The sequence below is a fragment of the Streptomyces sp. NPDC004838 genome (assembly GCF_053600955.1).
In genome coordinates, this window is the sequence record NZ_JBSGAW010000018.1 from 115,014 (window position 1) to 170,702 (window position 55,689).

Sequence of the window (55,689 nt, forward strand, 5' to 3'; positions counted from 1 at the left end):
CAGGCGGCCATGCTCTGGATCGTACCGGAGATGGACTTCGCCGCCTGTCTCCTGGTGAACGGCGGAGACAGCGCGGGGATGCAGCAGGAGACGGCCACCGAACTCTTCGGCGAACTGCTCGGCGTCGAGGTCCCCGCCGCGCCCCGGCCGCCGGCCGCACCGGTCGCCGTCGACGCCGGGCGGTACACCGGGGTGTACGAGGGTGTGGGCGTACGGGTCGCGGTGACGGTGGGCGAAAGCGGTGGGCTGCGTATCCGGACGGGGTTCAAGGGCGATCTCGCCGACCTGTCCCCGGACCAGGAGTCCGATCTGGTCGCCGTGGGCGAGGGAACCTTCGTCGCCCAACTGCGCGGCGAGGGGTCCTGGATGCCCATGGCCTTCTATGAACTGGCCGACGGCTCGCCCTATCTTCACTTCGGCGCCCGAGCCCTGCCGAAGACGGCCTGAAGACCGAGGTCGGCCTCGTGGAGTACCCCGACGAACGTCGCTACGCGGCGGTCTTCCCGCGGCCCCGGTCCATGGGGCCCCGGTCCATGGGGCCCCGGTCCATGGGGCCCCGGTTGCCGAAGGCCGACGCGGCGAACGGACCGGCGGCGCGGACGGCCGTCGATCTGCTCCGCGCCTGAGAAGCGCCGTACCGGGCGCACCGGCGAGGAGTGCCACCGAGAGGCGCCCCCAAGGGGTGTCCTCATCTCCCCTGAGCAGGCGTGATGTCGGGATACGCGCACTACCGTGACCTCATGATGAACAGGCCGCACCCCTCACTGCGACGGATCGTCGACGACTTGGGCAGCACCGTGCTCGATGTGGTCGCCGCGCCTCCCGGTGATCTCGAAGCGGAGATCACCGGGGTGCACATCTACGATCCGCTGGACGAACTGCTGGTGACTCCCGGCACGCTCCTTCTCGCCGTCGGGGTCGAGGGCGGTGAGCGGATTCGCGCACTGCTGAGGGCGGCGGCGCCGGCCGCCGCCCTCGTCGTCAAACAGCCCGTGGAGTCCGACGAATCGATTCAGCAGGCGGTGACCGAGTCCGGAGTCGCCGTGCTGGGACTGGCCCGCGCCGCCTCCTGGGCCCAGATCGCCGCCATGCTGCGCGCACTGCTCGCCGAAGGAGATCTCGGCGAGCCGGACGACGGCCTTCCGCCCGATCTCTTCGTACTGGCGAACGCGATCTGCGCACTGCTCGACGCGCCGGTCACGATCGAGGACAGGGCGTCCCGGATCCTCGCCTACTCCGGCCGTCAGGAGGAGGCCGACCCCAGCAGGGTCGCCACGGTGCTCGACCGTCAGGTGCCGGAACGCATTCGCCGGATCGTCCGCGAACGCGGCGTCCTGCGGCAGCTCGACCAGAGCCGGGAACCCTTCTTCGTCCACCTGGAGGAGGAGAACATCCGCCGGACCGCGATCGCGGTCCGTTCGGGCGACGAGATCCTGGGGTCCATCTGGGTCGCCGCCCCCGAACCCCTGGACTCCCAGCGTGCGAGCGCGCTGAGCGACGCGGCGAAGATCGTGGCCCTGCAGCTCCTGCGCGAACGGGCCGGTGCCGACATACGGCGGCGGCTGCGGGCCGACCTGCTCTCCACCGTCCTCGAAGGCGGTCCCGGCGCGCCGGGCGCCGCGGCCCGGCTCGGTATCGCCGAGGGCGAACCGGGCGGTGTGTGCGTTCTCGCCGCCCAGCTCGCCGACGACGGCACCGCGCACACGGACGCCGACCGGCAGCGTTTCTGCGACGCCCTCGCGCTCCACGTCGGCGCCATCCATCCGCGCTCGGCCGCCGCCGTGATCGGTACGGTGACGTACGCCGTGCTCCCGCTGGCTCAGGGCCGGTCGGACGACGACGGCGCCGAGCGCCGGGCCGTGCGGGTGGCCATGAACTTCCTGGCCCGGATCGGCGTCCGGTACACGGCCCGCATCGGTGTCGGCCGCCCGGCCGCCGATCTCACGCAGGTGGCCCGCTCCCGCGCGGACGCCGACCGGGCGCTGCGCGTGCTGACATCACAGCGGGTCCCCAACTCCGCCGCCGGATACTCCGAGTTGCACATCGAGTCGCTGCTGCTCCAACTCGGAGATCTCGCGGCGGTCCAGGAACATCAACCCGTCGGCCCCTACCGCGCCCTGCTCGACTACGACGCCGAGCACGGCAGCGATCTGGTCGCCACGCTCAGCTCCTACCTCGACGCCCTGGGGGACGTGCCCACCGCAGCGGCGCGCATGCACGTCCACACGAACACGTTCCGGTACCGGCTCAAAAGGGTCGTGGAGATCAGCGGTCTCGATCTGGACGACCCGCGGGAACGGCTCGGCGTCCTGCTCCAGATCCGCATCTTCGGCCCCTGGCCCCCCGGCCGGGAAGAGAGCCGGTGAACCTCCGCCTCGCCGAACGCGGTCCGACTCTTCGGTCGCCAGGACGGACTGCCCTCCCTCTTTTGTGCTCCGGCACGAATACCGGGGGCACCGGGAACGGACAGGGTGGTGCATCACTCCCATGCGTCCTGAAGTTCCGCTTCTGGAGTCCTCAATGAAACACATCCGAACCACCGTGGCGGCGGCCCTGGCCCTGCTGCTCGCGACGACCGGCTGCGCCGCCACCGGCGGTTCCGCCTCGGACGGCGACACCTTCACCATCGCGTCGGCCCTCGCGCCCGGGGCACTCGACCCCTCGCAGGCCGTATCGGCGGGCACCAACCTCGCCCTCTCCCTCGGCTACGACACCTTGGTGTCCATCGACGAGAAAGGCGCAACCGTATCGAGGCTCGCCGAGAAATGGCAGGTGACGCCCTCTTCCGTGACCTACACCCTCCGCAAGGGCATCACCTGCTCCGACGGGTCGCCGGTGACGCCGAGCACGATCGCCGCGAATGTCGCCCACGAGACCGACCCCGCCAACAAGTCGCTGATCTACGGCGTCAACGTGCCCGTGGGACTCACCGCCAAGGCCGATGACGCCGCCGGTACCGTCACCCTGGCCACGCCCCAGCCGTTCAGCTTCATCCTGCAGAGTTCCGCGACGATGTACATCGTCTGCGGCAAGGGCCTGACCGACCGCAGACTGCTCGCCCAGGGCATGTCCGGCTCCGGCCCGTACCAGCTCACACAGGTACGGGCCGGTGACCGGTACGCCTACCGGCTGCGCGAGGACTACGCCTGGGGCCCCGACGGCGCCACCTCGGCCGGCATGCCTCGGAAGCTGGTCGTGCGGGTGGTGGCCAACGAGCAGACCTCCGCCAATCTCCTGATCAGCGGTGCCATCAACGCGACCTTCGCCTCGGGGCCCGACCGGGCCCGTCTCAAGTCCATGCCGGGCGTCCGGACCCAGAACATCGCCGTCGGCACCGAGCAGTTCAACTTCCATCAGGCCAAGGGCAAGCCGACCGCGGACCCGGCCGTCCGCAAGGCCCTGGCCATGGCGCTCGACATGAAGGACCTGGGCCGGATGGCGTCCAGCGGCAGCGGCACCCCGCCCTACGGCATGGTCGTGGAGCCGACTCCCTGTGCCGCCGTCGACCTCTCCCGCTATCTCCCGCGGTACGACCTCGCCGAGGCCGAAGCCACCTTGGACGCGGCCGGCTGGCGGGAGGGTCCGGGCGGAGTACGGACCAAGGACGGACGCAAGCTGTCGCTGACCCTTCTGTTCATCCCCTCCCGCGGCGAGGCCGTCGCGGCCACCGCCGAGTACGCCGCCGCCGAATGGAAACGGATCGGGGCCGAGGTCAAGCTGCTCGGCATCACCGGCGCCCGGATCAGCGACGCCACCAACGGCACCCTCGACTGGGACATCGCCTCCCTGCCCATCGGCGTCCAACTGCCCTCGATGCTCATGGGCGTCCTGTCCGGCCCCACCCCGCCGGACGGCGGCAATTTCATGCACCTGAAGAACGAGCGGTACGAGGCCCTCACCGGCCAGGCGCTCGGCATTCCGGGCGAGCCGGGCTGTGCCCTGTGGAACAAGGCCGAGGCGGCGCTCGTCGAGAACCACGACATCATCCCGATCGTCGGCTCCACCACCACGCTGGCGACCAAGAACGGCTCCGTTCGCATGCTCCCCGGACTGGTGCAACCGACCACCATCCGGCTGCACACGGAAGACAAGTGATCACATGCCTCAGAACAGCTCCGGGAGCACCGTGCCCGACAGACCGGCCCGGCTGACGCCGGCACAGCGGACCCGGCGTGGACCCGCCCCGAAGGACACGCCCGACCACCCGCGCCCGCACAGCGCTCGCCGCCGGCTCCCGATCGTCTTCCTGCTCCGAGCCGTGCTGCGGTTGACGATCTCCCTGGCCGCACTGCTGGTGGCCTCGTTCGCGATGATCCATCTGCTGCCCGGCGATCCCGTGCGCAGTTCCCTCGGCCCGGCGGCCCTGCCCGAGGCGGTGGCGAGGAGGCGGGAGGCACTCGGCCTGGACGATCCGATCCTCCAGCAGTTCCTGGACTATGTCCGCCAGGTGTTCAGCGGTGACCTCGGGACCTCGTTCCTCACCTCGGAACCGGTGGGGGACGTCATCGCCGACCGGCTTCCCAACTCCGTCTCCATCGCCCTGCTGGGCACCGCGCTCGCGTTGAGCATCGCGATCCCGCTCGGGATGTGGGCTGCCGTGCGCACCGAGAACGGCCGCCGTCCGCTCACCCGGAGCGTGTTCTCCGGGGTCACGGGAACCGCCAACTCGATCCCCGAGTTCCTGTACGCGATCGGCCTGGTGACGGTCTTCGCGGTCGGCCTGCGCTGGCTGCCGCCCGCCGGAATGGACGGCCCCTCTTCGTACGTCCTGCCCGCGGTCGCCCTCGCGATCGGCCCCGCGGCGCTGCTCGCCCGTGTCTGCCGCGTCGAGACCCAGCGCGAACTGGGCAGCGAGTACATGCGGCTGGCCCGCGCCAAGCGTCTTCCCGCCTCCCGGCTCTATCTGCGCCATCTGCTGCCGAACACCCTCACCGCGACCCTCACCATGGGAGGACTGCTCCTCACCGCGCTGATCACCTCGGGTGTGCTGGTGGAGAGCGTCTTCGCCTGGCCGGGGCTCGGCCAGCGCACGGTCGAAGCCATCACCCAGCAGGACTACCCGGTCGCCCAGGGCGTGATCCTCGTCTACGGGGCGATCGTGCTGATCGTGAACTTCCTCGTCGACCTGCTGGTCGGCTTCCTCGACCCCAAGTCCGCCCTCAACTCCGCCCTCGCACCCGAGGAGGCATGATGCGCCGACTGCTGCGCACTCCGTCCGGCTGCGCCGGACTCGCGATCGTCACCCTGATGGCGCTGCTGGCCGTCTTCGCCCCGATGATCTGGGGGGACGACGCCACCCGCTTCAATCCGTCGGCGATCAGCGAAGGCGCCTCGGCCGCCCATCCCCTCGGCACGGACGCGCTCGGCCGTGATCTGCTGGCCCGTACGCTCGTGGCCACCCGCTTCACGTTGCTGCTGGCGCTGCTCGCCACCGCCATCGGCACCGGCATCGGGCTCGTCCTCGGCACGCTGCCGTCCGTACTCCCCCGGCGCGCCGGACAGCTGGTCACCTCGACCGTCAACGCCCTGGTCGCCTTCCCCGGACTGCTGCTCGCGATGTTCACCGCGGTGATCGCCGGACTCGGGGCGCGGGGCGCGGTGCTGGGCATCGGTATCGCGCTCGCGCCCGTGTTCGCCCGGCTGACCAACAATCTGGCGGCGTCGATCTCCACCTCCGACTATGTGCTCGCGGCCCGGATGATGGGCGTGCCCCGCCATCGGGTACTGCTCCGGCACGTGGTGCCGAACATCGGCGAACCCCTGGTGATGGCGCTCGCCCAGGCGATCAGCGGAGCGCTGCTGGGACTGGCCGGACTGTCGTTCCTCGGGCTCGGGGTGCAGTCTCCGTCGTACGACTGGGGAAAGCTCCTCTTCGACGCGTTCGGGCACATCTACGTCACCCCGGTGGTGGCGGTGGGTCCGGCCGCGGCGATCATCCTGGCAGGGCTCGGCTTCGCCCTGCTCGGCGACGCGTTCTCGGACGCCGCGGCGCGGCGGTCCGCATCGGCCGACGGCAAGGACAAGGCCGTGGCGAAGGCCGTGGCTCCCTCCTCCTCGGCCCGGGAAGAGGGCGCCGGGACGGAGGACGGCGAGCCGGACGCGGTACTGGACGTCCGGGACCTGAACGTCGCCTTCCCCGGCGGCGCGCGACCCGTACGGAATCTGTCGCTGACCATCCGGCCGGGCGAGATCGTGGGCCTGCTCGGGGAGTCCGGCAGCGGCAAGAGCCTGACGGCGTCCGCGATCGGCGGACTGGTCCCGTATCCCGGCCGCGTGGACGCGCGCCGACTGCGGCTGCACGGGCAGGATGTGGACTCGCTGCCGGAGAACGAGCGCCGGAAGCTGCTGGGCACCTCACTGGCGATGATCTTCCAGGACCCGATGGCGTCGCTCAATCCGGCGCTCCGGATCGGCGGCCAGCTCGCCGAGGTCTCGGTCGTCCACCAGGGCGCCACCCGCGCCGACGCGTGGCAGCGGGCCGTCGACCGGCTCGGGCACGTCAAGCTGCCGGATCCGGAACGGACGGCCCGGATGCATCCGCACCAGTTGTCCGGCGGTATGCGGCAGCGAGCGGTCATCGCGATGGGTCTGATGGGCGCGCCCCGGCTGATCATCGCCGACGAGCCGACGACGGCCCTGGATGTGACCGTGCAGCGGCAGATCCTGAAGCTGCTGCGCGAGGTGACCGGGGAGACCGGCGCGGGCGTGCTGTTCATCACTCATGACATCGCGCTGGCGAGCGAACTCTGCGACCGGGTCGCGGTGATGTACGCGGGCACCATCGTGGAGGAGCTGGAGACCTCCCGGCTCGCGGACGGCGCTGTGCACCCGTACACCCGGGCGCTGCTGGGTTCGGTGCCGACGATGGACACCGACCGAACGGTTCCGCTGACCGGCATCCCCGGCACCCAGCCGTCCCCGGCCGATACGGGGCAGGGATGCACCTTCGCGGACCGCTGCGCGTCCGCGACCGATCGATGCCGCACGGAACGCCCGGTGCTCGTGGAGCACGGCGCGGCCCATCGCGCGGCCTGCTGGGAGGCGACATGAGAATCAACGATCTGACCGTGCGGTACGGCTCCCGTGACGTCGTGGAAGGGCTGAGTCTGGAGATCCCGCCGGGCAGTTCCGTCGGTCTGGTGGGCGAGTCCGGGTCGGGCAAGTCGACGGTGGCCCGCGCGATCACCGGGCTGGTCCCCTATCAGGGCACGATCGAGGGTCCGGACCGGAACAAGGTGCAGATGGTGTTCCAGGATCCGTACGGCTCGCTCAACCCCCGGATGACGGTGGGTTCCTCGATCACCGAGGGGCTGATGTCCCGCGTGCCGCGGCCGGAACGGCCGGCGGAGGTGGAGCGGCTGCTGTCGCTGGTGTCGCTTCCGGCGGAGTACGCGCGGCGGTATCCGCGGGAGCTGTCCGGCGGTCAGCGGCAGCGGGTGGCCATCGCGCGGGCTCTGGGGACGCGGCCGGAGCTGCTGATCGCGGACGAGATCACCTCGGCGCTGGATGTGTCGGTGCAGGGCTCGGTGCTCAATCTGATCCGGTCGCTCCAGGCGGAGCTGGGGCTTTCCATGCTGTTCATCTCGCACAATCTCGCGGTCGTCCGCTACGTCTGCGACCGGATCGCGGTGATGCACCGGGGACGGCTCGTCGAGGAGGGCCCGGTGGAAGAGGTGATCGCGGCCCCGGGCCAGGCGTACACGCGTGCGCTGCTGGACGCGGTGCCGAGGCTGGCGACCGCCTGACGCGGTGACGACGTGAGCCGCCTGCCCGGTCCGGGCAGGCGGCTCACGTCGTTCTACTCGCTCAGAGCGCGATCCACTCGGTGGACGTCGTGAACTCGTCCAGGATCTCGGGCACCGGCTCCACTCCGATTCCCGGGCCGGTGGGTACGTCGAGGTGGCCGTCGGAGAGTTCGAACGGCGGGGTGATGTCGCAGGAGTAGTAGCGGCTGGAGGCGGAGGTGTCGCCGGGCAGGGTGAATCCGGGCAGCGCCGCCAGGGCGACGTTGGCCGCCCGGCCGATGCCGGTCTCCAGCATGCCTCCGCACCACACGGCGACGCCGTGGGCCCGGCAGAGGTCGTGGATGCGGCGGGATTCGAGGTAGCCGCCGACGCGGCCGGGCTTGATGTTGATGACGGAGCAGGAGCCGAGGGAGATGGCCGCGGCTGCGTGGGCGGCGGATTCGACCGACTCGTCCAGGCAGACGGGTGTGGCGAGCCGGCGGGAGAGTTGGGCGTGCTGGACGAGATCGTCGTCCGCCAGGGGCTGTTCGACGAGCAGCAGGCCGAACTCGTCGAGCCGTTCCAGGTGGCGCGCGTCGGCGAGGGTGTAGGCGGCGTTGGCGTCGGCCTGGAGCAGCAGATCGTCGCCGAAGCGTTCGCGTACGGCCCGCACCGGCTCTATGTCCCAGCCGGGGGCGATCTTCAGCTTGATCCGCAGGTAGCCCTCGGCGATGAACCCCTCCACGGCGTCCAGGAGTTCGGGAACGGAGTCCATGATGCCGACCGAGACGCCGCTCGGCACCCGGTCCTTGGTGGCGCCGAGCCAGGAGGCGAGCGACTGTCCGCTCGCCCGCAGTTCGGCGTCGAGGATCGCGCTCTCCAGAGCGGCCTTGGCCATCCGGTGGCCCTTAAACGGTTCCAGCGCGGCGGCCACGGTGTTCGCTTCGACGTCCCTCGGCAGCGCCGGGGCGAGGAAGCTGCGGATGACGGCGGCGGCGCCGTCCACGTACTCGGAGTTGTAGCGGGGCTCCAGCATGGCGACGCATTCGCTCCAGCCTTCGCTGTCCGGTGTCTCGACGCGGAGCAGCAGGATGTCGCGGGCGTGCTCTTCGCCGAAGGAGGTCCGGAAGGGAGCCTTCAGCGGCATCGCGACGCGGCGGAGTTCGATTCCTTTGATCTTCATCGGTTCTGTGACTCCATGGTGGGCGTGTGTTCCGGCGGGGAGAAGGTCGCCGGCTGGGGGTGGCTGGGGAGGCGGTCGACCACGAAGCCGGTTCTGCCGTGGAAGCCGGTGACCCTCGCCCCGTCGGCCAGCAGGCCGCCGAGCACCTCGCGGACCGCCAGCCGCCATGAGGTGGCGGCGGCCGGATCAGTGCGGCGGAGGGTCTCGATGTCGGTCGGCAGCTGGACCAGCACGGTCGGGGCGTCGGCCGGAAGCAGCAGCGGACGGCCGTCGGGGCCTTCGGCGAGTACGGGATCGGGGGCCTCGGCGGCGATGGCGTGACCGGTCGGCGCGTCTGTGGTGTCGCCGGGTGGGGTGGTGCGGGGCGGGGCGGTCGCCGCGGCTATGACGCGCGGCGCGTTGAGGTCCCAGCGGGCGAGTACCCGGTCGGAGTCGTCGCCTCCGTTGATCGCGTCCCGCATCGTGCCGTAGAAGCCTGGGTGGTACTCCTCCAGCGTGGCGCCGAGCTTGGTGAGGTTGAAGTAGGCGTTGCGGCGGACCAGGGGGTCGAAGGTCCAGGTGATCCGGTCCAGTCCGCGGGCGAGCGCCCAGTCGCGCTGGTGCTGTTTGAGGGCGAAGCCGATGCCCTGTCCCTTGCCCGCGCCGGTGACGTGGGAGTGCAGTGCCCGACCGGGCGGGGCGGCGAGGAAGGCGACGGAGGCGCCGACCAGTTCAGGGCCGCGGTACGCGCCCGCCACATAGTTGCCCGCGTGGGAGAGCGCGCGCATCAACTCGACGGCGATGGGGCCCTCGCCCGGCGCGTACTGCCAGACGCGTTCGAAGAGCCGCTCCATATCGCGGAACTCCTCCAGCCGGTGGACTTCGCGGACGGCCGGTTCGGTCCCGGCGGCGTTCGGCACCGGCCCGGTCCCGGCGGCGTTCATCGGAGTACCGCCGTGATCAGTTCGGCGAGGAGATCGGCCCTGCGGGGCATCTCCGCGACGATGACATGCTCGTCGTCGGCGTGCGCGCCGCCGCCGACCGCGCCCAGACCGTCGAGGGTGGGACAGCCCGCCCCGGCGGTGATGTTGCCGTCGGAGGCGCCGCCGACGGACGCCTGCCGCAGGGGTTCCATGCCGAGCCGGGCCGCCGCTTCCTGCGCGAGGGCGAAGAGCCCGGCCGACGAGGCCGTCTCCAGAGGCGCCCGGTTGGGTCCGCCGCCGATTTCGAGACGGGCGCCGGGGGTGTGGACGGGGAGGCCGCGGATCAGTTCGTCCACCCGGCGCTGGGCCGCCGTGCTCGGCACCCGTACGTCGACGCCGAGGGTGGCCAGCGCCGGCACGGTGTTGCCCGTGGTTCCCGACGACACGAGGGTCGGTGTGACGCTGGTGGCCTCCGGGCCGTGGGCGACGGGCAGGCCCTTGTTGACCAGTTCGCCGAGCCCGCTGATGGCGAGGATCTGATGCGCGGCCTCGACGGCCGCGTTGACGCCCTTCTCCGGTTCGAGTCCGGAGTGCGCGGCCTTGCCCCGTACCTCGATCTCGTACCAGGAGACTCCCTTGCGCGCGGTCTTCAGGGCCCCGCCGTCGGCGGAGGCTTCGAGGACGAACGCGGCGGCGCATCCCTTGGCCGACTCCTCGATCAGCGCGCGGGAGGTGGGCGAGCCGAGTTCCTCGTCGCCTGTGACCAGGACTCGGACGCCGTCGAGCGCGGGCAGCGATCCGAGCGCGTGGAACATCTGCACGAGCCCGGCCTTCATGTCGAAGACGCCCGGTCCGCGTGCGATCCCGTCCACGACCGACCAGGGGTGGGTGGCCAGCGAGCCCATCGGCCATACGGTGTCCTGGTGTCCGACGAGCAGCACCCGGGGTTCGCCGAACGTCCAGCGCAGATGGGTGACTCCGTCGATGACGAACGTCTCGGGCGCGGTGCCGAGGTGGCGGGCTCCCTGGGCGGCGACGGTCGCGGCGCCGGCGGCCACGGCCTGGTGATCCGACGAGAACGACTCGCAGAGTACGAGTTCTTCGAGGTCGGCCAGCATGGCGGCGATGCGCACGCCGTCCTCGGACTCGGGGCCGGCGGCGGACGTCGGGGCGGTTCCGGACGTCGGGGTGGTGCCGGACGTCGGGCGGGCGGGCGTCATCGGGCACGCCCCAGTTCCGCGCGGAAGAGGCGGTGGACATTCCCGCCCAGGATCTTGCCGATGTCGGTCTCGGTGTGGCCGCGCCGGACGAGTTCCGCCGTCACCAGGGGCAGGCCGGCCGGGCCGTCGAGCCCCGGCAGGGTGACGAGCGGATCGACGTCGTCGAGTTCGAGGTCCTCGCAGCAGGGCGGGGTCACGTCGAGGAGGACCTCGCGGACGAAGTCGGGACCGATGCCGACATGGTCGACGCCCACGACGGACGCCACATGCTCGATGTGGTCCGCCAGCCGCTCCAGGGTGCGGTCCTCCTTCGCCTCGGCGAGGAAGCCGGGGAAGAAGTTGACGCAGACGACTCCGCCCGTCGCGGCGACTCCCCGGAGCTGATCATCGGTCAGATTGCGGTGGTGGTCGCAGAGCGCTCGGGCCGACGAGTGGGTGGCGATGAGCGGGCGGGTGGCCAGTTCGAGGACATGGGCCACCCCGGCGGCGCCGAGGTGGGAGACGTCGAAGAGCATGCCGAGGCGTTCCATCTCCTCCACCGCCCGGACTCCGGCGGCCGTCAGCCGGGATCCGGTGGCGTCCTCTCCGCTGCCGTCGGCGAGCGGTGTACGTCGCCAGTGCGCGATGGAGGCAACCCGTACGCCGAGTCGGTGGAGGGTGTGGAACAGTTCGACGTCGGCGTCGATGCCCGGAGCGCTCTCCAGGGCGAGCACGAGTGCGATCTTCGACTCGGCGAGCGCGGCGTCGATCTCTTCGCCGTCCCGGCACAGGGCCACCGTGTCCGGGTTCCCCTCGGCGAGGACATGCGCGCTCTCGATCATCCGCAGGGTGCGGCGCAGCGCGCCCTCGGGGCGGTAGGGGTCGTCGATGAAGACGGGCAGAACCTGGATGTCCACGCCTCCGGCCTGGAGCTGGGGCAGCCAGCGTTCACGGAAGAACTCCGCCCAGCGGGACGGAGGCCGCGCGGACACCGCCATCAGAAGATCGTTGTGGGTATCCGCGACGACGGCGCGATGGTGGAGGTCAAGGGTCACATCGGAGCCTTCCAGAGTGGGTTGGCACCGACGCTATGGCCGCCGAAGTGTCGGCAGTTCATCCAGGACGACGAAAAACCCGGCTGTCTTCGTCGTCCGGACCGAGAGAGCCGGGAGCCGGTGCGGCCACGAGACGCCGGTCCGGGCGACCGCCCGGCGTACGGGCCGCGGGCCCGACCCGCCGGCGGGTCGGGAACAGCGCGGCCGGCCCGCCTGATCCTGCTGCCCGAGCACGGGCCGCGGACCGCCGCCGGGCGGTGGACGCGGCTGTGGGGCCGGGCCTTCGGCCACAGGCGCAAGGGGGCGGACCGGCCGACCTGCGGCGGGATCCGCCGGTGCCGGGCAGGAGTGCCACAGCACGCGTCGCCGAGAGAGCGGGCGGCCCTCCGAGCGAGCCGGATGCTACGGTGGCTCACGTACCGCATCTCATGGCGGCCTCCCCCGACCGTTACTCCACGGAGGCATCGTCATGTCCGCAACCCCTCATGTGCGCTCTTTCCATCGCGAGGATCGCGACCAGCTCACCTCTCTCGTGAACGCCCACGCCGCGGCGGTGGTCCCCGGCGCGAGCGTCTCGGTGAACACCGTCGTCACCAGCCTTGAGCGCTGCCCGGAGGAGTACATCACCGACCCGTGGGTGGCGGAACGGGTGACTCTGGTGGCCGAGCATCAGCGGCGGATCGTCGCCGCGGCCCATCTGCTGCGCTACCGCAACGACCCGGACGTCGGCGACGACTACCGGGACACCGGCCACATCGCCTGGTTCATCCACCTCCCGCCCACGGAGGACGGGAACGGTACGGACAGCGCGGGCGGTGCGGACGAGGTGGACAGCGCGGACGGGGAGGACGGCCCGGACGCGTACAGGCAGGCGGCCGATCTGCTGATGTCGGCCTGCCTCGCCCAGCTCACCCGCTGGCATGTGCGGGCCCGCTTCACCGACGGGCAGTTGCCCGTTCCGGGCGTCTACGGCGTCCCCGACCAGTGGCCCCATGTGCGCGCCACCCTGGAACGCGCCGGATTCGCGCACACCGGCGGCGTCGAGATCCTGCTGATCGCCTGGGTGCGGGATCTGCCCGAGCCGGGCCCGGCGCCGCTGCCGGGCCTCACCCTCCACCGCGGCCTCGGCGAACTCGGCACCCGGCTCACCGCCCGCCTCCACGGCGAGGACATCGCCCACCTCGAACTGGACACCGCCCTCGACCGCCCGGAACGTCACGCACGCCCCGGCGGCACGGCCGACCTCGCCGACCTCGAACTGCCCTCCGATCCGCACCCGGACCTGCTGCCGTGGCTGCTCGGTGAGGCCCGCGCGTGGCTGACCCTCTGCGGGGTGGACCGGCTCCTCGCGTACGCGGACCCGGCCGACGACGAGGATGAGGATGGAGACGAGGACCGGGACGGCGCCGGCGAGCCCGCTGTCGAGGCCGAAACGGAGGAGCTGACCGCTCACGGCTTCCGGGAACTCACCCGCACGGCACGCGGCTGGACACACCAGCCTTTCTAGGGCTCGGTACGGGCCCGGTCACGAGCCGCCGCTGGGCTGGGAACGGGTGAGCCGCCGTACGCGCGCCCTCGCAGGACAGGGAGCAGAAGCGCGCGTACGGCGGCGTCTCGGGGACGCCGGCCCCAACCGGGACCGGCCTCGGTGACCACGGCCAGGGACCAGCCGTGGTCACCGCGGCCAAGGATCGGCCACGGTCACCACGGCACCGAACCGGCCATGGCCACGGTCACCACGGCACGGGACCGGCATCGGTCACCGCGGCCGTCACACAGGTCGGACGGATCGGACGGGTCAGTTGGACTCGTCCCCGCTCCGCATGCCCGCGGCCCGCGCCTCCACCTCGAACAGCGCCGCGTAGTCCTCCTCCGCGAAGCCGTGGCCGATCGCGGTCTGGATGAGCTGGTGGACCATCGCGCTGACGGGCATCGGCACCTCCAGATCACGTGCGGCGCCGAGGCCCAGGTCGAAGTCCTTGCGGAGCATCTTGTTGTTGAAGGTGGGGGTGTAGTCGCGCTCGACCAGCGCCCGGCCCTTGTGCTGGATGAAGGTGGAGCCGAGCACCGAACCGTTGATGAAGTCGACGAACGCGGCGCGCGGCACTCCGCCCTTCTCGGCGAGCGTGGTGACCTCGACCAGCGCCTGGGTGATCATGCCGAGCATGAGGTTGTGGCAGATCTTCACCAGTCGGCTCTGCTCGGCCGGGCCCGCGTGGACCACGGTGGGAGCGATCAGGTCCAGGTAGGGGACCACCCGGTCGTACGTCTCCCGCGGCCCGGAGGCCACCATGGCGCCCTTCCGCTCGGCGACCATGTGCGGGTTGCCGCTGATCGGGGCCGCCAGGAAGGCCACTCCGGCCTCCTCGGCCGCCGCCCGCACCTCGGCGGACGCCTCGGCCGACACCGTCGAGCAGTCCACGATCACCTGGGGCAGCCGGTCGGCCCGGAGCAGGCCGCCCTCGCCCTTGGTCACGGCGATCAGGTCCGCGCTCGCGGACACCATGACGAAGACGATGTCCGCGCCGGCCAGCTCCGTGATGGTGTCGACGGCCTTGGCGCCCTGCTCCACCAGGGGCGCGGTCTTGGAGGCCGTGCGGTTCCACACGGACAGGTCCGCGCCGCCGGCCAGCAGGCTCCCGGCCATGACCGTGCCCATGCGCCCGGTTCCGAGCCAGCCGAGCCGCTCATTGCGGGTTGCACTCATCGTTCTTGTCCTCTCGTTGTCTACTACAGGAAATTGTGGGGCATATAGGTGTATACGGTCGATGTACGCGCTGCGACTCAGGCGTCCATCGCGGTACTGATCGGCCGGACGATCCCGCGTGCCCCGCCGCGGTGATCAGTACTGGTTGGCGATGAAGAGTTCGTCCGCCGGGAAGCGGGTCAGCACCTCGACTCCGGTCGGGGTGACGACGACCTCCTCCTCGATGCGGGCCGCGGAGACCCCGTCGGTGGCCGGGCAGTACGTCTCCAGTGCGAAGACCATGCCCTCCTCGATCAGCATCGGGCTCTCCAGCGAGGTCAGCCGGCTGATGATGGGCCGCTCGTGCAGGGCGAGCCCCAGCCCGTGGCCGAAGAGCAGACCGAAGGCGGTCTTCTCGTCCGCCACGCCGATCTCCTCGGCGGTCGGCCAGAGCCGGGCCACGTCGGCGGTCGAGACTCCGGGCTTGATCGCGTCGATCGCGATGTCCATCCACTCGCGGGCCCGGCTGTAGGCGTCGTGCTGCACCTGGGTGGCGCGGCCCACGTTGAACGTGCGGTAGTAGCACGTCCGGTAGCCGTTGTACGAGTGCATGATGTCGAAGAACGCCTGGTCGCCCGGACGGATCATGCGGTCCGAGAAGTTGTGCGGATGCGGGTTGCAGCGCTCCCCCGACACGGCGTTGATGGACTCGACGTCGTCCGAACCCATCTCGTAGAGCCGCTTGTTGGCCAGCGCCACGATCTCGTTCTCACGGACGCCCGGCTTCAGCGCGTCGGTGATGTCATGGTAGACGCCGTCCACCATCGCGGCGGCCATCGAGAGCAGGGTGATCTCGTCCCGGTTCTTGATCTGGCGGGCGTCCAGCATCACCTGCTGTCCGTCCCGTACGTCCAGACCCTGGCGGGTGAGCTCCGAGTGCAGCGGCAGGTCCAGGATGTCCACGCCGATGGGCAGGCCGCCCACCCCGGCGTCGGCGAGCCGTCCCTTGATCTCGGAGACCGCCCGCTCCATCAGCCCGGCGTCCGGCGAGACCGCGCCGCGCATGGTCGTCCACGAGGAGAGGCAGTTCTCCGGCTTCATCCACGGGGCGTACATCCGGTTGTGCACGGCCGCCGAACCGAAGTCCCACAGGATCAGCTCACCGGTACGGGTGTAGATCGCGTACCGCGACAGCTTCTCCCTGGTCCACTCGCCGATCGAGATCCCGGTCAGGTAGCGGATGTTGTTGTTGTCGAAGACGAGCACCGCACCGAGTTCGCTCTCGTCCAGCGCCTGCTGGATACGGGAGATGCGGTACGAGCGCAGCCGGTCGAAGTTGACGCGCTCCTCGAAGTCGACCATCGCGTGGCCTGGGGTGGGGGCGAAGGGCAAGGCGGGTATCGCGGGAAGTCCGCTCATGAGAGAACTCCGATGTGAGGGGGGAGGTGGTGAGGTAGTAGGGACGGTGGGGAGGCGCTGCCGCACGGAAGGGGAGGCTCAGGCTTCGCTTCCGAGGGCGCGCCGCTGCGCGGTGCGGACCGCCTGGCGGGCCGGGTTGGCGACCAGGGTGGAGGCCAGCAGGGTCCGGGTGTAGGGGTGTGACGGGGTCCGGTAGACCTGGTCCGCCGGTCCGGACTCGACGAGCCGGCCGAGGTTGAGAACCCCGATCTCGTCGCTGATATGACGCACCACCTCAAGGTCGTGCGCGATGAACAGATAGCTGACGCCCAGTTCGCGCTGGAGTTCCATCAGCAGATTGATGACCTGGCTCTGGGTGCTCACGTCGAGTGCGCTGACGGGTTCGTCGCAGACGATGAGCCGGGGCCGGGGGCCCAGCGCACGCGCGATGGCGACGCGCTGGCGCTGGCCGCCGGAGAGTTCGTGCGGATACCGGTCGCTGTGGTAGTCGGACAGGCCCACACGGTCGAGCGCCTCGTTGACCTCACGGTCTCTCTCGATCGCGGACAACTCCCGATGGCGGGTGATGGCCTGGGCGAGGGTGGTGGCGATGGTCTGCCGGGGGTTGAGGGACGACATGGGGTCCTGGAAGACCACCTGCACATCCCGGTTGAAGGAGAGCGGGGTACGCCGGCCGAATTCGGCCGTGTCCTGCCCGTCGAAGACGATCCGGCCCTCGGTGACCGGCGCCAGCCGGAGGATGGCCCGTCCGATGCTGCTCTTTCCCGAGCCGGACTCGCCGACCAGACCGAGGGTCTGGCCGCTGTCGATGGTGAAGCTCACGTCCCGAACGGCGGTGTACGTTCTGGCCCGTCCGGTCAGACCGCGCCCCAGCTGGTAGCGCACGGTGAGGTTCTCCACGGACAGCAGCGGCCGGCCGGCCGTGGTGTCGGCACTCGTGCCCTCGACGGGGTCCGTCGTAGGTTCCGGTGTCGGCTGGTTCATCGGGCACCTGCCAGGTCCAGTTCCGGGGCCCGCAGACAGCGCACCCCGTCGGTGTCGATCGGTACGGCGTCGGTGCGGCACCGGTCCGTGGCGTAGGAGCAGCGGGGATTGAACCGGCAGCCCTGCGGCCACGCCCAGGCGGGCGGCACCCGGCCCGGAATGGTGGCCAGCGGCTCGCCGTCGGTCTCGCTGTGCGGCACGGCGGCCAGCAGCGCCTCGGTGTACGGGTGCCGGGGCTGCGCGAACGCGTCGGTCACGGTGCGCTGTTCGACGATCTGGCCCGCGTACATCACCGCGATGCGGTCGCAGCTGTCGGCCACGACGCCGAGGTCGTGGGTGATGATCAGCAGCGACATCGAGAGGCGTTCCCGCAGCGAGGCGAGCAGATCGAGGACCTGGGCCTGGATGGTGACGTCGAGTGCGGTCGTCGGCTCGTCGGCGATCAGCAGTTCGGGGTCGCAGGCGAGCGCGCCCGCGATCACGACCCGCTGCGCCATGCCGCCGGAGAACTGGTGCGGATAGTCCCGCAGGCGTTCCTCCGCGTTCGGTACGCCGACGAGGGTGAGGAGTTCGGCGGCGCGCTCGGTGGCCTGGGCCTTGGTGAGATCGGTGTGGGCCCTGATGGCGTCGGTGAGCTGGCGGCCGACGGTGTGGACGGGCGACAGCGCGGAGCCGGGGTCCTGGAAGACCATGCCGATGCGGCGACCACGCACCTGACGGAGCGCTTCGCCGGTCAGCCCGGCGAGTTCGGTGTCCTGGAGCCGGACGGAACCCGACTCGACGGACACCCCCTTGGGCAGCAGACCGAGAATCGTGGACGCGGTGATGGACTTGCCGCAGCCGGACTCCCCCACCAGGCCGAACGTTTCTCCGCGCTTGATGTGGAAGGACACGTCGGAGACCAACTCGGCGCCGTTGGCGTCGGTGACGGTGAGCCCCTCGACGCGGAGCAGGGCGTCGGCGGGGGCGGGCGTCTGCGGAACGCTCACCGGCTTCACCACGGGGGCCGGCTTCCGGGGCCGGTTCCCGCCCGTGGACCGGGGGGATCCGGCGTCCCGCAGCCCGTCGCCGAGCAGGTTGAAGACGAGCACGCTGAGGGTGATCGCCGCACCCGGCAGGATGGCCAGCAGCGGGTGGTCGGCGACGTGCTGGCGCGAGGCGTCCAGCATCGCGCCCCAGCTCACCTGCGTCGCGTCGATGCCGACGCCGAGGAAGCTCAGCGTGGCCTCGATGAGCAGCGCGGTGCCGAGCGCGATGGACGCCTGGACGATGAGCGGCGGCGAGACGTTGGGCAGGACCTGCCGGAACATGATCCCGGAGGAACGCAGTCCGAGTACCCGTGCCGCGTCGACGTAGAGCTTCTCGCGTTCGGCCAGGACGACGGCCCGCGTGATCCGCATGAAGCTGACCGCGAAGATCAGGCCGACGGCCAGCATCGCGTTGCCCAGGCCGTTGCCGAGGACGGCGACGAGGGCGAGGGCGAGCAGAAGGGCGGGGATGGACTGCATGACATCGGCGACGCGCATGCCGATCCGGTCCCACCAGCCGCCCCGGTAGCCGACGAACAGTCCGATGCTGACACCGAGGACGAGTCCGATGGCGACGCTCTCCGAGGAGGCGAGCAGTGCCGTGCGGGTGCCGTAGATGAGCCGGGAGAGGGTGTCACGGCCGAGGTCGTCGGTGCCGAGCCAGTGGTCGGCGCTCGGCCCCTGCAGTTTGCTCTGCACATCGGGGGCGGCGGGGTCGTACGGCGCAATCCACGGAGCGGCGAACGCCACGGCGACCTGGAGCACCAGGATCGCGAGGCAGAACAGGGTGACGGGCTGCCGCAGCATCCGGCGCAGGGTGCGGCCCCGCATCGGCGATCCGCCGGACAGGGCGTCGTCCGGACCGCCCTGAGCTGCGGACACGGCGCCGGTGGCCGGGACGGGTGCGGTGGAGGCTCCCTCACCGCGTGGTGTGTCGCTCATTGCGGCCTCACCTTCGGGTTGATCACGCCATAGAGGAGGTCGGCCGCCAGGTTGACCAGGAGGACGATGACCGCCACCAGGACGATGGAGCCCTGGAGCATGGGATAGTCGGCGCGTACGACGCTGTCGATGAGCATGGTTCCGAGGCCGGGTACCGCGAAGATCCGTTCGATGACGAAACTGGCGGCGACCAGGACGGACATCTGGATCGCGATCACAGCGAGGACCGGGACCAGGGCGTTCTTGATGGCGTACCGCAGAATGATCTTCCGCTTGCGGATGCCCCGTGCCAGCAGGGTCTGCACATACGGGGACTCCAGCGCGTCGATCATGGCGCTGCGGGTCTGCCGGGCGATGACGGCCGCCGTGTGGGAGCCGAGGGCGAACGCGGGCAGGATCATGCCTTGCGCCCAGCCCCCCGGATCCTCGGTGAAGGGGACGTAGCCGACGACGGGCAGCCAACCGAGGTTGACGGCGAAGACCAGGACCAGCAGCAGACCCAGCCAGAAGCTGGGAACCGCGAGGCCCAGGGCGACGACGGTGGTCAGCAGCCGGTCGGCGGCGGAGCCCGGGCGCAGCGCGCCCAGGACTCCCAGCGGGATGCCCGCCAGCAGGGCGATCGCCATGCCGGCGATCGCCAGGGAGAGCGTGATGCCGATGCCCGTCGAGATGGACTCGGTCACCGGGATCCCCGTGTAGAGGGATTTGCCGAGGTCTCCCGTCACCGCGCCGCCCAGCCAGTCCCCGTACTGCTCGAAGAGCGGCCGGCTGAGACCCAGTTGTTCGGTCATGGCCGCCTTGTCGGCGGCGGGCGCGCCTTCACCCAGGATCTGCGCCACCGGGTCGGTGGGCGTCAGATGGACCAGGGTGAAGACGAACATCGACACCAGGAGCAGGGTGGGCAGCGCGGAGAGCAGCCGTTGGAGGACGAACTTCGTCATCTGCCCGAACCCTTTGACGCCTCCACGTGGGCGAAGACACGCTCGCGCACCCGGCGCGTCGCGGCACCGGCCTCGGCGCGGTCCAGGTCCGTCAGCTCGCCGCCGCGCTTGCGCACGACTCCGTCGATGACGACCGTGTCCACATCGCCGGTGCTGGTCTGGAGCACCACATGGGCGGCCGGGTCGCCGAGCGCCATGCCGTACGGCTCGGTGTTGATGAGGACGACGTCGGCGAGCTGCCCGGGGGCGAGCCGGCCGAGGTCGTCGCCGAGCCCGATGGAGCGGGCCGCGTTGACCGTGGCGTACTCCAGCATCTGGCGCGGATAGACCAGGGGCATTCCCTCGCGGTGCTCCAGCGGGTAGCGGCCGGCCGCGCGCTCGCTGGCGGCGTCGACGTTGCGCATCAGCAGATAGGTGAGGCGCATCGCGGCGAACATGTCGATGGCGACCCGGGACGCGGTGTCGATGCCGAGGCTGGAGACGACCCCGGCCCGGTGGGCGCGGTTGAGGATGGTCATGACCCCGCCCCCGCCGAACTCGCCCTCGGGGGTGAAGGAGATACCGCCGCCGCACGCGGCGAGCATGTCCAGCTCACCGTCGTCCGCGGCGTTGGCGTGCGCCGGAAGAATGTCGGAGTCCAGCAGTCCGGCCTCGTGCAGGGAGCGGATCTGACCGGCCACGTTCTGGTGGATGGACATCAGCATGCCCAGTTCACGGGCGAGCCCGATCTCCTTGGTGACCCGGTCCAGGCTGCCGTACTCGATGGAGCCCAGGGCCATGCCGACCCGCAGCAGACTGTCGTCGGCGGTCTCCTGGTGCATCGCGCGGATGTGCTCCAGCCGCCAGGCGAGATCCTCCGGCGGCGCGTCGAAGCTGGAGAGCATGCCGTACGCCCACAGGGTGCGCTGCCGGGTCTTGCGGTGCGCGCGCAGACCGGCCTCGGCGGACTCGGGGGACATGACGTTGTGGCAGAAGTCGAGGACACCGGTCACGCCGGCGTCGATCATCTGGGTGGAACCCGCGATCGTGGCGTCGTGGATGTCCTCCGCGCTGTAGTGCTCCCGCAGGTAGAAGACCTGGTTCTGGTAGTCGTCCCAGGTCCAGCCGGGGGCGTGCAGGCCCTTCAGCGGGGTCTGCCAGGCGTGCATGTGGGTGTCGATCAGACCGGGGATGGCGATCATGCCCGTGGCATCGATCTGCTCGGCGTCCGGGTCGGTCAGCTCGGGGCCGACGGCGGCGATCCGGTTGCCGGCGATCAGGACGTCCCCGGTGGTGAGGTCACCGAGCGCCGGGTCCATCGTGAGGACGGTGGCGTTCTTGATGAGCAGCTTGGACGCGTTGGCGGCGGTCTCAGGCACGGGTGACTCCCTGGTGGACGGGGGCGGCGACGGGAAGGTCGGCGAAGGGCTTCGCGGTGTACACGACACGTCCGTCGACGATGGTGAGTACGGATTCGATACGGGGGATCAGCTCCTCGGCGACGGTGAAGTAGTCGTCGCTGAGGACGGCGAGGTCGGCGAGGAGACCCGGCTCCAGCCGGCCGCGCTCGTTCTCCTCGTAGCTGAACCAGGTGCCGGACGCGGTGTAGCCGCGCAGCGCCTCTTCCCGGGTGAGCAGATTGTGCGGGGCGAGGGTCTCGTTGCCCTGGACGCTGCGCCCGTTCAGGAACCAGGCGAGCGTGGCGAACGGGTTGTAGGAGGCCACCCGCATCGCGTCCGAGCCCAGGCCGAGCGGAATGCCCCGCTCGATGATCTCGCGCAGCGGCGGCGCCTCCGCTACGGTCTCGGCGCCCCAGACGGCGAGCGCCTCCTCGCCCTGGAAGCGGAAGAGCCCCTGGGCGAGCACACCCGCGCCGAGCGCGGCGATCCGGTCGACATCGGTGAGAGTGAGCGGCTCGGCGTGCACCAGCGACCAGCGCAGGCCGCTGATGTCGTGCTCCGCGTGCACTTCCTCCCAGGCGCTGAGGACGGCGTCGATGGTCTCGTGGTGGTGGGCGTGGGTGTGCACGGTCCAGCGGTTGCGGGCGAGGTCGCTGAAGAGCCGTCGCAGTTCGGCGCGTACGTCCTCGCCGATCTTCACGGGCTTGGCGATCTTGTCGACGGTGCAGTAGAGGATGACCTCGCCCACACCGAGGACCCGCAGCATGCCGTCGCCCACGTCCAGCGGGGTGAAGCGCTGGTACCCGGCGAGGTCCTGCTGCTCGGTGCCTTCCCGCTCGGCGTGCACGGTGAGCCGGGTGCGCACGGTCAGCTGGCCGCGGCGCCAGGTCTCCCGGATCGCCGGGTAGGCGTCGGGGCCGCTGTTGAAGCCGCCGCCGTCGATCGCGCCGGTGATGCCGAGCCGGTTCAGCTCACGGGACATCTCGGCCGTGGAGGCGATCTGCTCCTCCATGGTGGGCGCCGGCATCCGCCGGTAGAACCACTCCATCAGGGGGGTGCCGTTGACCTTGCCGGTCAGCTCGCCGTTGTCGTCGGTCTCGAAGAGCGACGCCTTGAAGCCCTGGCCGTCCAGCTCGCGCACCAGCGCGTGGTCGACGCCCAGCTCGCGCATCGCGGCGGTGTTCAGTACGGCCCAGTCGTAGAGGAACTGCACATAGACGGGGTTGTCGGGGGCCGCCGCGTCCAGCTCCTCACGGCTCGGACCCCGGCCCTCGGGGAACTGCGCGGGGTGCCAGCCGCCGATGACCCTGATCCAGCTGCCGGCCGGGCGCTCGGAGACACGGCGGGTGATGGCCGCGAGCCCCGACTCCAGGGTCTGCTCGTCCTCCCAGCGGACCTCGTCGCGCCAGGTGCGCCCGGCGCGGACCACATGCACGTGGGAGTCGATCAGACCGGGGACGACCCTCCGCCCCGCCAGGTCCACCACGGTGGTGGCGGGACCCGCCAGATCCTCGATCTCCCGGGTGGTGCCGATGGCCGAGATCCGGTCGCCGGTGATGGCGACCGCCTCCACCTCGGCGTCCTTCGAGTCCGTGGACATGGTCGTCACACGGCCGTTGAGCAGGACGAGATCGGGAAGTGCCTTCTGAGGCGGGATGTTGCTCATGGGTGGGTTTCTCCATCCGGGGGTGTACGGATCGGACTGCGTGTGCAGCGGTGGGGCGGGGGGGTGCTCAGCCCTGGGGCCGGGCCTCCTTGTAACGGAACACCGCCACGTCATTGGTGGTGGAGGCGATGTTGTCGACCTTCTTGGGGTTGTAGGCCCAGAAGCCGGAGTAGTCGAAGTAGCCGCAGTCCAGCGCCTCGTCGTTGACGATCTTCGACATCTTCTGCCAGGCGGCGTCCTGCGCCTCGGGCGTCTTGGCGTCCACGCCCTCCTTGACGGCGGCGTCGATCTCGGGGTAGGTGACGTTCAGCGGGTTGCCCGGGGCTTCCGGGGCGAACTTGCGGGTCCAGTAGTCGTAGGCGCCCGAGCGGGAGCCGTCGGAGAGGATCGCGGCGGGGTACTTTCCGCTCTGATAGGTGCTCAGGAACTGCGGGAAGTTGGGCAGTTCGATCTTGACGTCGACACCGATCTTCGACATCTGGTTGCGGAACAGCTCGGCGATGGTCCGCTGGGTGTCATAGCTGATCAGGGTGAACGACTTCTTCTCGCCCACCTCGGACATCAGCTGCTTGGCCTTGTCCAGGTCGTGGGGGTAGCCCTTCAGGGAGGCGTTGTAGCCGGGCTGGCCCTCAGGGAACCGCTGGAGGTGGGTCTTGCCCTTGCCGCCGAGCGCCGCGTCGAGGTAGTCCTGCGGGTTCATGGCGTAACACACGGCCTGGCGGAACTTCTTGTCCTTGAACACCCCTTGGGTGTCGAACATCTGCAGGTGCCAGAGCACGGACGGGAACGAGGTGGACTTCAGGCCCTCCTTCTCCGCGCGCTCGGCGAGCGGCGGGCTGGTCCACACGACGTCGAGCTGTCCGGCGCGCAGCGCGTTGTAGAGGCTGTCGGGGTCGTTGATCTGGGTGACCTCGACGCGGGCGGGGCCGACCGACTTCTTGTCGTAGTACTTGTCGAAGGCCGTGACGACCGTGCGCAGTCCCTTGGTGGACGCCTTCGGGTCGTACTTCCAGGGGCCGGTGCCCACGCCCGTGGTCTTCCAGTCGCCCGCGTCCAGCGCCTTGGGGGAGACCATGTACATCCCGAGCCGCGCCAGATTGTTGATCAGGCCCGGCGAGGGTTCCTTGAGGTCGATGCGCAGGTGCGTGTCGTCCACCACGGTGAACGCCTTCACGGCGGAGAGCTGGTTCCGGTACTGGCTGGGGGTGGTCTGGACCCGCTGGAGGTTCTTGGCCGCGGCCGCGGCGTTGAAGGGTGTGCCGTCGTGGAAGACGACGTCCGAGCGGAGGGTGAGCTCGACCGACAGCGGCGTCTCCTTCCACTCCGTGGCCAGTTGCGGCTGGAGGGTGAAGCCGTCCGGGGCGACGCTGAGCAGCGACTCGTACACCAGCGAGGTGAAGGTGCTGTTCTGGTGGGTGATGGGCTCCCAGTCCTTGAACTGCTGATTGGTGCCGAAGCGCAGCGTTCCGCTCGGACCGTTCCCGGACTTCTTCTGACTCGACGACGTGCTGTCGGTCCCGCTTCCGCCGCTGGAGCACGCGGCGAGGGTGACGGTGAGCGCGATGGTGAGCACCAGTCCCCCCGTTCTCGGGGACAGCGGGAACCGGGACCTGCGGGCTCTCCCCTGAGGGGTGGGCGATCCGTTGTCTGGCACAGCAAAACCTCCACGGGCTGCTGAACTGCTTGAGGGATCCACGAGATGTGGCGTGCGTTATATTGCACGTATGTGCAGTATCACTGTCAAGGGGTAGGCGCAGAGTCCTCCAGAAGAGTCTCCCTGCCCCCCAAGAAGTGCAGGTAAATACGGGTAGGCACCCTTTTTTCTCTGCACAGCTGTCCAGTGGGTAGTCAACCGAGCCCGACAACTGTTCAATATGACGTGCATACATGTGCAGTGGCGTGCAGTCCTGTACGGTTGTCCAGCGCGTACACACCGGATCACAGCGATCGGGAGGCCCGATGAAACCCGAGGGGGGAAGCCCCGGCCTCGGTGCACGGCTCAGAAGAGTCCGCTCCGAGCGAGGGCTGTCACTGCGTGAGCTGGGTCGACTCGCGGGCTGTTCCGCGAGTCTGATCTCCCAGGTCGAACGCGGCCAGACAGCGCCATCGGCCGGTGTCATCTACGGCATCGCCAACGCTCTGGACATCTCCCTCGACTACCTCTTCGGAGTCGCGGACGCGGAGGAACCATCCGCGTCGGCCGGGCGGAGGGCGCCGCAGGTCGCGCCGCCGCCGCGGGGCGGTACGGACGAGATGCCCGGGTTCGCCGCCGCCACGGTCACCGCGACCCGCGGCGCGCGCCTCGGAGCGCCGGCCCCCGAGGCCGCGAGGCTCGACGGCGCCCGCGGCGATGAGGTACCGCCGCCCAACCCCGACGGCGGCGCTCCACCGTCCGGCCCCGGCCTGGCGCCGGTCACCGACACGATCGTGCAGCGCGGGAACCTCCGCCGCACCATCGACCTCGCCAGCGGAGTGCGCTGGGAACGGCTGACCCCGCAGCAGGACGCTCGGGTCGACTTCCTCGAAGTCGTCTACGCGCCGTACGGCAGGTCCACCGACACCCGCTGCCCGATCCGGCACGTCGGACGGGAGTACCAGCTCGTCCTCCAGGGGACGCTGCACGCGGACGTGGGATTCGAGACCTATGTGCTGGAGGCCGGGGACTCCCTGGCCTTCGACCCCGTGACCCCGCACCAGTACCGCAATATGACCGGCGAGGAAGTCCGGGTCATCTCGGTGGTCGTCCACGCGGACTGACCCTCCCGGCCCGGCCGCGCCGGGTCCGGGTGCGCCGGGTCCGGGTGCGTGACGTCGCACGGCGATGGCGTGCCGCCCACGCGGTGCGGAACCCGGCGGGTCGGCGGATGTTCGGCGATGATGTTCACGGGCCGTCCCCACCGCCGGGGGACGGCCTCTCGCCGATGTCCCGGTCCGGTCCCGGTCAGGACTTCACGAGCCGGGCGACCGCGGCGGTGGCCTCGGTGACCTTCTCGTCCGGAACCGTGCCGCTGCGCGCGGCGGCCTCGGTGACACAGTGCCTGAGATGTTCGCTGAGCAGGCCGAGCGCCACCGCCTCCAGCGCCCTGGTGACCGCCGAGACCTGAGTGAGCACGTCGATGCAGTACTTGTCGTTCTCGATCATCCTCGCGATGCCGCGGACCTGACCCTCGATGCGGCGCATCCGCTTGAAGTAGTCATCCTTGTTCCCGGCATAACCGTTCATGGCCCTCCTCGTGGCGAGGCTCGGACAGACCCTGGGGGCAGTCTAACCGGGCGTACTCGCCCAAGGGTTGACGAAAATCACGGAGTCGGGCCTGTCATTCGCCCCCGCTTCGGCCGGTGCGCACGCGCTTCGGAGCCCCTGGCCCGATCCCGTGCGGGGAAGCCGGACCGGGGGCTCGCGGCGGCCGTCGTCGGTGGTTGGTGGCCGGTGGTCGCTGGTCGGTGGTCGGTGGTCGGTGGTCGGTGGTCGGTGGTCGGTGGTCGGTGGTCGGTTACGAGTATTTCCGGATGAGGTCCTCAAGCGACCCCTGCGGGATCTCTCCCTCCGGGGTGAGTCTGTCGACGGCCTCCGGCAGCGCCGTGGCGAGCTGATCCGCGGCCTGCTCCGGGCTCAGTCCGGCCTGTCGCGCGACATGGTCGAGCGCGGCGATCGGCAGGGCCTGGGCGACCTCCGCCCCGCTGACCGACTCGTTCGCGCCGGTGGCGACCCAGGACCGCGCCTTCGCTCCCAGCCCGCCCTCCTGGAGCTGCTGCAGCAGCCCTTCCAGCGAGTCTCCCCCGCCGCTGCCGAGGGCTCCGAGCAGTGCGCCCAGCAGATTGCCCGCTTCGCCGCTCCCCTCTCCGCCGAGCAGCCCCCCGAGCAGACTCCCGAGATCGTTTCCCGCCATGGTGTGCCCTTCTCTCGCACTCGTGATGTCACCGCCCGGAGACCGGGCGGCGGCGACGTCGTCGCACCGGGACAACGAGACGACTCCGGGCAGGGTGCGGCGGGCGGCGAGCGGGTGGGGTCCGTTCGGCGAGGGAGGCTGCTTGCGGTTTCAGCAAATATGCTTGCCGCCGTGGAGTCGTGTCCGCACGATGCCCTCATGACTGAGATGGCAGACAGGACCGACGCCGGTGCCGACGACAACAGCGACGGCAATGGCGACGGCGGCAGCGAAGTGAGCACGCGCGCAGGCGTGGATGCGGATGTCGACGTCGACGTCGACGTGCTGATCGTCGGCGGCGGCGTCGCGGGGCTTTCCGGTGCGCTGGTGCTGGCTCGTTCCCGGCGTTCAGTGCTGGTCGTCGACTCCGGAGAGCCTCGCAACGCTCCCGCTTCCGGGGTCCACGGGTTCTTGTCCCGCGATGGCGTCGAACCGCACCGGCTCTTGTCCGCGGGCGCCGAGGAGGTCATCGGCTACGGCGGGCGGATCGTCTCGGACCGGGCTGTCGGCGTCCGCCGTGACGGCCAGGGTCTCCTGGTCGACACCGCCGCCGGCCGACGCCACCGGGCACGGCGGCTGCTGGTGACCACAGGGCTGGTCGACCGGCTCCCCGACATCCCCGGACTGAGCGAACGATGGGGGCGGGACGTGCTGCACTGCCCGTACTGCCACGGCTGGGAGGTGCGCGACGAGCCGATCGGAGTGCTCGCCCAGGGGCCGGAGGCTGTGCACCAGGCGATGATGTTCCGCCAACTGTCGCCGGAGGTGACCCTGTTCCTGCACACCGCGCCCGATCCGGACGAGGAGCAGTGGGAGCGGCTGGCCGCGCGCGGAATCAGCGTGGTCGACGGTGAGGTCGCCGCTCTCGATCCGGCCGACGACCGGCGCTTCGCCGTGGTGCTGGCTTCCGGTCGGCGCGTGCCGGTGCGGGCTCTGGCGGTCGCTCCACGGTTCGAGGCCCGTGCCGCCATCCTCTCGGGCCTCGGTCTGACGGTGGTGGACCACCCCTCGGGCATGGGGAGCCATGTGGAGTCGGACGAGAACGGATTCACCGGGGTCGCCGGGGTGTGGGCCGCCGGCAACGTCACCGACCTCATGGCCGCGGTCCCCGCCGCCGTGGCCTCGGGAGCACGCGCCGCGGCGGCGATCAACGCCGATCTGGTCGCCGCCGACACCGATGCCGCGGTGGCCGTCCGCCGTGACGCGGCCCGGTTCGCCGACGCCTTCAGCGCGGCCGCGGAGGCCGCGAACTGCGAACGAGTCCTCGGAGTCCGCCGCCACGGGCTCGACACGGTGTTCCCTCCCGGCGGTCCGTCCTGAAGGGTTCGCGAGAGCCGGAGGAGCGGCGCGAAGCGACCTCCTCGAGGTGCCGCCGCCGCTCGTTCGCCGCGCCCCGCCGTCAGGCCGCGTACTGGTACGCCGGGTAGGTCAAGTAGCCCGCGTCGCCGCCCTGGTAGTAGGTGGCCTCGTCGACGGGGGCGAGCGGAAGACCGGCCCGCAGCCGCTCGACCAGATCGGGGTTGGCGATGAAGGCCCGGCCGAAGCCGATGAGATCGGCGCCCAGGCCGAGCCAGTGATCGGCGTCGTCCCGGCCGGTCTGCTTCGGCCCCATCGGATACACGGGGTTCATGATCAGCGTGCCCGGCCAGGCCCGGCGCAGGGCGACGAGCACGCCCTCGTCCGCGGTCGCCTCAAGGTGTACGTAGGCCGGTCCGAGCGGGGCCAGTTCGGTCAGCAGCGCGGTGTAGAGCTCCGGGACGTCGCTCTCCTCGACTCCCCAGAACGTCCCGCCCGGCGATAGCCGGATACCCGTCCTGTCCCCGCCGACGGCCTCGACGGTGGCGGCGACGGCCTCGACGGCGAACCTGATCCGGTTGGCGACCGTACCTCCGTAGCGGTCCGTGCGGACGTTGGCGTTGGACGACAGGAACTGCGAGATCAGGTAGCCGTTGGCGCCGTGCAGCTCCACACCGTCGAAGCCCGCGTCGACGGCGCGGCGCGCGGCCCGGGCGTAGGACCGCGCGTGCTCGGGAACCTCGGCGGTGGCCAGTGCGCGCGGCGTGGGAGCCGGCTGCGGCCCCGTCGGGGTGAACACCTCGCCGACGGCGGGGACGGCCGACGGGCCGACCGGCCGCACTCCGGTGGTGTCGGAATGCGAGACCCGGCCGCCGTGCATGAGCTGCGCGAAGATCCGGCCGCCGTTGGTGTGGACCGCCTCCGTCACCGGACGCCATGCCTCGACCTGCTCGTCGGTGTGCAACCCCGGCGTGCCCGGGTTGGACTGCCCGATCGCGCTCGGCTGCACCCCCTCGCTCACGATCAGACCGGCGGTGGCCCGCTGCGCGTAGTACGCCGCCATGGACGGCGTCGCCAGGCCCCCGGCGGCGGCCCGGATTCGCGTCATCGGGGCCATGACCAGTCGGTTGGGCAGTGTCAGGCCGCCGAGCCGGTAGCCCGTGAAAAGGTGCGCCATGTCGAGGATCCTCCGGAGTCCGGTGCGCCCGCCGCTCGGGCACGACGGCTACGCTAGAACCTCACATCAATGTCAGAGGCAAGTGCCCGTGACGCAGGCCACACCGGGGAGGTCGCAGTGCGGATCGGGGAACTCGCCGCGCAGGCCGGAGTCAGTGTCCGGTCCTTGCGCTACTACGAGGAGCAGGGCCTGCTGTCCAGCACCCGCAGCCCCGGCGGGCAGCGGCACTACACCCACGGCGAGGTCGAGCGGGTCACCCTCATCCAGCGCCTGTACGCCGCGGGCCTGTCCAGCCGGACCATCGCCGAACTGCTGCCCTGCGTCGACGCGCCCAGCGAGGAGAACTCCCACTCCGCTCTGGAACGGATGGCCCTGGAACGCGACCGGCTCTCCGCCCACATCACCGACCTCATCCGGACCAGGGACGCCCTCGACGGGCTGGTGGCCATCGCCCGCGCCCACCGTGAACAGCTCTGAACAGGGGCGACGCCGGCCCTCCTCCGGAACGACTTCATTCGATACCGGGGCCTCTGTCGAATGATGCGGGTCAGCACCGGTGCCGTCGGCGGCCCCGCGTCGATCAGGGGCAGAAGTCCCTGGCCCGAGGGGAGTTCGGTCAGATGACCGGTGCGCGGCGCGGCACCCGGAGGGCAGCCGGATGACTGATCTCAGGACGTGCCGGGCCGACGGGCTGCGCGACGTCACCTGGCGACGCGGCGGATGACCGATACGGCGATGCCGTCCGGGCGGTCCACGGCGACCGCGGCGTCGCGGACGCGGTATGCGGGAGCGCCTGCCCCCACTCGACCGGCTACAGGCACCGAGCTTTGGCACCCCGCCGCGTGGGCCTGGCCACGCAGGCGAACGCGGCTTCTCAACCGGCAAGCGGTCGTGTGCCGACGGCCCGCGGTTCGGCGAGCAGCGCGGTACTGTCGCACAGCGGGCTGCCGTCGCCTTCTTCGCGGCCGAGGGCAGCACCGAGCAGTACAGCCTGCGGGTGCGCCGCGCCACGGAGAAGCGCCTGGACCTGATCGCCTTCGGCTCCGAGACCGCCGACTCCGTCGACGCCCTGGCCGAGCACCTCATCGCCGACGGCGTCCGCCTCGACCGGGAACCCGGCCGGCCGGACACACCCGGCGGGGGCTACGGCTTCCGGTTCTCCGACCCGGAAGGCCGCCTCCTGGAGGTGTCCTGCTACGTCGAACAGCGCGCCGCACACTGCTGGAGCCCCGCGAGTCGGTTCCGCAGCGGCTCAGCCACGTGGTAATCAACAGTGTCGACATCCTCGCCACCAAGGCGTTCTACGAACAGCACCTGGGATTCAGGCTCTCCGACTGGCTGGAGGAGCATATGCGCTTCCTGCGGACCCGGATCGACCACCACATCCTGGCCATCAGCTCGGAGCCGCACGTCGCGCTCAACCACGTCTCCTTCGAGATGCGCGGCGTCGACGAGTACATGCGGGGCCTCGGTCGGCTGATCCGGCAAGGCAACAAGCCGCTCTGGGGCCCGGTCGGCACGGTGCCGGCGACAACACCTTCACGTACTTCCTCGCCCCAACGGCAACGTCATGGAGTACACGATCGAGTTGGAGAAGATCCACGAGGCGCGGCATGGGTGCCACGGCGTTTCGAGGCATCCCCCGAGGCCGCCGACCAGTGGGGCACCGGCGGGCTGATCACCGTCGCGATGATCCCGGCGACATTCAACGACCCCGACAAGGGGCTGTGGATCCCGGCCCCGTTCTGACGGCGTCGCGGAGCCGAAGCCATTCCCCGTCCGACAGGAAATCCGACAGGGAATCCCAGAGAAATCCGAGAGGAGCCGCAGTGAGCACGGTCCACCACGATGTCCCCGCCCTCGCCCCGCCCAGGCTCGAAGAGATCGGCGACGGTGTGTTCGCCTATCTACAACCCGACGGCAGCTGGTGGATCAACAACACCGGGTTCCTCGTCGGACGGCGCGGGGTGATCAGCGTGGACTCCTGCGCCACGGTCCGGCGCACCCGCGCCTATCTGGACGCCATCGCCACCGTCACCCCGAAACCGGTGCGGACGCTGGTCAACACCCACCACCACGGCGACCACACCTTCGGCAACCACCTCTTCCGCGGCGCCACGATCGTGGGACACGAGGCCACCCGGGAGGGCGTCCTCGACTGGGGCGAGCCCAGGTCGGCGCCTTACTGGACCGAGGTCGACTGGGGCGAGGTCGTCCTCGAACCGCCCTTCCTCACCTTCACCGACTCGGTGACCCTGTGGTCCGACGAACTGCGCGCCGAGGTACGCCATGTCGGCGTCCCCGCCCACACGACGAACGACTCCGTCGTCTGGCTGCCGGAGCAGCGGCTCCTCTTCGCCGGCGATCTGCTGTTCAACGGCGGGACTCCCTTCCTCGTCCAGGGTTCGGTGGCGGGTGCCGTCCAAGTCCTGGAGGAGGTCGTGAAGCCGCTGGGCGCGACGACCGTCGTCCCCGGACACGGCGATGTCGCCGGGCCCGGGCTCGTCGACGACGTCCTCGGCTATCTGCGGTTCGTGCAGAACGCAGCCCGCGACGGGGCCGCCGCTGGGCTCACCCCGCTGGAGACCGCCCGCGAACTCGACCTGGGCGGATACGGCGAGCTGCTCGATCCGGAGCGCATCGTCGGCAACCTGCACCGCGCCTACGCCGAGTTGGCGGACGGCCCGCTCGGCCGTCGTATCGACGTCGCCGCCGCACTCGCCGACATGGTCGCCTACAACGGCGGCCGCCCTCTCACCTGTTTCGCCTGAGCCCCGACGAAGCCGCCATGCCCGCCGCCGTCGTCACCATCGCCGGGCGGGCCGGGAAGGGTCAGATTCTCGATGTGCAGGGCGATCGTGCCGTGGACGCGGTGTTCCTTGGAGACGGTCAGCTGCACGCTGCGCCCGACCATGAGTTCGGCGAGTTCCTCGTTGTCCACGGGCGCGAAGGGCGAGGCTCACTGCCCGCCCCCGCCCTGCGGACGCGGCCGGTCCCCGGCCACGCGGTGCAGCGGATCCTCGAAACGGTGGCGCCGAACCCCTCCGAGGTCACCATCGTGGCCATGGGCCGGCTCACCAACGTGGCCCTGGCCTGTCTTCTCGAACCCGAGACCATGAAACTCGTACGGAACGTGGTCTGGATGGGCGGTGCCGTCAGCGTCTCCGGGAACACGTCACCGGTCGCCGAAGCGAATCTCGACGGTGATCCCGAGGCCCTCCGCATCGTCCTCGCCCATGCCGTGCCCCTGACGATCCTCCCCCTCGACGTCACCATGGATGTCCGCCTCACCCAGGACGACCTGAACGGCCTCGCCACCTCGGCACATCCCGCCGTCGCACATCTGACCCGGCTCGTTCCGTTCTATCTCGATGCCTACGAATCGATCCTCGGGGTACGCGAATGCGCGCTGCGCTGCGGGCTGTTGATGGGAATCGTCATGGACCCGGGCCTTGTCACCAGTAGCATCGGCGCCCTCCACGGCACCGCCCCGACGGCCGCCGAGGGCCGGTAACCGCCCGGAATCCGGCGCCGCGCCCCCACACAGCCGATGCGGTCCGGCCGGATATCGCGCACCGGAACGTCGTGTGAACGCTCCGATGCGCACAGCTCGTACGGCCGGATCCGGATCACCAGCCTTCGGGCGCACCCGACCGCGTCGACACCGCCATCACCGACACCATCACCGACCGACGCCTTCACCAGGCGCCGGCCGGGGCTCAGCCTGACCGGCTGAAATGCCGCACGCCCCCCACACGGGACCCCGTGTCCCCACCTCCCGTGCCACGCACCCGGCAGTGGCAGCGGCCACTGCCGGGCGCACGCGCCAAAACGACGCCGCCCCACCTGTGTGCTGGTGATCACCCGTGTTGTCAGCGCGGCACAGTACATTCCGCTCATGACGACAGCACTCCCGATGTACCCGTGGACCGATGGTGAGGGCGAGGAAGGCTGGTTCGAAGGAATCGACCTGTCCTTCGACACCTGGAAGTACGACGAGGACATGCCCTTCGACGATGCCGAACTGGTCTGGCAGGAGCTCCTCGACCGGCTGGCGGAGGAAGATGTCAGCCTGACCACCGAGCAGCAGCGGATGGTGCGCCCCATCTTCGACAGGCTATGGGCCACCTATGCAGACAAGAAGGGCGAGCCGGCGCCGGGACCCTGAGCCCGACTCCGTCTCGCCCGCCCGCCCGCTGGCCGAGGATCTCCGCCCCCCCTGGGAAAAGCCCCTGCCACCACACCGGTTGACCCCGGCCCGAGTCCGGCGGGCGTTTCGCCACCTCCGAGCGAAGACGGCCCGTCCGGCCAGCGCACCCAAACCCTCCCGTCCCGGCCCCGGGCGCCCCAACGGCTCGAAGAACCGCACGACCGCACCCCGTCATGGGGTGGGCAAAACCGTCAAGCGCGCCGAGTCACTCGAAGAGCACTACGGGCGCGCCGGTTGAACAAAAAGCCGAACTTCAGCGGGACCCGCTGCTGTGGCCGCGACCGACGGTACGCCTAACCTGCGGCTCGGCCTCCGAGCCCGAGGAAGTACCGCTCCGCGTCGGTTGGCGCCAGGGCGGCTGCCCGCTCGTAGGCGGCCCTGGCCTCTTCGCCCCGGCCCAGCCGACGCAGCAGATCTGCCCGGGTGGCGTGGAACGGGTAGTAGGTGTCCAGGTCCAATGCATCCACCAAGGCCAGGGCAGCCGAGGGGCCCCGCACCTCACCGACGGCGACTGCGCGGTTCAGTGCCACGACGGGTGTGGGAGTCAGGGCGAGCAACTGGTCGTACAGGGCGACGATCTGCGGCCAGTCGGTCTGCGCGGCCGTCGGGGCGTCCGCGTGTACGGCGCTGACGGCGGCCTGGAGCTGGTAGGCGCCGGGTTGGTTGCGGCGCAGGCAGCGACGGACGATGGCCTGGCCCTCCTCGATCAGGGACCGGTCCCATCGGCTGCGGTCCTGCTCGCCGAGGAGGACGAGGGAGCCGTCGGGCCGCATCCGCGAGGGACGCCGGGACTCGGTCAGGAGCAGCAGCGCCAGGAGACCGGCCACTTCCGGTTCATCCGGCATGAGGGTCGCCAGAAGCCGTGCCAGCCGGATCGCCTCCGCACACAGGCCCCGCTCGGCCGGGCCGGACGGCTCGGTCAGCCCGGCGTTGTAGATGAGGTAGACAACGGCCAGCACCGGACGCAGCCGGTCGGGCAGTTGGTGTTCCTCTGGCACACGGTAGGGAATGCGAGCCGCCTTGATCTTGCGCTTGGCCCGTACGAGACGCTGCGCCATCGTCGCCTCGGCCACCAGGAAGGCGTCGGCGACCTCGGCAGTCGACAGGCCGCCGAGCAGCCGGAGCGTGAGCGCGATCTGTGTCTCGGTGGACAGGGCCGGATGGCAGCAGGTGAAGAGGAGACGCAGACGGTCGTCCCGCACAGACTCCTCCTCTTCCGGCACGCCGGGATCGTCGTGAGCGGACGAGAGCGCCGCCACCTCGCCGAACAGTTCTCGCTCCCGCACCGCGCGGCGCAGGCGGTCGATGGCGGCGTTGCGAGCGGTCGTCGTGATCCACCCGCCCGGGTTCGGCGGCAGGCCGTCACCCGGCCACTTGCGCAGAGCGGTGGCGAACGCCTCCTGTACCGCGTCTTCGGCGACGTCGATGTCGCCGAAGACACGGATCAGTGTGGCCACCGCCCGGCCGGACTCCTCGTGGAAGATCCGACCGACCACGGCCTGATCGACGGCCGGCAAAGTCAGGCTCCGGAGGCCGGCTGGGGCTTGTCCGCGAACGCCGCGAACGGACGGACCTCGATCGGCGCCTCGATGCAGGCGGTGACCTTCGCTCCCCACGCGAGCGCGGCATCGAGGTCCTCGGCCTCGATGATGTAGAAGCCGCCCAGATGCTCCTTCGTCTCCGCGAAGGGGCCGTCGGTGGTCAGCACCTCACCACCGGAGGCGCGCACCACGGTGGCGGTGTCGGGGTCGTGCAGACGGCCGGAGAAGACCCAGGCACCGGCCGACTCCATCTCCCCCTCCAGGGCATCGAGCCGCCGGCGGAACTCCTGCATCTCCTCGTCGCTCATCGGTGCCCGCGCCTCGCCCGCGGCGCTGTGGACGGACAACAGGTAACGCGTCATGGTGATACTCCTCGTCATGGGCAGCCACTTCCCACCTCTCACCCTTCCTACGAACGGCCTTCCCGCAAATCGACACCCCCTCAGAAGAAAATGAAACGCCACACGCCGACGACACAGCCTCCCTCGGCACCCACCAGTACTGGGAACGGTCACTGCCGGGGACGGAACGCTCCTTCATGAGCGGGGTGGTGGCGTGGGGCGGGTGGCGAGGTGGTCCTGGAGTTCACGATGGCGGAACTGCCACGCCGTCCCGGACACGCGCAGGATGCCGACTTCGTAGCAGTCGTCGAGGAAGCGCCCCAGCCGCCACGGCAGCTTCCTGCGCGTGTGCAGGAGGAGTGCGAAATACCGCAGGGCTGCCGAGCCGCCCGCGACAGGGATACTGAAGATGAAGCCCCCGAACACCAACCCGATGCAGAACATCGCCAGCAAGTCGAACTCCCACGCATCCGGACCGTAGATGGCGTCGAACGCGAGCAGGCGTACGAGCCCGGACAAGAGCATGGCCCCGGCCGCTACAACGGGTCCGAACACGACTGCGGCAGTGAGGTCCATGCGGATGAGGTGACGCGGAACGACCCCCGTATGCTCCTGCTTGACCATAAGGCCGCGTGCGAGACCGAGCGGAAGCCCGATCGCGAGTCCGAAAGCCAGGCCGAACACAAGGCTGCCTTGGAGCACGTCCTGGTCACCGGGCCTGCTCGTCGCGTGGAACAGGCCGGAGAAGATCAGGAAACCGATCACGAATCCGACCATGGAACTCAGCGTGAGAGCGCGTCGGCCGGCAGGGGTGCGAAGACGGCCGAGGTCGATCCGCCGGGGCTTCGGCCATGCCGGGCGGTAGAGCACTGCGAAACAGAGGAAGAACGCGTACAGCGCTGTCGTGCCGAAGACCCCGCCGCCCAACAACCCGGGAGGAATGCTCAGAGGAAGCGGCGCTGCCACGGCCAGCACGCGTTCGGTCCGGCGTGTCCGACGTTTCCCGCCCAGGGGCCATAGCTCGTGGAGGACCAGGTCGGTGCTGCTCAGCGTGCGCCCTGCGACGCGGCGGGGCGAGCCGTCTCCGGAGTCGCTGTTGGCATTGAGGTAGTCAGCGAGGAATGCCAGGCGGCGCCAGGTGGCGTCGGCGTCCAGTCGCCGAGGGATGCCGGTGGCCGGCGGCCGGGAAGTGTCGTCCGACTCCCGGTGGCGTGCGGATGCGGCGGCACCGATGTAGTGATCCAGAAGGTACTCGTAGAGATGCCCACCGGTAGCCCGCCTGAGGAGATCGGCGGGGTCGCGCAGATACCGTCCGTCGGCATCGCGCTCCTGGAAGACGGTGGCGGCCAGGGTCAGTCGCCAGGGCGTGTCCAGCGCCTCCGCCAGCAGCGCGTGTTCCGTCGGCGCGGTGCCGGCCGGAGCCGTCGCCACCGTGTCCAGGGCGGAGAGGACCGGCTGCCAGCGGGCCTGGCCCCGCTCCGTGCCGGCGACGCGTTGCGACAGGTAGCTGTGAGCGCGAGAAGCGTCGACGCGGGCCACGGCGATGTGTGCCACGGTCCGGGGTTGCGCCTCTGCTTCCACCAGGGCCTGGTAGTGGGCGTGGCGACAGGTCACGACGACCGGGCAGTGTGTGCCACCGTGCTCGAACTCCTGGATGCGGCGGAGGAGGGCGGCGGCGCGTGAACGGTAGCCGGGGGCCGTGCCAGGGTCCATTTCGTCCAGACCGTCGATGACCGGCAGGACGAGATCGGCTTCCACCAGGCGGGCGGCTTCGCGGCGGGGAAGTCGGTAGACGTCGGTCAGGTGTGTCCGTAACCAGACACGTATGTCGCTGCCGGGCCAGGACGCCGCGGTCAGCCGTACCGGCACCGGATCCCGCGGGGAACGTTCCTTGGCCAAGCCCAGGATCAGGTACAGAGCGAGCACGGTCTTGCCCGTTCCCGCGTCATCGGCAGGCCGCCCGTCCCGGTCGTCGGAAGGTGCACCGGTGATGACCATTCGCCCAGGCCGCAGGCCCCGGTAGAAGTCTGCGATCCCCTCCAGCGTTCCGTCGGGGCGCGAACCGCTCACCCCGTTGGCCGTGGCCGTGAAAGCGAGATCGATCCGCCCGTCCGGCGCCGCCCGCCCACTGCCCAGCAACTGCCCGCACTGCACGCCCTCCACCTCCGCCACGCGCCTGGCGAACTCCTCCGCCATCACCAAGGCCGTGCGCTGCGCCTGCAGGGCGCGGATGCCCGCCCACGCTCCCCATCCCCCGAGGACCACACCCACCAGGCTGGGCAGGAGGGCCAGCACCCCCGCGGCGTCGGGCTTCTGCCCCTTCGTCGTCGGCAGGGTCTCCACCGTCCACCACAGCGCGACTGAGCACACCACAACGCTTAGCACCACTGCCGAGACCGCCCCGGCCCGCCCCCGACGCATCATGAGCACATTCTGCCCCAGCGAACAGTTACGAGCGCGTGGTCTGGGGGCCAGGTCGGCCAAGTCGGCCGGGCGGTCGGGGCTGCCGAAGGCGTGCATGTCGCCGCCGGTGGCGGCGATGAACTCTGCCGCGAGTATCCGCCGGGCCGTTCGCCCCCTCACAACCGCAGCTTGAACCAACACGGCGAGCCCATGCGTTCACAGCTCCTCAGGTGGAGAACCTCTGCGCGAGGTCCCGCAGCCCTGCCACGGCCGTGGCCGCCTGGTCACCGGTGATGGTCGCACCGGGCATCAGGCTCAGGCGCTCGACCTGGTCGGCGAAGCGCAGATACTCCCGGTGAGCATGCTCCCGGCAGGCGAGGCATGTGACACTTTCCGGACGGGCAGAGGTCATCGCGTAGGGCACCTGGTGTCCGCAACCGGTGGTGACGACACTCGGTGCGTCGGGCACGCGGTCCAACGTCGACGCGATCAGGTTGCGGACATCGGAGCCGGCCCGCACCACCTTCTGCTCCACGTGGATATGGGGATCGCTCACGTTCATCTGTGTCCGCTCCTCCGTCCGCGTCGTTCTGAGGCCAGGGTCGTGCGCTGACCGCATGGGGTGGACTGGCAGTACCTGGATAGAGCCGACCTTCCGCGGTGCGGGGGCGCGGGGCCTACTGGATGTACGGGCACTCCCCATTGTCCCGAGGGCCCGATTCCGAGATCGAAGGACAGGTACCGATATGGCTGCCGCGCCCCTGCTCACCCTCAACAACGGTGTCACGATGCCAGCGCTCGGGTTCGGTGTGTTCCAGAGTTCGCCGGAGGAGACCGCCGCGGCGGTGGAGACCGCGCTCGCCACCGGTTACCGCCACATCGACACCGCGGCCGTGTACTTCAACGAGCGCGAGGTCAAAGAGGGCATCCGCCGTTCCGGCGTCGACCGGTCCGAGGTGTTCATCGAGACCAAGGTCTGGATCAGCGACTACGGCTACGAGCAGACCCTCCGGGCGTTCGGCAAGAGCGCCGGGAAGCTGGGCGTCGACCGGATCGACCTGCTGCTCCTGCACCAGCCGCTGCCCTCGGCGTTCGACAAGACCGTCGCCTCCTACCGGGCGCTGGAGAAGCTTCTGGCCGACGGCCGGGTCCGCTCGATCGGCGTGGCGAACTTCACCGCCGACCAGGTCAGGATGCTCCTTGAGCACACCGGGACCGTACCCGCCGTCAACCAGGTCGAACTGCATCCGTACTTCACCCAGCGCGAGGTCCGGCAGAAGAACGCCGAGCACGGCATCCTCACCCAGGCGTGGTCGCCCATCGGCGGCGTCACCTTCTACCCGGACACCTTCGGCTGGAGTCCCGAGAACCGCACGAGCACGCTCACCGAGCCGGTGATCCTCGATGTCGCCGAAGCACACGGCAGGACCGCCGCGCAGGTGATGCTCGCCTGGCACCTGCGGCGGGGACGGTCGGCGATACCCAAGTCCGTCAGGCCCGAGCGTATCGCCGAGAACTTCGATGTCTTCGACATCGCGCTCAGCGCCGACGAACTGGTGGCGCTCGACGCCCTCGACACGGGCGTCCGCAACGGCCCCGCCCCGGATGTCTTCACCCTGGAGACCTTCGGCATGCCGATTCCGGAGGCGTGACAGGCGCTTTGAGGGGGTGCGGTCGCCCGTGGCAGCACCCCTCGGCGAGGCTGCACCTGGGGTTTCGGTGTAATGCCGGTACCTCCCTGTCCCGGCCGCGTCCGCACTAACCTCGGCGTATGAGTCTGCGAGACGAGATACGCGACTTCCTGACATCCCGCCGCGGCAGGATCACCCCGGAGAACGCGGGCCTTCCCGCCTACGGTGGGCGGCGCCGTGTGACGGGACTGCGTCGCGAAGAGGTCGCACTGCTGGCAGGCGTGAGCGTCGACTACTACAACCGCCTTGAGCGCGGCAACCTCCGAGGGGTGTCGGAGAACGTTCTCAACGCGGTGGCACAAGTCCTCCAGTTCGACGAAGCCGAGCATGCGCACCTCCATGACCTGGCACGGGCCTCGAACGCCGCCCCCGCCAAGCGACGCCGCGAGAACTCCCGGGGCGTCCGCCCCGGCCTGCTGCGCCTGCTGGACGCCATGGCGGAGGCCCCTGCCGGCATCCTGAACGCCCGACTGGACGTACTGGCTGCCAACAGGCTCGGGCGCGCGCTGTACGCGAGTGCCCTCAGCGGTTCCGGGCAGCCGGCGAACCTGGCGCGCTTCGCCTTCCTCGACCCCCGCAGCAAGGACTTCTACGCGGACTGGGAGACGACCGCCGACGACACCGTGGCGATCCTGCGCTCCGCGGCCGGGGGCAGCCCCTACGACCGGGTCCTGTCCGACCTCATCGGCGAACTGTCCGTACGAAGCGAGGACTTCAGGTCCAGGTGGGCCGCGCACCATGTCCGGTTCCACCGGACAGGCGTCAAGAAGATGCGCCATCCCGCCGTCGGCGATCTCACCCTGTCGTTCGAGGCCCTGCACCTCGACGCGGATCCAGGTCTCGTGCTCCTGGCCTACACCGCGGAGGCCGGCTCCGCCTCCGAGGACGCCCTGCGGACGCTGGCGGAGTGGGCTGCCACGCGGGAGCGGAACGCATGAGCCCGGGGGCGTCAGCGGACCCACTCGGCGGCGTCGAGCAGCAGGCTCCTCGACACGATGCCGCGCCCGGCGGCGGGCGCCACCCAGCCAGGCGGGGCGGCTGACCCGGCCGGTGCCCGGAACGGATCGTCCACAGCGCCGCGGGTACCGCCTCGGCTGTCGGTGCCCGGGGATAGTCTGCGGGCGCGTAATCCAGCCGGCTCCCCAGAAGTGATGGACGTGCATACGGATATGGACATGGACGGGTTCGCACCGAGGTTCATCGAGAAGGCGTGGACCGACCTCGAACTCGAAGCGATGCACGGGGCCGTCCCCCGGCTCATCGACCGGGTGGATGACCTGGTGGTGGTGGGCGGGGAGGTGGGCCTGGCGACACCCGGTCGCGAGGGCGGCGGGGTCATCACCCATGGGGTGCCGGACGGGAGGTATCCGGTCTACGTGGGACTGGTTCGGTCGGGTGGTGACGGCGCGGACGACGCGGTGCAGTTCGCCGCATACATGTTCTTGATACCCGTGGCGGGCCCTGAGTGTCTGATCACCGCGAGCTGGGACGAGGGTTACGGCGACAGGGGTACCGACCTGGAGGGCTATGCGTGTCTGTGGAGCAGTCACGCGTGCCGCATGTCGCTTCCCCACCACGGGGAGGACAGACACGAGGCGATCGCCCGGGCGGAGCGGGAGATCCTGCCCGAATCGGCTCTCGCCAGGAGGGACAACCGGATCAACGAGATCGTTGATCCGGCAACCGGTGCGAACATGCTGTCGTTCCCCGTGTGGGATGAGACCTACAACGGTTTTGAGGCCAGGGGCGAGGACGATGAACTCCTCGCCCTTCTCTTCGTCACCTGGTCCGCATGACCCGGCACCCGGTCGGCGTGAGTCGCCACCCGGTCCGCATGCGAGCCGGACCGCCCCGGGCCGGACCCATGAGCGGTCCCGGGGCCGGGCTCATACGCGGCTCCGGGCCTCGGCGGCGAGGTCCAGGGCCACGTCCGTGATCATGTCCTCCTTGCCGCCGACCATGCCGCGGCGGCCGATCTCGACGAGGATGGCGCGCGGGTGTCCAGCCCATGCCGCTCGGCCGCCGCCTCCGCGTGGCGCAGAAAAGCGGACGGGGCGCAGGAGCGAAGGGGCTCCTGCGCCCTGTCGACGGCGAGCGCGTCGGGGAGGCTTGTGGGCATGCGGGCGTTGTAGCGTCGTGCGTGTTCCAGGGTGGCCTGGTCGGGCTTGATCAGGACGTCGATGGCGGTCAGGTCAGGTCAGGTCACTCGTCGTGTTGCCTCCCCCTTGCCGTGCGGCTGCTCGACGAGAGCGGCGCGCAGTCGCTGCTGGTCCTGCGGGCCGATGCCCAGGCCGTCGGTGAAGTAGGACTCGATCGAGCCGAACTTCCGGCTCATCTCGTCCAGGGCTGCGTGCAGATACCTGGAGTCGACGCCGAGCACGGGTTCCAGCAGCCGCGGGTCGCCGCCGGCTGCGCGGAATTGCTCGAATACCGGCTTCAGGGCGGGCAGCAGGTCGCGGTTGGTCAGTTGGTAGTCGTACAGCACGTCCTCTTGGGATACCCCGAGCAGCAGAAGTGTCGCCGCCGCGGCCCACCCGGTGCGGTCCTTGCCCGTCGTGCAGTGGAACAGCGCCGGCCGGTGCGCGTCCTGGGCGATCGCGCGGAAGAAGGCCCGGTAGGCGCTCAGGGCGCTGGGCAGGCTCACGATCTCGCGGTAGCCGCTCTCGAACAGCTGAACCGCCCGGCCCCCGCCGAGTGTCTCCGCGGCCAGCGCCGGATCTGACAGCACCCGCAGAAGCTGGGCAGGCGCGGCGCCCTGGGAGTCCTTCAGCACGTCGCAGACGATCTGCTCGGTGCCGCTGGGGACGACATCGGGCTCGGCTATGCGCTCCGCCTCGGTCCGCAGATCGAACACGACGCGGATCCCCAGCTCCGCGAACCGGTCGAGATCCTCGCCCTGGAAATGATTGAGTTCGACCGACCGGTACAGCTGCCCGGTGCGGATGCGCCCGCCATCCGCCGTCGCGTACCCGCCGATGTCCCGCAGATTCGGTACTGACGGAATGTCGATCCGCCGCCCCGGCTTGGACTCCCGCTCGGCCGTGGCCATGCACACCTCTCACTAATCGAACTTTTCGGCTGAAAATACCAGCAAAGTGCCATGTGGGAGGCGTGAGACACGTGGGGCCCATGAACGGGAAGACGGCTGGCGTTCCGGGTCTCACCGCACCCCGGCACATGAACCGGAGCCGTGGACGGCGCCGGCCTTCGAACATGGCCTTGCACGGGCTTCGCCGTCGGCGTCGACCGCTGCCCAGCGGGCCCCGGTTCGTCAATCAGCTCCCCGCACTGCCCGGCGGCCTGCGCCCGGCGATGGTCAGGGGATCGGTGACGAAGATGTCGTCGCCCGTCAGCTGGACCCGGTCTCCCAGCCGCGCGGTCAGCCGTGCCCAGCCGTCCCAGTCGTCCTCGGCCAGACCGTCCTCGATCGACCACACGGGGAAGCGTTCGGTGATCTCCTCATAGCGGTCGACGAGCTGATCGGACGTCAGCCTCCTGTCCGTGACCCGGTAGTGCCCGTCCCCGGTGCAAAACCCGTTCGCCGCCGGATCGAGCGCGATCGCCACACCCTCGCGTCCGGGGGTGTAGCCGGCGTCCGCGATGGCGGCCACCAGTTCCTCCAGCACTTCCTCGGGCCTCTCGAGGGCGGGAGCGAATCCACCCTCGTCGCCCAGACCGACCGTGTGGCCGCCAGAGGCGAGCCGGGCCTTGAGACGCCCGTAGACCTCGGCCCCCGCGCGGACCGCCTCGGGAAGACCGCGCGCGCCGAGCGGAGCGATCATGAATTCCTGGAAGTCGAGGCGGTTGGCCGCGTGCGCGCCGCCGTTGACGACGTTGAAGTGCGGCACCGGCAGCAGCGGGGACGCGTGGGTGAGAGTGGCGATGTGCCGCCACAGCCGCCGGCCGTCCTGGGCCGCCTCCGCGCGGGCGGTGGCGAGCGAGACGCCGAAGACCGCGTTGGCCCCAGGCGGGACTTGCCCGAAGTACCGTCCAGATCGATCAGCACCGCGTCCACCTCCGCGAGCGACGCGAAGTCCCGCCCTACCAGCGCGTCGGCGATCTCCCCGTTCACGTTCCCGGCCGCCCGCCTCACGCCCTGTCCGCCGTAGCGGTCCGGGTCCCCGTCCCGCAGCTCCACCGCTTCACGGGAACCGGTCGACGCCCCGGCGGGCACCCCCGCCCGCACCCGCAGGCCCCGGTCCGTCTCCAACGTGACGGCGAGCGTGGGGCGGGCACGGGAGTCGAGGATCTCGGTGGCATGCAGCCAGGCGATACACAGCACGAGGGCCAGCCTCCTTCGAACGGCCGGTACACCGGCGGGCTTCGGCGGCGACCGCTCCGGCATCCGCCGGAGCCCGCCCGAGGAGCGGGATAGCGCACCGCCCCTCGGATGACGGCGCAGGGCATGGACGAGGCCGCAGCGCAGAGACCGCCGCCGCTCCCCGTACCGCTCGCCGGCCTCCAGACGGACCTGGCGCCTGCCGCGGCCGCCGGCTAGCAACCCGTACCGACGCTCGTCCAGCAGCCGGGTGCGGTGCACCCATCAGCCCCGGTCCACCCGCCCGAGCAGCAGATCCGCACTGTGAAGGGACCGGCCGAGCACCACAGTGCGCACCACATCCGACAGGGGTTACGGGCTGCCGCGTTCGTTGCGGCTGCGCGGTACGGCGAAGGCGACAAGAAGGCAGCCGGCAGGGGTCAGGCTCCGCCAGGGGCCGGGCAGCTCGAGCACAGCGATCGCGGACGTGGGGAACTTGTCACGTGCCCGGATGAGATCACCGTCGGCTGCTGCGTCACGGGTGAGTGCCAGCGTGAGGTCCTGGACGCCGGGGCTGTGTCCGATCAGCAGCAGTGTGCGGCACTGGGAGGGCACGTCCCGCAGGACGGTGAGCAGCTGGGATCCGTCGGCGTCATACGCCCGTACGTCGTAGATCACCGCAGGCGCTGCTCCCAGTTCCGGGGCGACGAGTTCCCAGGTTTCACGGGTGCGGCGGGCCGGTGAGCAGATGACGAGGTCGGGGATCCAGCCCGCCTCGCGCAGCCGGCGCCCCGCAGCCGGGGCATCCCTGCGTCCCCGCGGGGCCAGCGGCCGTTCCGGGTCGCTGACCCCGTCGGGCCAGGCGGCCTTGGCGTGGCGCAGCACGATCAGACGCAGTGGTTGTACGGACATATGACCGCCTCTGTGTGGTGGTGTCAGCCGCACCATGAGCTTCGAGCGCGCGCTGCGGCACGTCCGCTGCGAGCAGGCACCCGCACGCGGGTGCCGTTCAGGGCCGACCGCGCCAGATGGATGTGCACGATCAGCATCCCGCCGTGCCCGTCGGGAAGGTCCGTGGGGGCGGGGGTCCGTCCGTCCCCGACGTGCGGCGTGGTCACGACGCCCGGGCGCATGCGGTGGCGTTCATTCCAGGCACCCGGTGAGCTGGAGGAAGGCGTGCCGGGCGGTGCCCAGCAGTTCGTCCGCCTCTGCGGCCGGTCCGAGTCCGGCGATCCGGTAGGCGCTGTCCGGGGTGAGCCGGGCCAGGGCCTGGGCCCATGCTTCCGGCTGGGCGTGCCAGCGGGGCAGGTCGGGAAGGTCCACCAGGTCGGTGAACGGCGCGGCCTCGGCCACGCACAGCACCTCGTCCATGGTGCGGCCCCGCGCGGCGAGGTGGAGGACGGCGATCGGCCAGGCAGCGGCCTGGCCACGGGGGACGGCGGGCTCGCGCATCAGGACCAGGGCCTCCACCGGGCGACCGTCGTCACCGAGGGTGTCCACGACGTATCCGTGGCCCACCGGCCAGCCGCCTTCCCCGTGCGCCGGCGGCGCGTCCACCACGGGCTCGGCGTCGTCCCGCTTGATGGTGCTGGCGACGGTGGCGTCGACCGAGACAGCGATCCTGGGCATGGGTGCCACCTCCGTGCTGCGCGTGTCTCCTGCATCACGTAGAGGCCATCAGCACCCGTCGGGGTGCGGTTGCGGCGAGCCTCATCGCCGTACCCCTTCAGTGTCCCGCGCTGCCGCGTTCACCTCAAGCAGGCTCCAGGTGATGCGGCGCGTTCCTCGCGCTAGTCTGGGTGTCTGCGGCGGCGTGAGCGGCCGCACGGCGGTGGGGCCCGCCGTACCCAACCGCGGCACTGTCGCCGCCAACGGTCCCTGCTTGCAATGGAGTGCGCCCAAAGCTTGTCGTGGCGTCGTGCGAGTAGGAGAACCACGTGGGAGAGGCCCGATCCCCCGTACTCGATGAACCCACCGGCCCCGGCGTCGAACCGCGCCCGCCCGCGCCGCGCCGTGAGCCGCGGCGCGGGCGGTGGCCGATCATCGCAGCCATAGCGGTCGGCGGTGTCGTCGGCGCGTGCGCCCGCTACGGAGCGGCGCTGCTGTGGCCCACTGCGGCAGGTGCCTTCCCGTGGACCACGTTCTGGGTGAACGTGATCGGCTGCGGCATCATCGGCGTGTTCATGGTGGTCATCACCGATGTGTGGGCGGCACACCGGCTGGTGCGGCCCTTCTTCGGTACCGGGGTCCTGGGCGGCTTCACCACGTTCTCCACCTACGCGGTGGACATCCAGCGCCTGGTCGACGGCGGCCGAGCCGCCACCGGCCTGATCTACCTGGCGGCCACCATGCTCGCGGCACTCACGGCCGTGTGGACGACGGCGAACCTCACCCGCCGTGTGATCGAGTGGAGGCAGTCATGACACGACTGACCGGCCGAGCCCTGCGAGTGACGATCTTCATCGGCGAGAACGACACCTGGCACCGCAAACCCCTCTTCTCCGAAATCGTGCACCGGGCACACAAGGCGGGCCTCGCCGGCGCCAGCGTGTTCCGGGGCATCGAAGGCTTCGGGGCGACCTCCCTGATCCACACCAGCCGGATCCTGTCGCTGAGCGAGGACCTGCCCGTGGCAGTCATCATCGTCGACACCGAAGACCGTGTACGCGCCTTCCTGCCCGAACTGGACCAACTGGTCGGCCAGGGCCTGGTGCTCCTCGACGACTGCGAAGTCATCCGCTACGCCGGCCGCGATACGAAGGAGTGCGCGTGAACTGGCTGCTCGTCATCGCCGGCGCCGTCGTCGGAGCACCACTGCGCTACCTGACGGACCGTACCGTGCAGTCCAGGCACGACACCGTCTTCCCGTGGGGCACCTTCACCGTCAACGTGGTCGGCTGCCTCACGCTCGGCCTGATCACCGGCGCGATCGCCGCTGGCGGGATCTCCTCCAACGTCCAGCTCCTGGCCGGCACGGGACTGTGCGGGGCACTGACCACGTACTCCACCCTGTCCTATGAGACCTTGCGGCTCGCGCAGGAGGGGGCCCGCTTCTTCGCCGCGGCCAACGCGGTCGCCAGCCTCATCGCCGGTCTCGGAGCGGCCTTCACCGGGGCCGCGTTCGCCCAGGCGATCTGGGGCTGAGACCCGCACACCCCTGCTCGGCACTCACGCCCGCCACACGGATGTGCGTCACCCGCAACGGCAGCGCGGGCAGCCGGCCGCGACGGTAGTCCTTCGACGCCGTCGGCCTCCTGGCCCACAACCCCCGCCTTTGCCGGAACCGCCTCAAGGCCCAGTGCCTCGGTGGCCTGCCGACAGTCAACGAGTCCACCACCGCACCGCTCACGGCCACAACCATGTCCGGAAAGACAACGGCTTCTGGTTCCACGGCTCGTCAACAGAGCCGCGATCGGCCGATGCGGATACGGAATCGGGCGTGTGCGGCACTCGGCACACCCCCGACGGCCGGCGTGCGCTCGCTGTGGGGCGTGGTGGGAATACGTCGGTCGCCGACCGTTGACAAGCCCAGCCTATCGATCGATAGTTTCCCCTATCGATCGATAGGGAGTTCAGGAATGAGCGCTAGACAACCGGACGACGCCCAGCTGGAGGGGCTCGGATACCGGCAGGAGCTGCGTCGGGGGCTCGGGATCTTCTCCACGTTCTCCATCGGCGTGGCCACCGTCGCGCCGGTGGTGGCTCTGTACGCGATCTTCTCGCTGGGCTCGTTCCTCACCGGCCCGGCGTGGATCTGGATGCTGCTCCTGTCGTTGGTGGCCCAGTTGCACGTGGCCGTGGTCTACGCCGAGCTCGCGTCCGAGCTCCCCGTCGCGGGCGGCCCGTACCAGTGGGTGCGCCGGCTGATCGGCCCGCGGCTCGCGTGGTTCACCGGCGTCGTCTACCTGTGCGCGGTGACGGCCGCGCTGACCACCGTGGCCTACCTGGCCGCACCATGGGTCGGCCTGCTGTTCACCGGCTCCGAGCCGCACGGCGTCCAGCGGTACCTGCTGTCGGTCGCCCTGATCGGCCTCGCGCTTGTGATCAACAGCTCCGGCGTGAAGATCATGCGAACCGTGGTCAACGCGGGCATCGTCGCCGAGATCCTCGGCTCCGTGGTGATCGGGGCGACGCTCATCCTCTTCTTCCGTGTCCAGGACTTCTCGGTCTTCTTCGACACCCTCGGCGCGGTGGTCACGTCCTCGGAAGGCTCCACCGTCTCCGCCTTCCTGGCCACGCTGGCCGTGTGCGGCTGGGCCTTCGTGGGCTTCGACGCGAGCGCCTCGGTGGCCGAGGAGACCCGGGGCGCGAGCAGCAAGGTGCCACGGGCGATCACCGCGGCCACCGCCGTCGTGGGCGCCGCGGTGATGCTGGTCGCCGTCTCGGTCACCCTGGCCACCGAGGACCTGGGCGCGCTCGTCAGCGGCGAGAACCCGGATCCGGTCACCCACACGGTCATCGGCTCCTTCGGGTCGTGGTCCGAGAAGCCGTTCCTGGCCGTCGTGGTGATCACCTTCCTCGCGTGTCTGGTGTCCATGCAGGCATATCTGGGCCGGGTCGCCTTCGGGCTCGCCCGCGACAACATGCTGCCCGGCTCGCGCGTGCTGGCCGTGGTGACCACCCGCACCCGGGTGCCGCTGGCGGCGATGGTCCTCGCGAGTGCGGCCGCGTGCGTCGGACTGCTCCTCGGCCTGAACGACGGCGCCATCGGCGTCATGCTCACCTTCGGCACCGGCGGCCTGTACATCACCTTCCTCCTGGTCGTCGCCACCGCGCTGTTCGCCCGGCTGACCGGCCGCTGGCGCCCGGCCGGAACCATGCGGCTGGGTCGGGCGGGCACCGTCGTCAACGCGATCGCCTTCGTCTGGCTGGTCTTCGAGACCGTCAACATCGCCTGGCCTCGCAGGATCCTGGCCCCGCCCGAGGCGTCGGCCTGGCAGGTCTGGGCCGTGACATGGGTCTTCGGCCTGATCGCCCTGCTCGCCGCCGCCTACCTGTTCATCGCCCGCCCCGACCGTCGACCCGCGCTCGAACCAGGCGCCGCCGGCACCTCTCTCGAAGGAACACGCACGTGAACGACATCGGCATCCTCGGCGCCGGCGGCCTGGTGCTCCTCGCCATCGGCGGCTGGTCGGGCCTGCTGCTCTACGTGTCGATGGCCAAGCCCAGAGGCTGGGCCGGGATCAAAGAATGGCCGCGCCTGCGGCAGGGACACGTCGACGCGCTGATCATCGGCACCGTCTTCGTCGCCGCCGACGCCCTCGGCGTCGTCGACACCCCGACCGCTGTCGTACTCCTGGTGAGCGGCTACTACACCGCGATCTCCACCGGGGCACTCGCCTGGTGGCCCGACTTCACCAGCCGGTCACGGGTGCTGCTGGTGATCGAGTACGCGTGCTTCATAGCCTTCGCCATCGGCTGGACCTGGGTCGCGGCACGCGCGATCTTCGGCTGACCCGGAAGGACGACCCGTCATGACCCGTATCCGCATCGTGCAGCAGCCCCCGCATGTGCGCGACCTCGACGCCGACGCCCAGGCGGCGGTCGACTACGTCGAACAGGCCGCGAACCGGCGGATCCGGTCCCGTCGGACCGGACGGTGTCCGGCGGGTCGGCCCTACCCGGAGGCCGGCCCCGGTGATGGTCGACGCCGGCCCGGCGAGACGTGCGGCCACAAGCACGACCTCGACGTCACCGGCCACCACGACCGCCCCGACGTGCTGACCTGAACAGTCGAGCGAACCCGGATACGCTGAACGGATGTCCCCCGCGACCCACCCCACGACGGCCAAGGCCGTACCCGTCGAGACCCGCGACCGCATCCTCGCCGAGGCGGCGGCGCTCTTCCGCAAGCACGGCTACCGCGGCACCTCGACCCGGCAGATCGCGGAGGCGGTGGGTGTGCGGCAGCCTTCGCTTTTCTATCATTTCGCCAACAAGCAGGCGATCCTGGAGGAACTGCTCAAGGTCAGCCTCGACGCCTCGCTGGAAGCGGCACAACGGGCCGCCGCCGCACCGGGCTCGCCGGCCGAACGGCTGTACAACTACGTCCTGTGGGACCTGGCCACCCTGCACCGGTTGCCGCTCGCCCTGTCCGGGATCTACGCCCACGATGTCCTCCAGGCACCCGAACTCACCCACTGGGCACAGAAACTGGACGAGCTGTACGCGAACCTGAGAACCCTCGTCCAGCAGGGAATCGAAGCGGACGAATTCCGGGTCATGGACCCGGCCCTGGGACAGAGCATGCTGGCCGGAGTCACCCTCGCGCACATCGACTACGCCGCCGAACACGGTGGTGATCCCGACGAACTCGCGCGCCTCGGAGCCGCGTTCGTCCTGGGCGGCCTGCTGCGGGACCCGAACCGGCTCGCCGCCATCGCAGGCTCCGAGACCGGCTGAGGAACACCCGCCGGCAAGACGGGCGGCTGTTCCCCCTGCGCCCGGAACCGGGCCCGGCTCGTGCGGGTGCTCTACACGCGACTGGGACCGCCTCGCAGAAGCCCGTCGCCGCCCCGCAGTCCGATGACCGGCCATGACGGCCGCGAGATCACGTCTTGGGCAGGAAGTCCCGCCAGAACGAGACGGTCGCCTGCGGGCGCCAGCCGTCGGGGGTGTGGGCGTCGAAGTCGTCGAACTCGTGGTTGACGTAGTCGGCCAGGTCAGTGCCGTAACCGATGATGTCGGTTCCCCACACTGAGAGAACCGGGTGACCATGGGAGCCGCTGGTGCGGCAACAGCGCGACATGGGCCCGGCCCGGGAAAATGTCAAGGACAGCCCGGGCCGGGAGCGCCGCGGTTTATATGCAGGACGCACGCCGCCGAGGAGCGGGCCACGGCTTTCGCGGGTCCGGCCGCCCAGCGCCGAAGCCCGTGCGGACGTGCTCGCCGTTGTGGATCAGGCCCCGACGGCTCCCCCGACCCGGGCGCGCCTCGCGCCACCGCCGTCGTCCGCGCGCTCAACGCCTACCAGCAGAGTCACGTGCTGCCAGAACACCTGTGCCCAGTGGGCGAACCGCGGCAGGGTAACCGCCACACGGATGATCCGGGTTCCCCCGTCCCAGGCGGGCCGAGATCTCGTCAATCGCCGTGGAACGCCTCCTCCAGCCACCATGCGCCGTGGTCGCTGACCACCTTGGCGTCAACGAGCATCGGGGCCGACCGCGGGCCGGCCACCCAGGCCGTGACCGCGTCGAGGTCGCCCCGGGATCGCACGGTCACGGCGTCGAAGCCGTAGCCGCGGGCGACGGCGGCGATGTCGGTGGGCGGGAAGCGGACCGTGTCGAGCGCGTGGCCCCCGGGTCCGAAGTGGTGCACTTCGGCGCCGTAGGCGTCGTCGTTGTACACGACGATCAGCATGGGCAGTTCAAGGCGCCGGACCGTGTCCAGTTCGGCGGCGCCCATCAGCGCGCCGCCGTCGCCGAGCGCGGCCACGGGCAGCCGGTCGGGCCGCGCGAGCGCGGCGCCGATCGCGGTGGCCAGCCCCAGGCCGATCGACTGGAATGCCTGGGTGAAGCAGAACCCGTTTTCGTCGGGGACGGAAAGGTACATGCTCGGATATCCCATGAAATTGCCGGAGTCGACGGCGAGCAGGCGCTGTGCGGGGAGGATGTCGTCGAGCGCGATGCTCAGCGTCCGCGGATCGATCCGCTGGTCCGTGCCGGTGTCGTCGTAGGGCACGTCGCGCAGGCGCACCCGTGTGGCGATGGCGGCGGCGATCTCGTCCGAGCGGTATCCGGGCCTCGGATCACCGGTCGCGTCGAGTACCCGCCGTACGGTCAGCTCCACGTCGCCGGTGACGCGGAGCGACACCGGCCGGTGCGCCCCCGGTGCGGGTGTCTCGTGGTCGACCTGGACCACGGTGGTGCCGGGGCCGATCAGCCGGCCGTGCCGCGTGGTCCACGAGGTCAGCGAACATCCCCAGCCCACGAGGAGGTCGGCGCCGCGGATCAGCTCGGCCGCCAACGGCGAGGAGAAGCCGCCGGAGACATCCAGGGACCACGGGTTGCCGTGGAACAGACCACGGGCCACCGCCGAGGTCGCCAGCAGCGCTCCGTACCGCTCCCCCAGTTCCTCCAGTGCCGCCCTGCATCCGGGGCCGCGCGCGCCACGGCCCGCGACGAACACCGGCCGCCGCGCCCCCTCCAGCAGTCCGGCCAGGGCGGTCACCTCCGCGTCGGGGGGCATCACCGGCGCCGACCGCTCCGGCGGCGGGGCAGGGGAAGCGCCGGGCGGTGCCTCGAGGCTCTGCAGGCCGAGCGGGATGTTGAGGAGTACCGTCCGGCGCTCGCGCAGGGCGAGGGCGACGGCGGCCCGAACCTCGTCGACGGCGCTCGCCGCCGAGGAGATCCGTGCGGGAACCGCCCCTACCGCGCGTGCCAGCGCCTCCTGGTCGACGAAGAAGTTCGATCGCTCGTCGGTCACCTCGGCGGCAAGCACGAGCAGGGGCGTACGGCTCTTCGCGGCCTCCGCGATCCCGGTCATCGCGTTGGTCAGCCCGGGTCCCTGGTGCACGGAGAGCGCGGCCACGGTGCCGCTCATCCGGGCGTAGGCGTCGGCCATCGTCGCCGCGCCCCCTTCGTGACGTGCGGCGACGAACCGGGAACCGCTGGCCACCATGGCGTTGGTCAGATGGAAGTTGCCGGAACCCACCACGCCGAACACCTGCTTCACCCCCGCCGCGGCCAGCGCCCGGCCGACGGCCTCCGCGACCCTCATCGGCGCTCCACGAGGGCGAGCACCCGGGCGGGCGAGCCCGATCCGCCGACGATGGGCAGCGCGCCCGCGAAGACGACCGCGCCGGTGGCGGGCAGGCGGGCGAGGCCGCGCAGCTGGGTGAGGCCGTACTTGCCACTGCCCATCAGATACGAGTGGCAGGGGAACGGGGGGTCGAACCCGGGCGCCTGTCCGGCGTCGGTGCCGACCGTCTCGACGCCGAGGCCGATCACCGGCGACTCCTCGGCCACCCACCGCGCGCACTCGGGCGACAGGCCCGGGGTGTGCGCTCCGGTCTCGTCGGCGTTGAGGAAGCTCTCCTGCGAGCCGGACCGCGCGTCCCAGCCGGTACGCAGCAGCAGCCAGCCGCCGTCGGGAAGCGGCCCGTTCGCGGCTTCCCACGCGCGGATGTGGTCGACCTCGACCAGGAAGTCCGGGTTCTCACCGGACTCGGCGGAGAAGTCCAGCACGGCCGCGGGGGCCATCAGGTGTCGCACCGGGACCGAGGCGACGTCGGCGAGGTCCTTCCCGGTCACCCAGTGGTTCGGTGCGTCGAAGTGGGTGCCGGTGTGTTCTCCGGTCCGGAAGTTGTTCCAGTAGAACGCGGGTCCGCGGTCGTCGTACCGGCTGATCTCCTCAAGTTCGAACCGTGCCGTCTGGCCGTACTCGTCCGGCAGCCGGATCACCGGAGTGGACGACGACAGCGGCGAGGTCAGGTCGACCACCTCGATCGACCCGCCGTGCAGGGCGGAGACCAGGGCGCTGAGGACAGACGGCTCGGACATGATTCCTCCGGGGGCGGGGCGACGGTGTTCAGGGATGTCATCGATCGACGGCGTTCAGGTCTGCCGACGATAGTCACTGACGGCGTGGAGCAGCCGGTCGATGTCGGCCGGGGTGTTGTAGTAGTGGAACGCGACGCGAAGCAGCCGTCCGCGGGGTGCGGTGACGACCCGGTATTCGCTCAGGAACGAGGCCAGTCTGCCCGGGTCGTCGTCGAACACCGCGACCTGCGGGCCGGGCAGCGCGTCCGGCGCGGGGGTGCTCAGCCGCTCGCCGGCGTCCACCAGCCGCTCCCGTGCTTCGGTGACCAATTGCCCTACGTGCTGCCACCGCCGCGCCGCCGGCACCTGGCCGAGCACCTCCATGCCCGCATGTGCGGCGTAGACCGCGGGGACGGCCGGTGTGCCGGACTCGAACCGCCGTGCCTCCTCGGGGACGTCGAGCGACTCCGGGTCGAAGGCGAACGGATCGACGCGGCCGAACCATCCGGTCATCCGGGGCGGGCATCTGTCGGCGACTCCTGACCGGGCGAACAGCGCCGCGATCCCCGGCAGTCCGAGCAGGTACTTGAGGGTGCCGGTGATCAGGTAGTCGCAGTCGAGCCGCTGTACGTCGACGGGGAGCACGCCCACGCACTGGTAGGCGTCGACCAGCACCCGAGCGCCGACCGCGCGGGCGTGGCGGGCGATCTCGTTCACCGGCTGGACCGATCCGTCGGTGTAGAGCGCGAGCGGCACGGACACCAGGCGGGTCCGGCCGTCGATCCTCTCCCGGTACGCCTCCACCACGCCCATCGTCCGCATCGACTCGTCGGTGACCCACCGCACCTCGGCGTCCGACGCGGCCCGCAGTACCTGTCCGACACTGGGGAACTCCGCGGCCATCGACACCACGGCGTCGTCCGCGCCGAGGTTCTGCGCGCTGATCACCTGGAAGGCTGCGTGCGTCGCCGAAGGCACCAGCGCGATCTCCCCCGGGGCCGCGTTGAGGAATCCGGCGAACTGCTCGCGCAGCCGCTCCACCTCGGCCATCCACCTCGCCCAGGGCGCGCCGTCCGCGCGCAGGGAGTAGGCCAGCTCCCCCATCGCGGACTTCACCCTGTCCGCGACGGCGCCCTGGCTGCAGGATGCCAGGTGTGTCGTGTCGGCCAGGCTCGTGAACTGCTCTCGAAACGTGTCCGGACGCATCTTTCACCTCACCGGGATCTGCCGCGTACCGGCGGCTGGGACAGGGGCGGGGCGGGGTCAGCGGCAAGGGCGGTGGCGGGGCCCTTGCGGCGTTCTCCGCCGCGCCAGACATCGAGGACGTGGGCGGGATCGGCGAGTACCGAGATGTCGGCGAGGGGATCGGCGTCCAGGGTGATCACGTCGGCGGCGTACCCCGGGGCCAGTTGCCCGCTCAGGGGTGCCTGCGGGCCCAGCGTGCGTGGCCCGTTGGCGGTGGCGGCCTCGATGGCCGCCGCCGGGGACATTCCCGCCGCGACCAGCAGTTCCGGTTCGTTGCCGTGCGCACCCCAGCCCAGCGTGGTCTCCACCGTGGCGCCCAGCGCGATGTCGGTCCCGACCGCGATCGGCACCCCGCGTTCGACGGCGAGCGCGACGGCCTCCGCGTGCCGCGCGGCGATCGCCTCGCCCTTGCGTCGCGCGAACTCCGGCAGCCAGGCTTCGCCGAACGAGGCGAACACATTGCGGGTGGGCACCAGGATCGCGCCGGTCTCCACCATCGCGTCACAGCACTCGGCATCCAGGTATGTGCCGTGCTCGATGGTGTGCACGCCCGCCTCCAGCGCCGCGATGATGCCGGGCTTCCCGTGGCAGTGTGCGGCCACCACCCGGTCCGCCATCCCGGCGACCTCCACGATCGCCGCCAGCTCCGCCCTGGTCATCTGCTGGTGGAGGGGATGGTCCACCTCGGAGAAGACTCCACCCGACGCGCATACCTTGATCACCTTCGCGTTGCGGCGCAACTGCTCCCGTGCCGCTCTGGCACAGTCGGCCGGGCCGTCGCACTGGCGCCTCTCGCCGATCGACACCGCCAGTTCGTGTCCCCATGCCGCCGGTAGGTCATGGAGGTCGGCGTGCCCGCCGGTGGCGCCGAGCAGCGCGCCGGCCGCGTAGATCGCCGGTCCCTCGACGGTGCCCTCGTCGACGACCTTCGCCAGCTCGGTTCCCAGTCCTCCGAGTTCCCGTACCGAGGTGACCCCGGCGTCCAGTGCCGCCCGCAGATCGGGCACCGCC

Annotated in this window: 52 protein-coding genes, 3 pseudogenes and 1 riboswitch (2 of these 56 running past the window's edge); of the genes and pseudogenes, 26 read left to right on the top strand and 29 right to left on the bottom strand. The window is 70.5% G+C overall.

Annotation, left to right across the window (positions count from 1 at the left end; all coding sequences use genetic code 11):
• The 6 genes from ACWEFL_RS21205 to ACWEFL_RS21230 form a co-directional block, all read left to right on the top strand.
• Positions 1–447, top strand: the 3' end of a protein-coding gene (locus tag ACWEFL_RS21205) for a serine hydrolase domain-containing protein (protein ID WP_451714794.1). Its footprint begins 885 nt before the window's first position; 447 of the gene's 1,332 nt are visible here — the last part of the coding sequence; the start codon falls outside the window, past its left edge; it ends in the stop codon at positions 445–447.
• A gap of 293 nt (positions 448–740) precedes the next feature.
• On the top strand, positions 741–2,366 hold the full coding sequence (locus ACWEFL_RS21210; protein WP_451714797.1) for a PucR family transcriptional regulator: 1,626 nt from the start codon (positions 741–743) through the stop codon (positions 2,364–2,366).
• Between the two features lie 154 nt (positions 2,367–2,520).
• A complete protein-coding gene (locus ACWEFL_RS21215; protein WP_451714800.1) occupies positions 2,521–4,095 on the top strand; it encodes an ABC transporter substrate-binding protein in 1,575 nt (524 codons plus the stop codon).
• Positions 4,096–4,099: 4 nt separating this feature from the next.
• Positions 4,100–5,191: an ABC transporter permease gene (locus tag ACWEFL_RS21220; RefSeq protein ID WP_451714801.1), complete on the top strand. Its 1,092-nt coding sequence runs from the start codon at positions 4,100–4,102 to the stop codon at positions 5,189–5,191.
• Positions 5,188–7,050, top strand: a complete 1,863-nt coding sequence (locus tag ACWEFL_RS21225; protein WP_451714803.1) for a dipeptide/oligopeptide/nickel ABC transporter permease/ATP-binding protein — start codon at positions 5,188–5,190, stop codon at positions 7,048–7,050. Before ACWEFL_RS21220 ends, ACWEFL_RS21225 begins: the two co-directional genes overlap by 4 nt.
• The gene (locus ACWEFL_RS21230) at positions 7,047–7,745 is read left to right on the top strand and encodes an ABC transporter ATP-binding protein (protein WP_451714805.1); all 699 of its coding nucleotides are present in this window, start codon (positions 7,047–7,049) and stop codon (positions 7,743–7,745) included. Before ACWEFL_RS21225 ends, ACWEFL_RS21230 begins: the two co-directional genes overlap by 4 nt.
• A gap of 61 nt (positions 7,746–7,806) precedes the next feature.
• Here the strand turns inward: ACWEFL_RS21230 and menC are convergent, their stop codons facing one another.
• From menC to ACWEFL_RS21250, 4 genes are all read right to left on the bottom strand, one after another.
• The gene (gene menC / locus ACWEFL_RS21235; RefSeq protein WP_451714807.1) at positions 7,807–8,907 is read right to left on the bottom strand and encodes an o-succinylbenzoate synthase; all 1,101 of its coding nucleotides are present in this window, start codon (positions 8,905–8,907) and stop codon (positions 7,807–7,809) included.
• Complete coding sequence (locus tag ACWEFL_RS21240) at positions 8,904–9,830, bottom strand: GNAT family N-acetyltransferase (protein WP_451714809.1); 927 nt, start codon at positions 9,828–9,830, stop codon at positions 8,904–8,906. Before ACWEFL_RS21240 ends, menC begins: the two co-directional genes overlap by 4 nt.
• Positions 9,827–10,927 (bottom strand): M20/M25/M40 family metallo-hydrolase, encoded by a 1,101-nt coding sequence (locus ACWEFL_RS21245; protein ID WP_451714932.1) that lies wholly within the window; start codon positions 10,925–10,927, stop codon positions 9,827–9,829. The genes ACWEFL_RS21240 and ACWEFL_RS21245 overlap by 4 nt, the downstream gene beginning before the upstream one ends.
• A 98-nt stretch (positions 10,928–11,025) precedes the next feature.
• Complete coding sequence (locus ACWEFL_RS21250; RefSeq protein WP_451714810.1) at positions 11,026–12,063, bottom strand: dipeptidase; 1,038 nt, start codon at positions 12,061–12,063, stop codon at positions 11,026–11,028.
• Between the two features lie 469 nt (positions 12,064–12,532).
• On the opposite strand from ACWEFL_RS21250, the gene ACWEFL_RS21255 reads away from it, so the two are divergent.
• Positions 12,533–13,570, top strand: a complete 1,038-nt coding sequence (locus ACWEFL_RS21255; RefSeq protein WP_451714813.1) for an N-acetyltransferase — start codon at positions 12,533–12,535, stop codon at positions 13,568–13,570.
• Between the two features lie 291 nt (positions 13,571–13,861).
• Here ACWEFL_RS21255 and ACWEFL_RS21260 read toward each other — a convergent pair whose 3' ends face one another.
• From ACWEFL_RS21260 to ACWEFL_RS21295, 8 genes are all read right to left on the bottom strand, one after another.
• Positions 13,862–14,851, bottom strand: coding sequence for an NAD(P)-dependent oxidoreductase (locus tag ACWEFL_RS21260; RefSeq protein ID WP_451714933.1), 990 nt, complete (start codon positions 14,849–14,851; stop codon positions 13,862–13,864).
• Between the two features lie 54 nt (positions 14,852–14,905).
• On the bottom strand, positions 14,906–16,168 hold the full coding sequence (locus ACWEFL_RS21265) for a M24 family metallopeptidase (protein ID WP_451714815.1): 1,263 nt from the start codon (positions 16,166–16,168) through the stop codon (positions 14,906–14,908).
• Positions 16,169–16,246: 78 nt separating this feature from the next.
• Entirely contained in the window at positions 16,247–17,152 is a 906-nt protein-coding gene (locus tag ACWEFL_RS21270; RefSeq protein ID WP_451714817.1) for an ATP-binding cassette domain-containing protein, read from the bottom strand.
• Positions 17,149–19,122: a dipeptide/oligopeptide/nickel ABC transporter permease/ATP-binding protein gene (locus ACWEFL_RS21275; protein ID WP_451714819.1), complete on the bottom strand. Its 1,974-nt coding sequence runs from the start codon at positions 19,120–19,122 to the stop codon at positions 17,149–17,151. Before ACWEFL_RS21275 ends, ACWEFL_RS21270 begins: the two co-directional genes overlap by 4 nt.
• Positions 19,119–20,063 (bottom strand): ABC transporter permease, encoded by a 945-nt coding sequence (locus tag ACWEFL_RS21280; RefSeq protein WP_451714822.1) that lies wholly within the window; start codon positions 20,061–20,063, stop codon positions 19,119–19,121. The genes ACWEFL_RS21275 and ACWEFL_RS21280 overlap by 4 nt, the downstream gene beginning before the upstream one ends.
• Positions 20,060–21,421 carry an amidohydrolase family protein gene (locus ACWEFL_RS21285; protein WP_451714826.1) on the bottom strand — a complete coding sequence of 454 codons (1,362 nt, stop codon included), beginning with the start codon at positions 21,419–21,421 and terminating at the stop codon, positions 20,060–20,062. The genes ACWEFL_RS21280 and ACWEFL_RS21285 overlap by 4 nt, the downstream gene beginning before the upstream one ends.
• The gene (locus ACWEFL_RS21290) at positions 21,414–23,108 is read right to left on the bottom strand and encodes an amidohydrolase (protein ID WP_451714829.1); all 1,695 of its coding nucleotides are present in this window, start codon (positions 23,106–23,108) and stop codon (positions 21,414–21,416) included. The genes ACWEFL_RS21285 and ACWEFL_RS21290 overlap by 8 nt, the downstream gene beginning before the upstream one ends.
• Positions 23,109–23,175: 67 nt before the next feature.
• Positions 23,176–24,681, bottom strand: coding sequence for an ABC transporter substrate-binding protein (locus ACWEFL_RS21295; protein WP_451714832.1), 1,506 nt, complete (start codon positions 24,679–24,681; stop codon positions 23,176–23,178).
• A 386-nt stretch (positions 24,682–25,067) separates the two neighbouring features.
• Between ACWEFL_RS21295 and ACWEFL_RS21300 the strand changes: the two genes are divergently transcribed.
• Entirely contained in the window at positions 25,068–25,865 is a 798-nt protein-coding gene (locus ACWEFL_RS21300; RefSeq protein WP_451714835.1) for a helix-turn-helix domain-containing protein, read from the top strand.
• 184 nt (positions 25,866–26,049) lie between these two features.
• Here ACWEFL_RS21300 and ACWEFL_RS21305 read toward each other — a convergent pair whose 3' ends face one another.
• Both ACWEFL_RS21305 and ACWEFL_RS21310 read right to left on the bottom strand, forming a co-directional pair.
• Positions 26,050–26,331 carry a metal-sensitive transcriptional regulator gene (locus ACWEFL_RS21305; protein ID WP_451714838.1) on the bottom strand — a complete coding sequence of 94 codons (282 nt, stop codon included), beginning with the start codon at positions 26,329–26,331 and terminating at the stop codon, positions 26,050–26,052.
• A gap of 271 nt (positions 26,332–26,602) precedes the next feature.
• Positions 26,603–26,998 carry a YidB family protein gene (locus ACWEFL_RS21310; protein WP_451714840.1) on the bottom strand — a complete coding sequence of 132 codons (396 nt, stop codon included), beginning with the start codon at positions 26,996–26,998 and terminating at the stop codon, positions 26,603–26,605.
• Between the two features lie 207 nt (positions 26,999–27,205).
• On the opposite strand from ACWEFL_RS21310, the gene ACWEFL_RS21315 reads away from it, so the two are divergent.
• Positions 27,206–28,357: an NAD(P)/FAD-dependent oxidoreductase gene (locus tag ACWEFL_RS21315; protein ID WP_451714934.1), complete on the top strand. Its 1,152-nt coding sequence runs from the start codon at positions 27,206–27,208 to the stop codon at positions 28,355–28,357.
• Between the two features lie 79 nt (positions 28,358–28,436).
• Here ACWEFL_RS21315 and ACWEFL_RS21320 read toward each other — a convergent pair whose 3' ends face one another.
• Positions 28,437–29,510 (bottom strand): alkene reductase, encoded by a 1,074-nt coding sequence (locus ACWEFL_RS21320; protein WP_451714842.1) that lies wholly within the window; start codon positions 29,508–29,510, stop codon positions 28,437–28,439.
• Between the two features lie 117 nt (positions 29,511–29,627).
• Here ACWEFL_RS21320 and ACWEFL_RS21325 point away from each other — a divergent pair, with 117 nt between their 5' ends.
• The 7 genes and pseudogenes from ACWEFL_RS21325 to ACWEFL_RS21355 form a co-directional block, all read left to right on the top strand.
• A complete protein-coding gene (locus ACWEFL_RS21325; protein ID WP_451714937.1) occupies positions 29,628–29,987 on the top strand; it encodes a MerR family transcriptional regulator in 360 nt (119 codons plus the stop codon).
• A gap of 304 nt (positions 29,988–30,291) precedes the next feature.
• Positions 30,292–30,777: a VOC family protein gene (locus ACWEFL_RS21330; protein ID WP_451714845.1), complete on the top strand. Its 486-nt coding sequence runs from the start codon at positions 30,292–30,294 to the stop codon at positions 30,775–30,777.
• Complete coding sequence (locus ACWEFL_RS21335) at positions 30,771–31,259, top strand: hypothetical protein (protein ID WP_451714848.1); 489 nt, start codon at positions 30,771–30,773, stop codon at positions 31,257–31,259. The genes ACWEFL_RS21330 and ACWEFL_RS21335 overlap by 7 nt, the downstream gene beginning before the upstream one ends.
• A gap of 80 nt (positions 31,260–31,339) precedes the next feature.
• Entirely contained in the window at positions 31,340–32,281 is a 942-nt protein-coding gene (locus ACWEFL_RS21340) for an MBL fold metallo-hydrolase (RefSeq protein WP_451714850.1), read from the top strand.
• A gap of 17 nt (positions 32,282–32,298) precedes the next feature.
• A complete protein-coding gene (locus ACWEFL_RS21345) occupies positions 32,299–33,024 on the top strand; it encodes a nucleoside hydrolase (protein WP_451714853.1) in 726 nt (241 codons plus the stop codon).
• Positions 33,025–33,408: 384 nt separating this feature from the next.
• Positions 33,409–33,678, top strand: coding sequence for a hypothetical protein (locus ACWEFL_RS21350; protein ID WP_451714855.1), 270 nt, complete (start codon positions 33,409–33,411; stop codon positions 33,676–33,678).
• Between the two features lie 19 nt (positions 33,679–33,697).
• A pseudogene (locus ACWEFL_RS21355) lies at positions 33,698–33,958 on the top strand (NF041680 family putative transposase); the annotation flags it as partial.
• Positions 33,959–34,013: 55 nt separating this feature from the next.
• On the opposite strand, the gene ACWEFL_RS21360 reads toward ACWEFL_RS21355, so the two are convergent.
• The 4 genes from ACWEFL_RS21360 to ACWEFL_RS21375 form a co-directional block, all read right to left on the bottom strand.
• Complete coding sequence (locus ACWEFL_RS21360; protein WP_451714857.1) at positions 34,014–35,237, bottom strand: RNA polymerase sigma factor; 1,224 nt, start codon at positions 35,235–35,237, stop codon at positions 34,014–34,016.
• 2 nt (positions 35,238–35,239) lie between these two features.
• Positions 35,240–35,623, bottom strand: a complete 384-nt coding sequence (locus tag ACWEFL_RS21365) for a YciI family protein (protein ID WP_451714859.1) — start codon at positions 35,621–35,623, stop codon at positions 35,240–35,242.
• A gap of 174 nt (positions 35,624–35,797) precedes the next feature.
• The gene (locus tag ACWEFL_RS21370; protein WP_451714862.1) at positions 35,798–38,185 is read right to left on the bottom strand and encodes a hypothetical protein; all 2,388 of its coding nucleotides are present in this window, start codon (positions 38,183–38,185) and stop codon (positions 35,798–35,800) included.
• Positions 38,186–38,231: 46 nt separating this feature from the next.
• Positions 38,232–38,567, bottom strand: coding sequence for a hypothetical protein (locus ACWEFL_RS21375; RefSeq protein WP_451714864.1), 336 nt, complete (start codon positions 38,565–38,567; stop codon positions 38,232–38,234).
• A 184-nt stretch (positions 38,568–38,751) separates the two neighbouring features.
• Here ACWEFL_RS21375 and ACWEFL_RS21380 point away from each other — a divergent pair, with 184 nt between their 5' ends.
• The 3 genes from ACWEFL_RS21380 (at position 38,752) to ACWEFL_RS21390 (ending at position 41,492) form a co-directional block, all read left to right on the top strand.
• Positions 38,752–39,657, top strand: coding sequence for an aldo/keto reductase (locus ACWEFL_RS21380; protein ID WP_451714867.1), 906 nt, complete (start codon positions 38,752–38,754; stop codon positions 39,655–39,657).
• A 119-nt stretch (positions 39,658–39,776) separates the two neighbouring features.
• The gene (locus ACWEFL_RS21385) at positions 39,777–40,634 is read left to right on the top strand and encodes a helix-turn-helix transcriptional regulator (RefSeq protein WP_451714868.1); all 858 of its coding nucleotides are present in this window, start codon (positions 39,777–39,779) and stop codon (positions 40,632–40,634) included.
• Positions 40,635–40,871: 237 nt separating this feature from the next.
• Positions 40,872–41,492 (top strand): hypothetical protein, encoded by a 621-nt coding sequence (locus tag ACWEFL_RS21390; RefSeq protein ID WP_451714869.1) that lies wholly within the window; start codon positions 40,872–40,874, stop codon positions 41,490–41,492.
• A 90-nt stretch (positions 41,493–41,582) separates the two neighbouring features.
• Here the strand turns inward: ACWEFL_RS21390 and ACWEFL_RS21395 are convergent.
• The 5 genes and pseudogenes from ACWEFL_RS21395 to ACWEFL_RS21415 all read right to left on the bottom strand — a co-directional run.
• Positions 41,583–41,746, bottom strand: a pseudogene (locus ACWEFL_RS21395) (4-hydroxy-2-oxovalerate aldolase); the annotation flags it as partial.
• 147 nt (positions 41,747–41,893) lie between these two features.
• On the bottom strand, positions 41,894–42,745 hold the full coding sequence (locus ACWEFL_RS21400; RefSeq protein ID WP_451714872.1) for a tyrosine-protein phosphatase: 852 nt from the start codon (positions 42,743–42,745) through the stop codon (positions 41,894–41,896).
• A 262-nt stretch (positions 42,746–43,007) separates the two neighbouring features.
• A pseudogene (gene eno, locus ACWEFL_RS21405) lies at positions 43,008–43,978 on the bottom strand (phosphopyruvate hydratase); the annotation flags it as partial.
• A 348-nt stretch (positions 43,979–44,326) separates the two neighbouring features.
• The gene (locus tag ACWEFL_RS21410; protein ID WP_451714875.1) at positions 44,327–44,866 is read right to left on the bottom strand and encodes a SixA phosphatase family protein; all 540 of its coding nucleotides are present in this window, start codon (positions 44,864–44,866) and stop codon (positions 44,327–44,329) included.
• A gap of 231 nt (positions 44,867–45,097) precedes the next feature.
• Positions 45,098–45,583 (bottom strand): inorganic diphosphatase, encoded by a 486-nt coding sequence (locus tag ACWEFL_RS21415; RefSeq protein ID WP_451714877.1) that lies wholly within the window; start codon positions 45,581–45,583, stop codon positions 45,098–45,100.
• A gap of 32 nt (positions 45,584–45,615) precedes the next feature.
• Positions 45,616–45,681, bottom strand: a riboswitch (Fluoride riboswitch).
• Between the two features lie 210 nt (positions 45,682–45,891).
• Here ACWEFL_RS21415 and crcB (ACWEFL_RS21420) point away from each other — a divergent pair.
• The 7 genes from crcB (ACWEFL_RS21420) to ACWEFL_RS21450 all read left to right on the top strand — a co-directional run bounded on the left by crcB (ACWEFL_RS21420) (position 45,892) and on the right by ACWEFL_RS21450 (position 50,356).
• A complete protein-coding gene (crcB, locus tag ACWEFL_RS21420) occupies positions 45,892–46,377 on the top strand; it encodes a fluoride efflux transporter CrcB (RefSeq protein WP_451714880.1) in 486 nt (161 codons plus the stop codon).
• A complete protein-coding gene (locus tag ACWEFL_RS21425) occupies positions 46,374–46,727 on the top strand; it encodes a DUF190 domain-containing protein (RefSeq protein ID WP_451714883.1) in 354 nt (117 codons plus the stop codon). Before crcB (ACWEFL_RS21420) ends, ACWEFL_RS21425 begins: the two co-directional genes overlap by 4 nt.
• Complete coding sequence (crcB, locus tag ACWEFL_RS21430) at positions 46,724–47,098, top strand: fluoride efflux transporter CrcB (protein ID WP_451714885.1); 375 nt, start codon at positions 46,724–46,726, stop codon at positions 47,096–47,098. Before ACWEFL_RS21425 ends, crcB (ACWEFL_RS21430) begins: the two co-directional genes overlap by 4 nt.
• Before the next feature lie 434 nt (positions 47,099–47,532).
• The gene (locus ACWEFL_RS21435; protein ID WP_451714888.1) at positions 47,533–49,029 is read left to right on the top strand and encodes an APC family permease; all 1,497 of its coding nucleotides are present in this window, start codon (positions 47,533–47,535) and stop codon (positions 49,027–49,029) included.
• Positions 49,026–49,409 carry a hypothetical protein gene (locus ACWEFL_RS21440; RefSeq protein WP_451714891.1) on the top strand — a complete coding sequence of 128 codons (384 nt, stop codon included), beginning with the start codon at positions 49,026–49,028 and terminating at the stop codon, positions 49,407–49,409. The genes ACWEFL_RS21435 and ACWEFL_RS21440 overlap by 4 nt, the downstream gene beginning before the upstream one ends.
• Before the next feature lie 19 nt (positions 49,410–49,428).
• Positions 49,429–49,683: a hypothetical protein gene (locus ACWEFL_RS21445; protein ID WP_451714894.1), complete on the top strand. Its 255-nt coding sequence runs from the start codon at positions 49,429–49,431 to the stop codon at positions 49,681–49,683.
• A gap of 31 nt (positions 49,684–49,714) precedes the next feature.
• On the top strand, positions 49,715–50,356 hold the full coding sequence (locus tag ACWEFL_RS21450) for a TetR/AcrR family transcriptional regulator (RefSeq protein ID WP_451714896.1): 642 nt from the start codon (positions 49,715–49,717) through the stop codon (positions 50,354–50,356).
• A 148-nt stretch (positions 50,357–50,504) separates the two neighbouring features.
• On the opposite strand, the gene ACWEFL_RS21455 is transcribed toward ACWEFL_RS21450, so the two are convergent.
• The 5 genes from ACWEFL_RS21455 to ACWEFL_RS21475 all read right to left on the bottom strand — a co-directional run.
• Positions 50,505–50,651, bottom strand: a complete 147-nt coding sequence (locus ACWEFL_RS21455; RefSeq protein ID WP_451714898.1) for a hypothetical protein — start codon at positions 50,649–50,651, stop codon at positions 50,505–50,507.
• 383 nt (positions 50,652–51,034) lie between these two features.
• Positions 51,035–52,672 carry a thiamine pyrophosphate-binding protein gene (locus ACWEFL_RS21460; RefSeq protein ID WP_451714900.1) on the bottom strand — a complete coding sequence of 546 codons (1,638 nt, stop codon included), beginning with the start codon at positions 52,670–52,672 and terminating at the stop codon, positions 51,035–51,037.
• Positions 52,669–53,454 carry a cyclase family protein gene (locus ACWEFL_RS21465; protein WP_451714902.1) on the bottom strand — a complete coding sequence of 262 codons (786 nt, stop codon included), beginning with the start codon at positions 53,452–53,454 and terminating at the stop codon, positions 52,669–52,671. Before ACWEFL_RS21465 ends, ACWEFL_RS21460 begins: the two co-directional genes overlap by 4 nt.
• A 54-nt stretch (positions 53,455–53,508) precedes the next feature.
• Positions 53,509–54,639 (bottom strand): aminotransferase class V-fold PLP-dependent enzyme, encoded by a 1,131-nt coding sequence (locus ACWEFL_RS21470; protein ID WP_451714905.1) that lies wholly within the window; start codon positions 54,637–54,639, stop codon positions 53,509–53,511.
• 8 nt (positions 54,640–54,647) lie between these two features.
• A protein-coding gene (locus tag ACWEFL_RS21475; RefSeq protein ID WP_451714907.1) for a metal-dependent hydrolase family protein crosses the window boundary here: on the bottom strand, positions 54,648–55,689 show its 3' portion. 254 nt of this gene lie beyond the right edge of the window; only the last 1,042 of its 1,296 coding nucleotides appear in the window; its start codon lies off the right edge, out of view; the stop codon is at positions 54,648–54,650.

What these genes read in the sequence shown, in the direction of transcription:
- ACWEFL_RS21230 (WP_451714805.1), top strand. Translation starts at nt 7,047, where the DNA reads ATGAGAATCAACGATCTGACCGTGCGGTACGGCTCCCGTGACGTCGTG.
- ACWEFL_RS21450 (WP_451714896.1), top strand. Translation starts at nt 49,715, where the DNA reads ATGTCCCCCGCGACCCACCCCACGACGGCCAAGGCCGTACCCGTCGAG.
- ACWEFL_RS21210 (WP_451714797.1), top strand. Translation starts at nt 741, where the DNA reads ATGATGAACAGGCCGCACCCCTCACTGCGACGGATCGTCGACGACTTG.
- ACWEFL_RS21240 (WP_451714809.1), bottom strand. Translation starts at nt 9,830, where the DNA reads ATGAACGCCGCCGGGACCGGGCCGGTGCCGAACGCCGCCGGGACCGAA.
- ACWEFL_RS21300 (WP_451714835.1), top strand. Translation starts at nt 25,068, where the DNA reads ATGAAACCCGAGGGGGGAAGCCCCGGCCTCGGTGCACGGCTCAGAAGA.
- ACWEFL_RS21470 (WP_451714905.1), bottom strand. Translation starts at nt 54,639, where the DNA reads ATGCGTCCGGACACGTTTCGAGAGCAGTTCACGAGCCTGGCCGACACG.
- ACWEFL_RS21320 (WP_451714842.1), bottom strand. Translation starts at nt 29,510, where the DNA reads ATGGCGCACCTTTTCACGGGCTACCGGCTCGGCGGCCTGACACTGCCC.
- ACWEFL_RS21445 (WP_451714894.1), top strand. Translation starts at nt 49,429, where the DNA reads ATGACCCGTATCCGCATCGTGCAGCAGCCCCCGCATGTGCGCGACCTC.
- ACWEFL_RS21290 (WP_451714829.1), bottom strand. Translation starts at nt 23,108, where the DNA reads ATGAGCAACATCCCGCCTCAGAAGGCACTTCCCGATCTCGTCCTGCTC.
- ACWEFL_RS21330 (WP_451714845.1), top strand. Translation starts at nt 30,292, where the DNA reads ATGCGGGAGCGCCTGCCCCCACTCGACCGGCTACAGGCACCGAGCTTT.
- ACWEFL_RS21435 (WP_451714888.1), top strand. Translation starts at nt 47,533, where the DNA reads ATGAGCGCTAGACAACCGGACGACGCCCAGCTGGAGGGGCTCGGATAC.
- ACWEFL_RS21265 (WP_451714815.1), bottom strand. Translation starts at nt 16,168, where the DNA reads ATGAGCGGACTTCCCGCGATACCCGCCTTGCCCTTCGCCCCCACCCCA.
- ACWEFL_RS21465 (WP_451714902.1), bottom strand. Translation starts at nt 53,454, where the DNA reads ATGTCCGAGCCGTCTGTCCTCAGCGCCCTGGTCTCCGCCCTGCACGGC.
- ACWEFL_RS21375 (WP_451714864.1), bottom strand. Translation starts at nt 38,567, where the DNA reads ATGAACGTGAGCGATCCCCATATCCACGTGGAGCAGAAGGTGGTGCGG.
- ACWEFL_RS21225 (WP_451714803.1), top strand. Translation starts at nt 5,188, where the DNA reads ATGATGCGCCGACTGCTGCGCACTCCGTCCGGCTGCGCCGGACTCGCG.
- ACWEFL_RS21280 (WP_451714822.1), bottom strand. Translation starts at nt 20,063, where the DNA reads ATGACGAAGTTCGTCCTCCAACGGCTGCTCTCCGCGCTGCCCACCCTG.
- ACWEFL_RS21305 (WP_451714838.1), bottom strand. Translation starts at nt 26,331, where the DNA reads ATGAACGGTTATGCCGGGAACAAGGATGACTACTTCAAGCGGATGCGC.
- ACWEFL_RS21215 (WP_451714800.1), top strand. Translation starts at nt 2,521, where the DNA reads ATGAAACACATCCGAACCACCGTGGCGGCGGCCCTGGCCCTGCTGCTC.
- ACWEFL_RS21365 (WP_451714859.1), bottom strand. Translation starts at nt 35,623, where the DNA reads ATGACGCGTTACCTGTTGTCCGTCCACAGCGCCGCGGGCGAGGCGCGG.
- ACWEFL_RS21390 (WP_451714869.1), top strand. Translation starts at nt 40,872, where the DNA reads ATGGACGGGTTCGCACCGAGGTTCATCGAGAAGGCGTGGACCGACCTC.
- ACWEFL_RS21380 (WP_451714867.1), top strand. Translation starts at nt 38,752, where the DNA reads ATGGCTGCCGCGCCCCTGCTCACCCTCAACAACGGTGTCACGATGCCA.
- ACWEFL_RS21400 (WP_451714872.1), bottom strand. Translation starts at nt 42,745, where the DNA reads ATGGCCACGGCCGAGCGGGAGTCCAAGCCGGGGCGGCGGATCGACATT.
- ACWEFL_RS21460 (WP_451714900.1), bottom strand. Translation starts at nt 52,672, where the DNA reads ATGAGGGTCGCGGAGGCCGTCGGCCGGGCGCTGGCCGCGGCGGGGGTG.
- ACWEFL_RS21350 (WP_451714855.1), top strand. Translation starts at nt 33,409, where the DNA reads ATGACGACAGCACTCCCGATGTACCCGTGGACCGATGGTGAGGGCGAG.
- ACWEFL_RS21220 (WP_451714801.1), top strand. Translation starts at nt 4,100, where the DNA reads ATGCCTCAGAACAGCTCCGGGAGCACCGTGCCCGACAGACCGGCCCGG.
- ACWEFL_RS21410 (WP_451714875.1), bottom strand. Translation starts at nt 44,866, where the DNA reads ATGTCCGTACAACCACTGCGTCTGATCGTGCTGCGCCACGCCAAGGCC.
- ACWEFL_RS21270 (WP_451714817.1), bottom strand. Translation starts at nt 17,152, where the DNA reads ATGAACCAGCCGACACCGGAACCTACGACGGACCCCGTCGAGGGCACG.
- ACWEFL_RS21245 (WP_451714932.1), bottom strand. Translation starts at nt 10,927, where the DNA reads ATGCTGGCCGACCTCGAAGAACTCGTACTCTGCGAGTCGTTCTCGTCG.
- ACWEFL_RS21255 (WP_451714813.1), top strand. Translation starts at nt 12,533, where the DNA reads ATGTCCGCAACCCCTCATGTGCGCTCTTTCCATCGCGAGGATCGCGAC.
- menC (WP_451714807.1), bottom strand. Translation starts at nt 8,907, where the DNA reads ATGAAGATCAAAGGAATCGAACTCCGCCGCGTCGCGATGCCGCTGAAG.
- ACWEFL_RS21275 (WP_451714819.1), bottom strand. Translation starts at nt 19,122, where the DNA reads ATGAGCGACACACCACGCGGTGAGGGAGCCTCCACCGCACCCGTCCCG.
- ACWEFL_RS21315 (WP_451714934.1), top strand. Translation starts at nt 27,206, where the DNA reads ATGGCAGACAGGACCGACGCCGGTGCCGACGACAACAGCGACGGCAAT.
- ACWEFL_RS21415 (WP_451714877.1), bottom strand. Translation starts at nt 45,583, where the DNA reads ATGCCCAGGATCGCTGTCTCGGTCGACGCCACCGTCGCCAGCACCATC.
- ACWEFL_RS21425 (WP_451714883.1), top strand. Translation starts at nt 46,374, where the DNA reads ATGACACGACTGACCGGCCGAGCCCTGCGAGTGACGATCTTCATCGGC.
- ACWEFL_RS21385 (WP_451714868.1), top strand. Translation starts at nt 39,777, where the DNA reads ATGAGTCTGCGAGACGAGATACGCGACTTCCTGACATCCCGCCGCGGC.
- ACWEFL_RS21345 (WP_451714853.1), top strand. Translation starts at nt 32,299, where the DNA reads ATGCCCGCCGCCGTCGTCACCATCGCCGGGCGGGCCGGGAAGGGTCAG.
- ACWEFL_RS21310 (WP_451714840.1), bottom strand. Translation starts at nt 26,998, where the DNA reads ATGGCGGGAAACGATCTCGGGAGTCTGCTCGGGGGGCTGCTCGGCGGA.